Here is a 55815-nt window from a genome sequence, read left to right as displayed (position 1 = left end):
CCAGGGCATTTCCACCCGCTCAGTGGACGATCTGGTCAAAGCGCTTGGCATGGACGGCATCTCCAAGAGCCAAGTGAGCCGCCTATGTGAGGAGCTCGACGAGCGCGTGCATACCTTCCTGGACCGCCCGATCGAAGGGGATTGGCCGTACCTTTGGATCGACGCAACCTACGTGAAGGTTCGGCAGAATGGGCGGATCGTCTCGGTGGCGGTGATCGTCGCGGTAGGCGTGAACAGCGACGGTCGCCGCGAAGTGCTGGGCATGGACATCGGCGCCTCGGAAGCCGAGCCTTTCTGGACCGCCTTCCTGCGCAAGTTGACGCGCCGAGGACTGCGCGGCGTCAAGCTGGTCATCTCCGACGCGCACGAAGGCATCAAGGCAGCCGTCTCCAAACTGCTCTGTGCCACGTGGCAGCGCTGCCGGGTTCACTTCATGCGCAATGCGCTGGCTCATGCCGGTAAAAGCGGCCGCAGGGTTGTCTCCGCCTTCATCGCCACCGCCTTCGCTCAGGAAACACCCGAGGCCGCCAGCCAGCAATGGCGTGCCGTGGCCGATCAGGTGCGACCCAAACTGCCCAAACTGGCAAACCTGATGGATGAAGCCGAACCCGATGTGCTGGCCTACATGACCTTCCCGCGCGAGCATCGCGCCAAATTACACAGCACAAACCCCATCGAGCGCCTCAACGGCGAAATCAAACGCCGCACGGATGTCGTCGGCATCTTCCCCAATGAGGCTGCCATCACCCGACTCATCGGCGCTATCCTCATGGAACAGTCAGACGAATGGGCCGTCCAGCGTGCCCGCTATATGACCCTTGAAACCATGGCGCCGGTCAGCGACAATCCAATCACCATGCTCTCAGCAGTCCCAGGAGCATGAACGGCCCAGACGGATGCCGAAATGCGCGGCGCCTCGGCTTCAGCTACACCACGCCCCGGGACACAGTCGAAGAAGAAAAGAAGAAGTTCGCGCGGAGGCGCTAACGGGTTGCGTGGCGCAGCACGCCATTTCCTTTCAGCATGGAGGAACCGCAGCCTCGAAAGGGAGGGCGGCTTTGCCGCCGGAACGACTTCTTTGCGCCTCCGCGCCTCCGCGCGAACCCATTCTTAAACCGAGGGCTTCAGGCCTCGCCGCCAGTCAGCAGCAGGTGGCAGGCTTGTCTCGGCGGCTGGTGGCGCGCAGGGAAGCGATGACGGCGGCTTGGTCGCGGAGCATGGCGGCGGCCTGCAGCATGGCCGCCTCGGCGGTAGTGTCTGCGGACCGGGGGCCCGCCAGCGTTGCCCACATTTCCAGGGTTCGGGCCAGTTCCTCGGCCTCGCGCTGATCCACCATGGTCTCCCTGTCGTTGCGGATTGCTCCGGCATCTTGGGGAGGCGTATCTTCTTCAAATGGCTGAAAGATCGACGCTTAATCTGCGAACGTGCCACTGCGTCGGACGAATGACATGCGGACGCAGGCGAGTGGTGGCAGGGCGTCAGCTGCCCGCGCCGCTCCAGCGGGCCAGGATCGATTCGAGGATGATCGGGCTCAGCAGCTGTTCGAAGGCGCAGCCGACAAGGCCGTCCTGCCACCAGATCACGCGCGAAGGCAGGGCCTCCATGCCGGGCAGCGTCAGCCAGCAATAGGTGCCGGGATGGACGCGGCTGATCGCGGTGGTGGAAAAGCCAGAGAGCGAAAGGTCGCGCACCGCCGTCTGGAAACCCTTCGCGCCCGATGCGCGAAAGCTGGCCGGAATCGAAATGCGCACGCGCGGTGCGCTGCGGTCTTCCTGCGCGGCCAGTTCGTAGCGGTGCGGCGGTTCAGTTTTGATCATCGGCCCGATACCTGTCCCGTTTTTGACGGCGCGGGGATCACGGCGCCGTCCGGACGAAGGATCGCCGAATGCAGTTACCAGCGCGTTACGAAGGCTGGTTAACGGTTTCGCGGTGCCGGGTCTCGAACTGTTCACCAAGCAGCGCCACGATCCGCTCTGCCACCACTTCGGGCGGCTTCACCGATGCGGGCGCTTCGCCCGGATAGGCGCGGGCGCGCATGGCGGTGCGGGTGGCACCGGGATTGACCACGGCCACGCGGACCTTGGACGTGTTGCGCGTTTCTTCGGCGTAGCAATCCAGCAGCACGTCGGCCGCGGCCTTGCTGGCGGCATAGGCGCCCCAGAATGCGCGGGGCTTTTCGGCGACGGTGCTGGTCATGCCGATCACGCGGGCATCGTCGCTCTTGCGCAGCAGCGGATCGAAGTTCGCGATCAGCGCCTGCGTGGCAAGGACGTTGGTGGTCAGTGCCTTGTTGAAGGCGCGCTGGTCGATATCGGCCACGCTGGTCAGTTCGGGCAGGATCGCCGCGTTGACGACCATGATGTCCAGCTTGCCCCAGCGCTGCGAGACGGCGGTGGCAAGGCGGGCGATGCCGTCCGGCTCCACCAGATCGACCGGCGCGATCGTGGCCGCGCCGCCCGACTGGTAGATCTGTTCCTCGATCGCTTCCAGCGCCTTGGTGTCGCGCCCGGTCAGCAGCACATGCGCGCCGGCCTGCGCCAGCGCCACGGCCGTTGCCGCACCGATGCCACGGCTGGAACCGGTGACAAGCGCCACCTGCCCGTCGAACGGCTTTGCCCCCGCCAATTCGCTCACGCTGCGGTCAGCTCGGTCGAAAAGCGATCGGTGAAGTCGGTCAGCTTGGTCGGATATTCGCCCGAGAAGCAGGCGTCGCAGAACTGCGGGCACTTCTTGATGCGCTTTTCCTCGCCGACCGCGCGGTAGAGACCGTCGATCGAAACGAAGGCCAGGCTGTCGGCCTTGATGAAGTCCGCCATGGCCTGGATGTCCATGTTGGCGGCCAGCAGCTTCGAACGCTCCGGCGTGTCGACGCCGTAGAAGCACGAATGCTCGGTCGGCGGGCTGGCGATGCGCATGTGCACTTCGGCAGCGCCGGCATCGCGCATCATCTCGACGATCTTGAGCGAGGTGGTGCCGCGCACGATCGAATCGTCGATCAGGATGATCCGCTTGCCTTCCACGACGGCGCGGTTGGCGTTGTGCTTGCGCTTTACGTCGGCATTGCGGGCGGCATCGCCCGGCTGGATGAACGTGCGGCCGACATAGTGCGAGCGGATGATGCCCAGTTCGAACGGAATGCCCGACTCCTGCGCATAGCCGATGGCGGCAGGCACGCCGCTGTCAGGCACGGGGATCACGACGTCGGCAGCGGCGGGCGCTTCCTTGGCCAGTTCCATGCCGATCTGCTTGCGCACGCCGTAGACCGAGCGGCCGTCCATCACCGAATCGGGACGGCTGAAGTAGACGTGCTCGAAGATGCAGGGGCGCGGTGCCGGGTTGCCGAAGGGGCGATGGCTGGAGATCGTGCCCTTGTGGTCCACCTGAACCATTTCACCCGGCTCGATCGAGCGGATGAATTCGGCGCCGATCACGTCGAACGCCACGGTTTCCGAAGCGAACACGGTGGCGTCGCCGATGCGGCCCATCACCAGCGGACGGATGCCCAGCGGATCGCGGCAGGCGATCATGCCCTCTGCGGTCATGCAGATCAGCGAGTAGGCGCCTTCCACCATGCGCAGCGCGTCGACGAAACGGTCGAGCAGGGTGGGGTAACGGCTGGTGGCGACGAGGTGGATGATCACCTCGGTATCGGAGGTCGACTGGAAGATCGAACCCTTCGACACGAGATCGCGCTTCAGCGTCATCGCGTTGGAAATGTTGCCGTTGTGGGCGATCGAGAAACCGCCGTCGGCAAGGTCCGCGAACAGCGGCTGCACGTTGCGCAGGCCCGAACCGCCGGTGGTGGCATAGCGCACGTGGCCGGAAGCCATGGTGCCGGGCAGGGTGTCCAGCTCACGCTGGGAGAACACTTGCGCCACATGGCCAAGGCCGCGGTAGGAGTGGAACTCCGACCCGCTGAAGCTGGTGATGCCCACCGCTTCCTGCCCGCGATGCTGGAGCGAGTGAAGCCCGGCGGCGGCGATATTCGCGGCCTCACGAGCGCCGATTACGCCGAAGATGCCGCACTCTTCGCGCAGCTTGTCCCCGTCGGCGTCAAGGAAGGGGTTAGTCAGGTTCATGGGTGTTTTTTCCGGCCCGTTGGCGCGTCAATATCTGGCGCGCATTTGGATCGGATCGGCCCGAATTGCAAGGGGAGAAGCCCTCGGCATGGCGCGGGTCGCGGCAAGGCGCCGGTATGACGGGGTTCTGCGCCGCCTCTGCGCCTGTCAGATGACCGTCTGATGACAGGTCTGATGACGGGGCGAAAGCATGATCTGCGCCCGAATCGCGGCGGCGGGGGTGGTGCCGGGAACAGTTCGGTGCTTCACGTATTGTTCAGCCACGCAAATTCACCCGTAGATGCCGCTCGCGGTGGTGCTTGCCAGTCTTCGCGCATAGCCTTAATGCCGCCCCATCCAACGATCTCAGACGGACCCGTCGCTTGATCCTGTCCCCTTTCGAATGGACCATTGCAAAGCGCTATATGCTGCCCGGAAAGGGTGAGCGCTTTATCGCATTGGTCGCCGGCATCAGCCTTGTTGCCGTCATGCTCGGCGTCGCCGCGCTGGTTATCGTCATGAGCGTCATGAACGGTTTCCGCGCCGAACTCTTCGACAAGATCGTGGGCCTGAATGGCCATGCGATCGTCCAAGGCTATGGCAGCCGGATCGATAACTGGCAGGATGTCCTGAAGGACATTCAAAGCACGCCGGGCGTCACCCGGGCATCGCCGCTGATCGAACAGCCGCTGCTCGCCAGCTTCAACGGCCGGGTGGAGGCGATCCTCGTGCGCGGCAACACCGCCACCGACATCGGCCGCCTGAAGGACAAGATGAAGTCCGGTAATCTGGCCGAATTGCGGCCGGACAGCAACAATGTCGCCATCGGCAGCCAACTGGCGCAGAACCTTGGCGCGCAAGTGGGGGACATGATCACGGTGATCAACCCGCAGGGCCGCGCCACGCCGTTCGGCACGGTGCCGCGCCAGATCTCCTACCGCGTTGCCGCGATCTTCGAGATCGGCGTCTACGATTACGACAATGCCTTCGTGGTCATGCCGATGCGCGATGCGCAGACCCTGCTGCTCACCGGCGATACCGTGGGCATGATAGAGGTTACGACCACCGATCCCGACCATGTGGAGCGCATCCTGGCGCCGATCCAGCGCAAGCTGGCCGGCCGCGCCGTCGTCACCGACTGGAAGACCATCAACGCCTCCCTGTTCGAGGCGCTGGCGGTGGAGCGCGTGGCGATGTTCGTGGTGCTCTCCATCATCGTGCTGGTGGCGGTGTTCAACATCCTCTCCTCGCTGATCATGCTGGTGCGCGCCAAGACGCGCGACATTGCGATCCTGCGCACGATGGGCGCCACGCGGCGCTCGCTGCTGAAGGTCTTCGTGACCACGGGCTTCTGCATCGGCGCATTGGGGACGGTGGCCGGCGTGGTGATCGGCTTCATCTTCCTCTATTTCCGTCAGCCCATCGTTCATGCGGTGGAGATCGTGACCGGCCAGAACCTCTGGGATCCGTCGATCCGCTTCCTGACCGAGCTGCCCTCCCGCTCCGACCCCGTCGAGATCGCGGTCATCTGCGTGATGTCGCTGATCTTCAGTTTCCTTGCCACGCTCTACCCGGCCTACAAGGCGGCGAGCACCGATCCCGTGCAGGTGCTGCGCTATGAGTGATCCCGTCGTTCGCCTGAAGGCGCTGACCCGCAGCTTCGAACAGGGCGGCGTCACCATCGATGTGCTGCGCGGCGTCGATCTGGACGTGCAGCCCGGAGAGATCGTGGCGCTGCTGGGCCCATCGGGCTCGGGCAAGTCCACCATGCTGCAGGCCATCGGGCTGCTGGAAGGCGGTTTCGGCGGCATGATCGAGATTGCCGGGATCGATGCCTCGAAACTGGGCAAGGACCGCCGCGCGGCGGTGCGGCGCGATCACATCGGCTTCGTCTACCAGTTCCATCACCTGCTGCCCGATTTCAACGCGATCGAGAACGTGGTGCTGCCGCAGCTCATCACCGGCAAGCCGCGCGGCGAGTGCGAGGATCGCGCGAAGGAACTGCTGGGCGCGCTGGGCCTTGGCCAGCGCCTCGAACACCGGCCCAGCAAGCTTTCGGGCGGCGAACAGCAGCGCGTGGCCGTGGCCCGCGCGCTGGCGAACCGGCCGCGTCTGGTGCTGGCGGACGAGCCCACCGGCAATCTGGACGAGGCGACGGCGGACAAGGTCTTTGCCCAGTTCCTCGAACTCGTGCGCGGGCAGGGCAGTGCGGCGCTGGTCGCCACGCATAACGAGCGGCTGGCCGCGGCGATGGACCGGGTGGTGCGCCTTCACGAAGGCGTGCTGACCTGAGTCAAATGGGCCTGAGCCAAACGGGCCCGAGCCAAACGAGATCGCCCGGAGGGTATTGCCGCGTCAGGGACATTACCCTTGTGGGTATCCTGCAAGCGAAAGCGGAACTCGCGTTGAATTCGGCTATTTCGCATACCAGATACGATTAGAATACAAGCGCACAGAAGGATCGCAGAATATGAGCGACATTCCGTCCACCATCCGGGCTGAAAGCGCCGGACCGGACCGGTTTCACTGGGAAGACTCGGCAGAGCTTCACAAGTGCGCGGACGGCGGCGGCCTGTTTCACAACCTCAAGGTCATCCGCCGTGGCAGCGTGGGCGATCTGATCAGCTTTGTCATGTCGTTGCCGGAAAACGAGCAGGACGATTACGCGATCCAGAAGGACGGCGATCGCACCTTCCGCATCGGCGAAATCCGCGCCTTGTCCCGTCGCGACGACTTTCCCAGCAAGAGCGCGTGAGCAGCGATCCCCGCACCATCGCCGACTTCACGGCGAGCCTGCCCAATGGCGAGAAGATCAGTCTCGCCGACCGGGCGGGCAAGGTGCTGCTTGTCGTCAATACCGCCAGCAAGTGCGGGTTCACGCCGCAGTACAAGGGGCTGGAGGATCTCTGGCGCCAGCATGGCGCGCAGGGTTTCGAGGTGATCGCCTTCCCCTGCAACCAGTTCGGCGGTCAGGAACCTGGCGAAGCCGACGAGATCGCCAGCTTCTGTGAGGTGAACTTCGGCCTTTCCTTCCCGCTGATGGGCAAGGTGGAGGTGAACGGCGACAATGCGCCGCCGCTCTGGCAGTGGCTGAAGGCGGAAGCGCCGGGTGTGCTGGGCAGCAAGTCGATCAAATGGAACTTCACCAAGTTCCTGATCGGCCGCGATGGCAAGGTGGTGCGCCGCTATGCGCCTACCGACAAGCCCGAAGCCATCGAGAAGGATATCGCCGCGCTGCTCTGAGCGCGCTGCGGAGCCGGACAGGAAAAGGGGCGCTGCCGCGATGGCAGCGCCCCTTTTCGTTTGCTCAATAGAAAGCGCCGTAGATCACATCGACGACCGCGCGGTTGTAGCGATTGACCAGCAGAAGGTCGGGGCCCTAGCGCACCCAGTAGTAACCGGCCGGCGGCGGCCCGACGCCGATCATGGCGTAATCCTGGAACAGGTAGGCCGAGGACAGGAAAATGGCAGGTAGGATCATGCTCGTCCGCCAACGGCGATAGGAATAGCCGTGCGGATAGCGGAACGGCGGAGCGTGCATCGGCCGGAACGTCGGCGGGCGGCCCATGCCCGGACGGTGCGGCTGGTTGACCACGGGTGGGCGGTTGTTGTTCGGCGGCCGATAGTTGTTGCCGCCGCCGCTTGGCGGGCGTGTTGCGTTGCCGCCTCCACTTGGGGGCCGCGTTGCATTGCCACCACCACTGGGCGGCCGGGTGGCGTTGCCGCCGCCGCTTGGCGGACGTGTCGCGTTACCGCCTCCGCTTGGCGGCCGCGTGGCATTGCCGCCACCGCTGGGCGGCCGGGTGACGTTACCGCCGCCGCTTGGGGGCCGCGTCGCATTGCCGCCGCCGCTGCCCGGCGGCCGCGCGCCTTGCGATTGGCCCGGCGGCTTCTGCTGCGCCATGGCGGCGAACTCGTCGGGCAACAGGCCATCGGGCGCAAGCAAGAGGGGGATCAGCGCAAGATAGGCGTACTTCATTCAAAGCTCTCCAGTACGGCCACGAAAATGGACGAAAGGCGAAAGCGCGAAATGCGCGCCGCCGGGAACATGAATGGGACTTGCGGGAACCGTGGCCGATCTTCCGGAAAAGGGGGGGCGGCAATTCGGGCAAGCCGGACTCGATGAAGCTTGAAAGCGGACGATGCTCTTGTTTTAGGTGGCTTTCAAGGCCTTCTAGGGGGCGTCTATGTCGCTTTACCGCCCACTGGCCGCTCTCGGTCGGAGTGGCCGGTTTATCGCTATCCCCCGGCTTATCCCCAGCCTCCGGCCTGATCGCGCGGGGGTCTTGATCGTGCAGGGGGGCAACGCTTAAATTCCCCCGATGGCCCATGCTCCCTTTGTCCCGCTGCGCATCTTTTCGAGTTTCACGATGCTGGACGGGGCAATCGATCCCAAGGCCGCGGCCAAGCTGGCGAAGGAGCGCAAGTTTCCTGCCGCCGCGATCTGCGACCGCAATGGCCTCTATGGCGCCCCCACTTACGCGCAGGCCTGCAAGGGCGCCGGCGTGCAGCCGATCGTCGGCACGTTCCTGGCCATCGGCCGCCCCGGCGCCGTTGCGCAGGGGCAGGACCGCGCCATCGACTGGCTGGCCCTGTTCGCGCAGAACGAGGCGGGCTGGCTCAACTTGTGCGATCTTGTCAGCCGCGCGCACCTTGACCGGCCGCTGGAACTGGACGCCCATGTCGAACTGGACAGCCTGCGCGGCCATACCGATGGTCTGATCTGCCTGACCGGCGGCGGGGAGGGCGCGCTCGCCCGTCTCTACGCGGCGGGCAAGGCAGAGGCGGCGGAAAGCTATTGCGACACGCTGCAATCGCTGTTCGGCGACCGGCTCTATATCGAGATCACCCGCACGGGTGAGGATGTGGAGGAGGAGAGCGAGGAAGACCTGATCGCGCTCGCCTATGCACGCGACATCCCGCTGGTCGGCACGAATCCGGCGCAATACGCCGAGGCGAAGTTCCATCCCGCGCATGACGCGATGCTGTGCATCGCCAATTCCACGCAAGTCGACGCGCCGGAGCGTCCGCGATCCTCGTCCGAGCGTTGGGTAAAGCCGGTCGAGACGATGCAGGAGCTGTTTGCGGACCTGCCCGAGGCGCTGGCCAACACGCTCGTCGTCGCACAGCGCTGCGCCTACATGCCGCCGCGCCGCAAGCCGCTGCTGCCCAGCCTTGCCGGTGACCTTGAGGGCGAGGCGCGGATGCTGGCGGACAATTCGCGTGCCGGTCTGGCCCGCCGCCTTGCGCCTTATTGGCCGGACGTGACCGAGGACGAACTCGACGCCGCCATGGCCCTTCAGGGGGAGGAGCGCGAGACTGCCTACAAAGAACTGGCCGAACGCGGCGTTACCGAGGATTTCCTCGACTATGCCAAGCGCCTCGATTTCGAGGTGCAGATCATCGTCGGCATGGGCTTCCCCGGCTACTTCCTGATCGTTGCCGACTTCATCAAGTGGGCCAAGGACAACGATATTCCGGTGGGGCCGGGCCGTGGTTCGGGCGCAGGATCGCTGGTGGCCTGGGCGCTGACCGTTACCGACCTCGACCCGCTGAAGCTGGGTCTGCTGTTCGAACGCTTCCTGAATCCCGAACGCGTCTCGATGCCGGACTTCGATATCGACTTCTGCGAAACCCGTCGCGGTGAGGTGATCCGCTACGTCCAGCGCAAGTATGGGCACGATCACGTCGCCCAGATCATCACCTTCGGTAAGATGAAGGCCCGCGCGGTGCTGCGCGACTGCGGGCGTATTCTCCAGATGGGCTACGGCCGCGTCGACGGGCTCTGCAAGATGGTGCCCAACCATCCGACCGACCCCTGGACGCTGACCGAAGCGCTGCACGGCCGCAAGAAGCACGGCGTCACCTCCGATCCGCCGGTGGCCGAATTCCGCCGCGAATACGATGTCGACCATGAGGTGAAGCGCCTTGTGGACCTGGCCGTGCAGTTGGAAGGCCTGCCGCGCAACTCGTCCACCCACGCGGCCGGCGTGGTGATCGGCGACCGTCCGCTGGCGCAGCTGGTGCCGCTCTACCGCGATCCGCGTTCGGACATGCCGGTGACGCAGTTCGATATGAAGTCGGTGGAAGACACCGGCCTCGTGAAGTTCGACTTCCTTGGCCTGAAGACGCTGTCGGTGCTGAAGAAGGCCTGCGATCTGCTGGAACGGCGCGGCATCACGATCAACCTTTCGACCCTGGCATGGGACGATGCGGCGGTATACGAACTGCTGAAGCGCGGCGATACCGTGGGCGTGTTCCAGCTGGAATCGGAAGGCATGCGCCGCACGCTGGCGGCGGTGAAGCCGACCAATTTCGGCGACATCATCGCGCTCGTCTCGCTCTACCGACCGGGCCCGATGGACAACATTCCGCTGTTCGGCAGGCGCAAGAACGGCCTGGAGTCGATCGAATATCCGCACGACAAGCTCTCGGGCATCCTGAGCGAGACGTACGGCATCTTCGTCTATCAGGAACAGGTCATGCAGGCCGCGCAGATCCTGGCGGGCTACTCGCTGGGTGATGCTGACCTTCTGCGCCGCGCGATGGGCAAGAAAGTCCAGGCGGAAATGGACAAGCAGCGCCAGCGCTTCGTCGATGGCTGCAAGGAAGTGTCGAACATCGATGCCGCCAAGGCCAACGAACTGTTCGACTTGATCGACAAGTTCGCCGGCTACGGCTTCAACAAGTCGCACGCTGCCGCTTACGCGCTGCTCGCCTACCATACCGCGTGGTTCAAGGCGCATTACCCGCACGAATTCTATGCCGCATCAATGTGCTTCGACATGCACCAGTCGGAAAAGCTGGCGATCTTCGTGGACGACGCGCGCCGCAACGGCATTGAACTGGCCCCGCCGGACATCAACATGTCCGAAGCCGAGTTCTGCGTGGAAGAAACGCCGGACAGCCACGCCGTGCGCTATGCCCTCGCAGGCATCCGCAACGTCGGCGAAAAGGCGATGGAAGCGCTGGTTGCCGAGCGTGAGGCGAACGGCAAGTTCGAAAGCCTGGATGACGTGTTCCGCCGCGCCCCGGCCGGATCGATGAACCGCCGCCAGCTGGAAAGCCTTGCCGCGGCGGGCGGATTCGATGGGCTGGAGCCCAACCGAGCCAAAGTCCTCGCTAACGCGGACACGTTGCTGGCCGAGGCGGACCGTTCCTCGCGTGAGCGCAATTCGGACCAGAACAGCCTGTTCGGCGGCGACGATCATGTGGAGCAGGGCCTGCGCCTGTTCGATGCCGAGCCTTGGAGCCGCGCTGACCAGATGGCCAAGGAGCGCGAGAATTTCGGCTTCTACTTCGCGGCCCATCCGGTGGAACAATATCGCGCGGTCGCATCGGCCAACGGGGCGCGAACGTTCTCCAGCCTTATGGCCGGTGGCAGCGGCGGCGGGCGCGCCGGCGCGGTCATGGCGGCGATGGTGGAGAACGTGCAGAAGCGAAAGACCAAGCGCGGCAAGGACTTCGTGATGGTCGACTACTCCGACTCGTCGGGCAACTTCTCGGCCTGCTGTTTCGAGGAAAGCATGGTCGAAAGCTTCGTGAAGTGGGGCAAGGAGGGCGCTTGCGTCCTGCTCAATGTCGAACTCGACAGCCCCAACGCCGATGAGCCGCCCCGCGTCACCGTGCGCGGCGCGCGCCCTCTGGCCGAAGTGAAGGCGGACGCGCGCATGTTCCTGACGCTCGACATCCACCGGGTGGAGGCGGTGCAGGAACTGGCGCTGCTGATGCGTCCCGGCCCGGCCGGTTCGGGCGAGGTGATGGCGACGCTGCATCTTGGCGGCGGGCAGACGCAGAAAGTGCGACTGGGCCGCGACTTTGCGCTGGACGGTGAATTTGCCGAGCAGTTGCAGAGTGTGGAGGGCCTGTCCAACGTTTCGCTGATCGCGCGGCGGGGGCCGGAAGGACTGCGCCGGGCGGCTTGAGTTTGAAAAATGCCCATGCGGGCATTTTTCGAGCGGCACCGGCCCGCTCCCGCACCCGACCTCCCACGAGAGTGTCCTGATGGGAGGCCGGGTGCGGGAGCGGGCCGGTGCCGCGAAATCCGCGTGTCGCGAATTTCCAAACAGGTCCGAAAAAATCCCAAATTGAAACAACAGTGTCGGGACTTTGCGACGGACCGTGGAATGAGTGTCTTGCCTCACCGGCATGAGACCTCATAACTTTGGCGGCATAGCGGGAGATGGCTATGCCGGGGGACATGCAGGACTGGGACCTGCGCGTATCGGGTCTGATCGATCATGCCGCGCGGGAGCACGGCAATCGCGAAATCGTCACGCGGTGGGCGGATGGCTCCGTCACGCGCACGAATTGGGCCGGGATCCGCCGTGATGCGTTGAAGCTGGTGCAGGCGCTGCGCCGGATCGACATCTATCCCGGTGAACGGGTCGCCACTCTGGCCATGAACCACGGCCGCCATCTTGCGGCTTGGTTCGGGATCACCGGCGCGGGCTGCGTGCTCCACACCGTCAATCCGCGCCTGTTCGACGATCAGCTGGCCTGGATCGTCAATCACGCGGATGACCGCGTGCTGTTCTACGATGCCGCGTTCCGGCCGATGGTCGAGAAGCTGCTGCCGCTCTGCCCGAAGCTGGAACATGCGATCTGCTTCGATTCGACCGAATGGGGCATGGATTTCGAAGGCTGGATCGCCTGCGAGGATGGCGAGGCGCACTGGACGAGCGGCTGCGAACGGTCGCCCTGCATGTTGTGCTACACCAGCGGCACCACCGGGCAGCCGAAGGGCGTGGTCTATACGCACCGTTCGCAAGTGCTGCACACGCTGGCGATGATCGCACCCTCCGCGCTCGATCTGTCGCCGCGATCCGTGGTGCTGCCGATCGTGCCGATGTTCCATGCCAACAATTGGGGCCTGCCCTGGGCCTCTGCCGCGACCGGGGCGAAAATGGTCTGGAGCCAGACCAACGATCCCGAGGCGTTGTGCGCGTTGATGCGAGAGGAGGGTGTCACGCACGTTGCCGGGGTGCCCACCGTGTGGTTCTCCATGTTCGAACATCTTGAGCGGACCGGCGGCGCGTTTCCGCCGATCCGGCAGGCTCTCTCGGGCGGGGCGGCAGTGCCGGCCAGCGTGGTCGAAAGGCTTATGCGCGCGGGCGTGCGTGTAGTGCAGGCCTGGGGCATGACGGAAACCTCACCCATCGCCACGGTCACCTATGAGCCGGCCGATTGGGACGCCATGACCTTCGAGCAGCAGGTGGCGGTGAAGTCCAGCCAGGGCCGGCCGCTCTACGGTGCCGAGGTCCGCGTGACGGCGCTGGACGATCCTACGCAGGAGCTTTCGCATGATGGCACGTCATCGGGTGCCTTGCAGGTGCGCGGACCCTGGACTGTGCAGCGCTATTTCCGCACCGAGGACGATGCGGTGGACAATGACCAGTGGTTCGGCACCGGCGATATCGCGACGATCGGGCCGGACGGCACGCTGCGCCTGACCGACCGGACCAAGGACCTGATCAAGTCCGGCGGGGAATGGATCAGCTCGGTGGAACTGGAAAACGCCGCCGTTGGCCATCCCGATGTGCTGGAAGCGGCGGCCATCGGCATTGCGCACCCCAAGTGGGACGAACGACCGCTGCTGGCTGTGGTGCGCAAGCCCGGCGCGATGCTCGCGGCGTCCGAACTGCAGGATTACCTTGCCGGCAAAGTGGCGCGATGGTGGCTGCCCGATGCCATCGAATTCGTGGAAGACCTGCCGCATACCGGCAGCGGTAAGTTGGACAAGAAGGCGCTCCGGCGCCTCTATGCAGATTACACGCTGCCGGCTTAGGGTTTTGTCCTTAATCCTTGTGGTTAAGGTTGTTCGCGGCATCCTGCGCCGCGTCGCCCACTTTGTTCGCGGCGTCGCCGACATCCTGCGCGGCATTGGCCACGGCGTTGTCGCGGGCGTTCTGGCTCTCCGTCTGGCGGCTGAAGAGATAGATGCCGCCCACCACCGCAACCAGCAGCACCAGCGCCATGACGATCCCCGTGCCGCCCGATGAGCGTTCGCGGATGATGGTGGTGTTATGGACCGGCGCTTCGGGTGCGCGCTTGGTCTCTACGATCCGTTCCTCCATTTCGGGCTCCTGTCCTGTCCCTTTCGATGGAGGAGAGAACACCTGAACCTGCGTCCGGTTTCAGCGATCCCGGTATTCGGGCGCGCGGCGGGCGCGGAAGGCGGAGACGCCCTCGGCGAAATCCTCGCTCATCAGCATCATTACTTGCTGCCGGTCTTCCAGCGCCATCGCGTCGGAAAGCGATCGCGCGTCGAGGTTGCGGTTGATCGCATCCTTGGTGAGGCGAAGGCCCATCGGCGCATTGGCCAGCATCTCGTCCGCGACGGCCATCGCCCGGTCCAGCAAGTCTTCGCGCGGGGCGATCAGGCCGAGCAGCCCGTGCCGCAACGCGATTTCCGCCTCCATGAAGCGGCCGGTCAGCATGTATTCGGCCGCCACGGAGGCGCCGACCATACGCGGCAGGAAATAGCTGCACCCCAGATCGCAGCCGCCAAGACCCACCTTGATATAGGCCGCATTCATTCGCAGGTCCGGCGTGCCATAGCGAATGTCGCAGGCCAGCAGCAGCGAGAATCCTGCCCCGCATGCCGCGCCGTGGCCAAGGCCGATAATCGGCTGCGGGCAGGCGCGCATCAGTTCCAGCAACCCGGCGATCGAGCGCTGGAGATGCCAGCAATGCTGCAAGGCACCGCGCGAACGATCGTTGTCCCAACTGGCCAGATCCAGCCCGGCGCTGAAATGGCGGCCATCGGCGCGCAATACCACCACGCGCACGTCTTGCCGGCCGGGCAGGGCAGCGAAGTATTCACGTAGCGCGAACGTCATGCCTTCGTCGAACGTGTTGAGCACGTCGGCACGGTTCAGCGTGACAATTTCCACGCTCCCACGCGTTTCGATGGCGATGGGCTCCGTGGTGATGGCGGTATCGGACATCGGCGCTTCTCCCTTGCTTCAGGGCAAGACCTAGGCGGGCGGGCCGGGCGCCGACACGACCGCAGGGGAAAGTGCTTTTGTCTAGAACAGAGCGAGTTGCCCGTCGCGGCTGGGCGGCCGGAATTGCGAGCAGTCGAGCGAGAGTTGCGGCTTGTCGAAGCCGAGGCGGCGCATCGCAATGGCAAAGCGCTGCCGGAACACTTGCGCCCACACGCCGTCCGGCCGCATGCGGGAGAAGAACTGCGGATCGTTGTCGCGCCCCTCGCGCATCGATTGGATCGTGGCCATGACTTTGCCCGCGCGATCCGGAAAATGCGTGTTCAGCCACTCGCGGAACAGCGGGGCGACTTCGTGGGGCAGGCGCACGATGATCCACGAGGCGCTGCGAATCCCACGCTCGGCCGCCGCTTCCAGGATGCCTTCGATATAAGTGTCGGTGATTGCCGGGATTACCGGCGCCACCGATACATGCGTGGGCACACCGGCCTCTGCCAGCTTGCCCAGCGCGGCAAGGCGCTTCGCCGGCGCGGCGGCGCGCGGTTCCAACAGGCGGGAGAGGGCTGGGTCCATGCTCGTTACCGATACGGCGACATGGGTCAGGTTGTGCCGCGCCAGTTCTGACAGGATATCCAGGTCGCGCACCACCCGGTCCGACTTGGTGGTGATCGTTACCGGATGGCGCACCTCCAGGCAGAGTTCCAGCACTTGCCGGGTGATTCGATAGCGCGCCTCGATCGGCTGGTAGGGGTCGGTATTGGTGCCCATGGCGATGGGGGCAGGGCGGTAGGTGGGCTTTGCCAGCGTTTCGCGCAGCAATTGGGCGGCCTGCGGCTTCACGAACAGCTTCGTTTCGAAATCGAGGCCCGGCGAAAGGTCGTGATAGGCGTGCGTCGGCCGGGCGAAGCAATAGATGCAGCCATGTTCGCAGCCGTTGTAGGCATTGATCGAACGATCGAACGGCACGTCGGGGGACTTGTTGAAGGATAGGATCGTGCGCGGCGTCAGTTCCGTAACCGTGGTTCGTAGTGGCGGCGGCTCCCCATCGATGTCGACCGACGCATCCAGCCAGTCGCCATCCGCCTCCCGCTGGGGAAGGTTGAAGCGCGTGCTGGCCTGTCCGGAGACGGCACCTCTGCCCTTGTGGACTCGCATTCCAACATTGTGAACATAACAGGAACAAAAAGCAAGTAAGTCGGGCTTGGTTGATCTTGCGTGTCAGCCGCCCTAGGCCATGGCGATCTTCAGAGGAGTTCAGATGGCAGGGGTGCAGCAGAAGTCGGAGGTGCCGCAGAAATCGGCGGCGCGCAGGATCGGGGCGGAAACCTCGGCCACGCGGGCGCGGATCGTGGAAGCGGCGGTCGACCTGATCCGGGACGAAGGCTACGCCGCTGCCAGCACCCGCCGCGTGGCCGCACGCGCTGGGCTGAAGCCGTCGCTGGTGCACTATTACTTCCCCACCACCGATGACCTGCTGCTCGAAGTCTGCCGCCAGGGTGCTGCGGACAGCGACGGCATGATCGAGGATGCATTGGCCAGCCCGGACCCGGTGCGTGCGCTCTGGGGCTTTTTCGTCGATACCAGTCGCACCGCGATGTCGCTGGAATTCATGGCGCTGGCCAACCACCGCCCCGCCGTGCGCGAGAAGATGGCGGAGCACAGCGTAGCCATGCGGGCGCGCCAGGTGGAAATCATCGAACATCTGTTCGGCGACCGGTTGAAAGCGGTGGAGGGCTTCGATCCGGCAGGCCTTGCGGTGATGCTGGCAGGGATCGGCCGCTGTATCGTGATGGAGGAAGGGCTGGGCGTCACTGCCGGCCACGCGCAGGCGCGGGCGACCGTGGAATCGTGGTTGAGCCGGCTTGAGGCCAAGCCCTGACACTGGGCCCTGACACCAAATCCTGAGCTTCTGGAAACGAAATAGCACAAACGCGCGTCGGCGATTGATTGCAGCGGCAATCCACGTCTGTTTGAACAGGCGTTCAGGGCATGATATTACTCCCCTGAACCGCCGCCCCGCGCGGCGCGTGAAGCAATTGGAGAGTTTGCACGATGTCGGTCGCCACCAAGACCCAGCTGAAGGCAGAGGCGCTCAAGCCGAAGATCGGCAGCCGCGTCCTCAATACCAGGGAAGAACTGCTTTCGGGCGAGATCGCGGCGGAAATCCGCGACCTGCTGGAAGCGCGCGGCGTGCTGGTGTTCCCGCAAGTGAACTTCAGCGACGAAGAGCAGATCGCCTTCACCAAGACGCTGGGCACGTTCGCGCCGGAGCGCAAGGGCGGTGAGGAAGTGATCTCGAAGATCACGCTCGACGCCAAGGAAAACCCGATGAGCGCCGAGTACCTGAAGGGCTCGCTCTATTGGCACATCGACGGCACCCGCAACGACGTGCCGATTCTCGCCTCGCTGCTTTCGTGCCGCGTGCCCAGCCCGCGTGGCACCGGCAACACCGGTTTCGCCAATACTTACGCTGCGTTCGAGGATCTGCCCGCCGACAAGCAGGCCGAATACGAACAGTACCGCGTGGTGCATGGCCCCTGGGCCAGCCTGTTCTATTACGAGCCGGAGCCCAGCCTGGCCAAGCTGCAGGGCTATGCCCAGATCGGCGAGCAGGAACTGCCGCTGGTGTGGAAGCACAAGTCCGGCCGCAAGAGTCTGGTGATCGGCTGCACGTCCGCGCAGGTGGTCGGCAAGTCGGCGCTGGAAAGCGCGATGATCATCCATGGCCTTCGCGAATGGGCCACGGGCGAAGAGTTCACCTACAGCCATGAATGGGAAGTCGGCGATCTGGTCATGTGGGACAACACCGGCACCATGCACCGTGCCGAGGCCTATGACCCGACTTGCGGCCGCATGATGCACCGTACCAAGCTCGAAGGCGAAGAGCCTTTCGAATAAGGCTGGGATCAAGGCGCTGGGGGGCGCCTCCAGTCATCCTTTGCGGCCCGCCGGACTCAGGTCCGGCGGGCTTCTTTTTGCGTTCGGGAGGGGATGCCGTCGTCCTTGACGCTACTTGCGCGCGTGCTGTACTAATGTTCAGCAATGAGCGCCACAGAGCGTCTGGGAGAGTATTCGATGGCAACGACTTCGATTCCATCCACCCACTGGAGCGTTTCCGATGCCGCGCCCGCGATCGGCGCGGTGATCCGGGCGGACAAGGAGACGCTTCTGTCCGGCGCCCGCGCGGCGGAAATCCGCGATCTGCTGGAAGCGCGCGGCGTGCTGGTCTTTCAGGATGCGCACTTCACCGATGAAGAGCAGATCGCCTTCACCAAGACGCTGGGTACTTTCGCGCATGAAGTGCATGAGCAGGCGGGCAAAGACGGTGACAACGTCTATCCGATCACGCTGGACACGCGGATCAATCCCAATGCCGATTACCTGAAGGGCGCGTTCTTCTGGCATATCGACGGCACCATGTCGCAAGTGCCGATCCGCGCCTCGATCCTGTCAAGCCGCAAGCTTTCCGAAGAGGGCGGGGACACCGAGTTCTGCAATACTTACGCCGCTTACGATGCGCTTTCCGATGAGGACAAGGCCGCGATCGAGGGGCTGCAAGTGGTCCACTCGCTCTGGCGCTCGCAACTCTATCACCAGCCAGAGCCCAGCTACGAGCTGCTGATGGGCTGGAAGTCGCGCGGGGAGAACACGCTGCCGCTGGTCTGGACCCACGAATCGGGCCGCAAGTCGCTGGTGCTGGGCAATACCGCGCAGCAGGTGGTCGGCATGGACTGGGCCAAGAGCGAGGAACTGCTGGTGCGCCTGCGCGACTGGGCGACGCAGCCGCGCTTCGTCTATCGCCACAAGTGGTCGCTGGGTGAGACGGTGATCTGGGACAACACCGGCACCATGCACCGCGCCACCTGGTATCCGGCCAACAGCGGGCGCCTGATGCATCGCACCAAGCTGGAGGGCGAGGAAGCCTTCGCCTGATGGTGGGGGATGGGGGCGCAGAGCGGGCGCCAAGGCTATTCAATCAAGTGCTAGCTCCAGTCCCAACAACTCCGTCATCCCCGCGAAGGCGGGGATCCCGCTTTTTCTTTTTGATCGCGCAGAGGCGCAGGGATGTCGTTTTGCCACGGCCCCACTGCGTCTCCGCGGGAACTCAAAAGCGGGGCCCCCGCCTTCGCGGGGGCGACGAGTTTGAGGTTCCTAATGCAGTTTTCTCGAAGGGGACTGAGACCGCGTGAGCCCCGATGCAGCCGAACTGACCTGAGGCCAAAGAAAAACCCCCCGCCTTGCGGCGGAGGGTCTTACTTGAACTAAAGTCCAGTCAGGCGATAAGGCTCAGCCCCAGCTTGCCATCTTGGCTTCGAGGTTCTGCACGATCGCCTCGAAGAACTGCTCGGTGGTCATCCAGTTCTGGTCCGGACCGATCAGCAGTGCGAGGTCCTTGGTCATCTTGCCGCTTTCGACGGTTTCGATGCAGACCTGCTCCAGCGTCTCGGCGAACTTCACCACTTCCGGCGTCTCGTCGAACTTGCCGCGATAGGCGATGCCGCGCGTCCAGGCGAAGATCGAGGCGATCGGGTTGGTCGAGGTCGCCTTGCCCTGCTGGTGCTGGCGGTAGTGGCGGGTCACGGTGCCGTGGGCGGCTTCCGCTTCGACGGTCTTGCCGTCGGGCGAGAGCAGGACCGAGGTCATCAGGCCCAGCGAGCCGAAGCCCTGTGCAACGGTGTCCGATTGCACGTCGCCGTCGTAGTTCTTGCAGGCCCAGACGAACTTGCCCGACCACTTGAGCGCCGAGGCGACCATGTCGTCGATCAGGCGGTGTTCGTAGTGGATGCCGGCAGCCTTGAACTTCTCGGCAAAGCCTTCGTTGTCGAACACTTCCTGGAACAGATCCTTGAAGCGGCCGTCATAGGCCTTGAGGATCGTGTTCTTGGTCGACAGGTAGACCGGCCAGCCGAGGTTGAGGCCGTAGTTGAACGAGGCGCGTGCGAAGTCGCGGATCGATTCGTCCAGGTTGTACATCGCCATGGCGACGCCCGGAGCCGGGAAGTCGAACACGTCGAGGTCGATCTTGTCGCCGTTCTCACCGTCCCAGACGAGGCGCAGCTTGCCGGCGCCCGGGATCAGGGTGTCGGTGGCCTTGTACTGGTCGCCGAAAGCGTGACGGCCGACGACGATCGGGTCGGTCCAGCCCGGAACCAGGCGGGGAACGTTCGAGATCACGATCGGCTCGCGGAACACGACGCCGCCCAGGATGTTGCGGATCGTGCCGTTGGGCGACTTCCACATCTTCTTGAGGTTGAATTCGGTGACGCGGGCTTCGTCCGGCGTGATCGTCGCGCACTTCACGGCAACGCCATATTCCTTGGTGGCGTTGGCGGCGTCGACGGTGATCTGGTCGCTCGTCTCGTCACGCTTCTCGACCGAGAGGTCGTAGTACTTGAGGTCGACGTCGAGGTAGGGGAGGATCAGTCGTTCACGGATCCATTCCCAGATGATCCGCGTCATTTCATCGCCGTCCATCTCGACGATGGGGTTCTTGACCTTGATTTTCGCCATTCCAGAAAACTCCCCTGGGGATGAGATTTGGGGGTCTCTTAGGCAGCGGCGCGGCGCTTAGCAAGGCAGGTATCGGCCCGGCGACGCGCAATGCGCGGCAGTGCGCTTGCGTGGTGCGGGATCGACTGTCCCAAGCGATCGTTTGGAAATTCGCGGAATGCGAATTTCGCGGCACCGGCCCTCTCCCCCACCCGACCACCCACGAGTGTACCCTGCTGGGTGGTCGGGTGGGGGAGAGGGCCGGTGCCGCATCAAAAATGCCCCGCGGGCATTTTTCAAACAGCCTCTAAAACACTCTAGTGATCGCTGTGGGCCTTGCGCAGTCGGTGTGTGGTCCAGGCGACGAAGGCGACCACGAAGGGCACGCTGATCCCGGTGGCCAGTTCGTAATCCGGCCAATGCCATGCCGCGTGCGATGCCTTTGCCAGATAGCCGACGAGGCTGACCGAGTAGTAGGAGATCGCCGCGACGGAGAGGCCCTCCACCGTCTGCTGAAGACGTAACTGCATGGCATTTCGCCGGTCGAGCGAGGCGAGCAGGTCGCGATTCTGGGCGGCGATCTCGGTATCGATGCGCGTGCGCAGCAGTTCGGCCGTCCAGGTGACGCGCCCGGCCAGATCGTCGAGCCGCTGCACGAAGCTGGCGCAAGTCTGGACGGCCGGGTGCAGCCGGCGCTGGGTGAAGCCCACCAGCGTCTGCCCGCCGCCCACAGCGCTGACCGCCAGCGATTGCACGCGATCGTCGCAGATCGCGGCATAGGCGGCCGTGGCGCTCATGCGATAGCGGGTGGCGGCGGTGATCTGGGCAAGCCGCGAGCCAAGCCCGCCGATCGCATGGAGCAGTTCCTCGCGCGGGCGCGCCTCCCGGTCGATATCGCCGCTTAGCTGGGCAAGCTCTTCCTCGATCCGGCGCAGTTCCGGGCCATGCTCCTGCGCGGCGGGCAGGCCGAGCAGGGCGAGCTTGCGATAGTTGCCAAGCTCCAGCAGCGATTGGGCCAGCGCCGGAATGCGGCGGGGATCGTCGTCCCGCACGGCCACGAACATACGTCCGAAGCCGCCGTGGAGGCGGAAGTCGGACCAGATGCGCGCATGGCCGTCATGCACGTCGCAGACGACCAGATCGTCGGCGTGGAACCATTGTTCCCACTGCTGGGGCAGGCGGCCGGGATCGCCGGTGCGGCAGATCGCCAGAAAGCTGGCGCGGATGATCGCGCCCGGCATCCGTCCCAGCCATGGCGCGACGAAGCGGGCGAAGGCTTCCTCATCGAACGGAGCATCGAAAGCGCCGGGGATGATGAAGTTGTATGTGGCGAACTCGCTGTGGCGTTCCCAGACGAGCGTTGCGCCGCCCAGATCGATCACGGCATGGCGGGCGCCGCTGGCATTGAGGCGGCCCGCGTCGAAATGAACTGCGGCGGCGTCCAGTTCGGCTTCGCTGGCGAGCAGCACGATCTGCATCAGGCGGGCAGGGGCGGAGAAGGGTGGCAGCTTACGGCTGTGCATCTCTGCGGTCAGGCTGGCGCGTTCGGGCCGGCTGCGCCGAGCCATCTCGCTCCGAATCTCGTCGAACATGGCTGCCGCTGCCCCGTGCGATTGGCGTTCCCGTCGATGTTCCGTCTGGGGAGCCGACGGGCAAGCGCGAAATGCGGCGGTGCAGTTGCGGCTTACGCCGGGTGGCTGTGCGATGGGCAAAGAACAACCCCGCGAAATCCGAGGATTTCCGGGGTTTCTCGAATGGTGGGCGTAGCAAGGATTGAACTTGCGACCCCTACGATGTCAACATAGTGCTCTACCACTGAGCTATACGCCCACACCATTCGGTTGGTCCGTTGCGGCGCCGTAGTGCCGCTCGGTGGAGTGGCCCTCTAACGGTGACCTCAGGGGTTGGCAACCCGATTCTTCAAAAAAGTTCGGCGGCCGATTTTCCGGCCTGTGGAAGACCTGTGGATGAAAAGGATCAAAGCTGCGCGTGTTCGGAAAGGCCGAAGACGCGCTGCACTTCCATCACGATATCGCGCAAGTGAAAGGGCTTCGACAGCACCTTGGCGTGCGGCGCCTCGCGGCTGGCGCGCAGGGTGACAGCGGCAAAACCGGTGATGAACATGACCTTCGTCGTCGGCGAAACGTCGGCGCAGCGCTGCGCCAGTTCGATGCCGTCCATTTCGGGCATGACGATGTCGGAGAGGAGCAGGTCGAAATGTTCGCTCTCCAACAGGGGTAAGGCGGCGGTGCCGCGATCGACGGCGGTAATGTCGTATCCGGCGTTCTGCAGTGCCCTGGCAAGGTAGGTGCGCATGGCCTGGTCGTCTTCGGCAAGCAGGATGCGGATCATCGGCTTTCTGTCCTGAATCGTTCGCGCGCAGCGCGTCGCGCTGGTTAAGGCCATAGGCATAGCGCTTAACCGGTTAAAATTCTCGTCCGGAAAAAGCGGGTGACCGGTTACGGGACGCTTTGACTTGCGCGGGCCAAAGCGCCAGCCTTTAGGCATGGCATCGGCTTCGGGCGAGAGTGATTCGCAGAAACTGGCGGGCGGCTGGATTCCCGGCGCTCCAGGCATTCCAGCCTTCACGTTCGAGGGGGCAGAACCGTCCGTTCTGCCCGTTCTGATCGCGGTACCCCATGCGGGCCGCGCCTATCCACGCTCACTTCTGGACGATCTGCGGCATCCCGATTCGGTCGCGCTGCGGTTGGAGGATCGTTACGTAGACAGGATCGCCCAGGCGGTCGCGCGGGAGACTGGGGCAGGGCTGCTGCTGGCCCATGCGCCGCGCGCGATGATCGATCTCAACCGCGCACCCGATGACATCGATTGGGAAATGTTCGGCCGCTCCGCCCGCCCCGAATCGCCCGGCATGCCAAGCCGGCGCGCGCGTAGCGGACTGGGGCTGATTCCCCGGCGTCTGCCCGGCGTAGGCGAATTGTGGCGTCGGCGGCATGAGCGCGCCGACCTTGCTGCGCGCATCGACGGTATCCACCAGCCCTATCATGAGGCGCTGGGGAAGCGCCTGATCGATCTGCGTCAGCGGTGGGGGGCAGCGCTGCTGCTCGACCTGCATTCGATGCCTCCGTTACCGGCCCGGCTGGGCGGCGAAGCGCCGCGATTCGTGGTGGGGGACCGTTTCGGCGCCACCTGCCACGGCAGCCTGATTGCTAGCGCCTTTTCCTGGTTTGCCTCCAATGGGCAGGTTGCTGCGCACAATCGACCTTATGCGGGCGGCTATGTGCTGGAACGTCACGCCGGGCCTGCTGGGGGCATTCACGCCATGCAGCTTGAGGTGGACCGCAGCTGTTATTTGGATGCGCGCCTGTCCGAACCGGGCGCGGGTCTGCCGGCAACGATTCAGCTGCTTGTCGGGCTTGTGCGCCGGCTGGCGGCCGGCGTCAGCGAGCTGGGCGGGAAGGAATGGGCGCAGGCGGCCGAATAGGCTGCAGCGCTACCATAAGGATGTGATCGGAAGATCGCCCCAAAGGGTGATTCGTCGGCCGCCGCGATAGCTGGCCGCTTGCGAAGCGCTGCGGGTTCGCCGCGCCTCTATCCGCTAATTTGCTGAAGACATTAAAAAACCACCTCGCGCGATGCGCGAGGTGGCCAAGGTTCAGGGAGGAGGTGCACGATGTGCACCAACCCGACCGGGCCATGAGGGTAGCGCCGATCAGGCATTGCCAACATAGCAAGCCTTCGGCGACATTCAACCCTTAGAATGAAGCAAGCCGCATACCGTTTGCAAGCTTGCGTCGAAAACCTGATGCAGAATGGGGTGGGACTGTGACAAAAATGTCAAAAATCCCACCCCATCATTGAGTTCGGTGGCCGCGCGCGGCCGAAAGATCAGGCGTTGACCGGGATCTGCGGGCCCTTGCCCTGCGAAACCTGGCGGCCGAAGATTTCGCGAACCAGATCGAGCGAGAAGAGGTGCGCGTAGATCAGCGGCAGCATGCCATTCTGGTTCCACTGGCGCAGCACGTCACCGCGCATTTCGCGCAGCTTGGTTTCGTCCACCATCTGGAAGCCGCGATAGGTGAAGGGCTGGCCGGTGCCGATGTCGATGTTCAGCTCGCCTTCCATCAGCAGGTTGTGCTTGGCCAGTTCCGCCATGAAGTTGGCGGTCTTGGTGCCGGCGATCTCGAAGTTCTCGCAGAACTTGAGCATGTTCTTCGTGGCGTCGGTCGGCTCGCCTTCGTTGAACAGGGCTTCGCCTTCTTCCATCTCGCCGACGAGGTCGCTCGACGGGTCGATGCACAGCGACAGCTCTTCGCTGTCCGGGCGCAGGCGAGCCAGCATGAAGGGGTAGCGGCGCGCATAGGCAGGCACATAGACCTGCTCGGTGACCAGGCCTTCGTCGTTCACGAAAACGTTCACGCCTTCGTTCATGCCCATCAGGATCAGCGGCACCGGGTTCTCGCCCGAGGTGAAGATGATCGGGAAGTGGCGCTGGGCCTGCGGAAATTCCTCAACGGTCAGCGGCACCGAATTGACGCCGACCAGCCAGGTGGCCTTGTCGGTCGAACGGGTCTTCCAGCTGGCGTGCTGCTGGGAATTCAGCGGCACGAGGTCCTTGTAGAACAGGGGCAGGGCAGGATTCTGCGGCGCGGTGGCCATTGCGATACTCTCCGCAAGTCTGGGAAATTTCCAAGAGCGTGGCTTTAGAAGGCCAAGGGGGCGCACGCAAGCACGCTCCCGGGCCGAAACGGGGATATCCGGCGAGTCGGTGTGCCTGCCGTCTAGATCAGCTTGCCGGGGTTCAGCAGGCCCTGCGGGTCGAGCGCCTGCTTGACGGCGTGCAGGATGGAGAGCGCCACGGGATCGCCAAGACGCGCCAGTTCGTCGCGCTTCAACTGGCCGATGCCGTGCTCGGCCGAGATCGAGCCGCCCCATTCGGTGACGAGATCGTGCACGTAGCGGCTGATTTCCTTGCCTTCCTTGATCTGCCAGGCAGCGCCGTCGGTCACGCTGGGGGCGATCACGTGATAGTGCACGTTGCCGTCGCCCAAGTGTCCGAAGGCCACCGCTTCGGTGCCGGGCCACTTCGCCTCGATCATCGGGGCGGTGGTTTCCACGAAGTCCGGCATTTTCTCCACGGGCACGGAAATGTCGTGCTGCACGGCCGGTCCGCGCGCGCGCTCAGCCGGGGCGACCGATTCGCGCAGCAGCCACATCGCTTCCGCCTGTGCCTCGCTGGCGGACATCGCGGCGTCTTCCAGCAGTTCGGCCTCGAAAGCGTCGGCCATCATCGTCTCGCAGCGGTCACGCAGGGTGTCTGCACTGGTGCGGTCGGCCACGACTTCGATCAGCACGTGCCAGCCATGGCGCCCTTCCAGCGGGGCGCGGGCATCGGGCAGGTGTTCCAGCACGGCGTCGAGGCAGGCCTGCGGCATCACCTCGAATCCTTCCAGCGCGTCTCCCGCCGCATCCTCGCAGTGGAGCAGCAGCTTGCGCGCGGCGCCCAGCGTGGGCACGCCCGCCCAGATCACCACGCGCTCAGCCACGGCGGGTGAAAGCTTCAGGGTGGCGGCGGTGACCATGCCCATCGTGCCTTCGGAGCCGATGAAAAGCTGCTTGAGGTCGAAGCCGCGATTGTCCTTCTTCAGCGGCGTCAGCATCGAATAGACCTGCCCGTCGGCCAACACAGCTTCCAGCCCCAGCACGAGCGCGCGCATCGATCCATGGCGCAGCACCTGGGTCCCCCCCGCGTTGGTGGAGATCAGGCCGCCGACCGTGGCCGAGCCCTTGCCGCCCAGCGAGAGTGGGAAACGCAGGCCCTGGGCTTCGGCCAGTTCATGCAGGTTCTGGAGGACGACGCCCGCCTCGCAGGTGATCTGGCGGGCTTCGACGTCGAAGTGGCGGACCGCGCTCATGCGGCGCAGCGAAAGCAGAAGGGCGTGGCCGCTTTCGTCGGGCGTCGCGCCGCCGGACATGCCGCTGTTGCCGCCTTGCGGGACGATGGCGATGCCGTGGCGGGTGCAAAGGCGGGCCAGCGCCGAAAGCTCTTCGGTGGTGGCGGGGGAGGCCATGGCGAGCGCCTTGCCGGTGAATCGGCCGCGCCAGTCGGTCAGCCAGGGGGCCAGCAGGTCGGCATCGGTGGTGAGGCCGCGCGGACCCAGCAGCGCTTCGGCCTCGGTCAGGAAAGCGTCGGCGGAGCGGACATCGGCTGAACGGACATCGGCGGCGGGGCTGTCGGTCGTAGTCATCCGTGCGATATGGCACAGCCGCTTATCGGTTTCACGTGGTTTGCTGCCGGGACGACTTGCCGTTTGGGTTAAGCGGTGGTTCAAGCTCCTGGGCTAAGGGGGTGTGGCACGGTCTTGTCGCGCTCCGGGCCGTTCGGGGATCAGCTCTTTTCATGAATCTTGCGTCAGTCCTGCTCTACCCGCTCATGCTGCTGTTCCCGGCGGCAGGCGGAAGCGATCGGGGCAAAAGCGATTCGGCGCACCCTGCGGAAACGGTGCGGCCCGATTCGCCGCGCTATGTCATGCCCGAAGGAGAGGGGCCGGGCGGTTGGCCGGCGGACTGGTCCGATTCGGCGGGCGCTCACCCGATCGCGGTCTTCGCCTTTCCGCGTCCCGATTCGGATGAGGCATGGCAGATCCGAATCGAACAGCGCATGACCATTCGCATTTCTCCCCGCGCGCCGTTGCCGGATCCCGACGGCCCGGAATCGCTGGCCGACAGCCCCGGTTCGCCGCGCTATACGGAACGCAAGATCGGCAAGTGCCTGCCGATAGCGGGAATCGCCGGGGTTCAGCCGGAAGGGCAGCGCAACCTGCTGCTTTTCATGCGCGACCGCCGCATCATCAGCGCCGAACTGGAAAAGGCCTGCCGCGCCGGTGCGTTCTATTCGGGATTCCTGCTCTCCCGTTCTGCAGACGGGCAGCTTTGCGTGGATCGGGACACGCTGCTTTCGCGCAGCGGATCGAACTGCAAGCTGACGCGGCTGCGCCAATTGGTGGCCACAGGGCACTGACGCGGCAGGAGAGAATCGCCCTCATCGCGGATTTCCTTGACTTTCGGGGCGGTTCGCGCAAAGGGGCCGCGCAGGTGTACGTTCGGTACGCACGAAAGGCCCCGGCCTGAACGCGTTGCGATGCCTTTGATGGCTACATCGGCGAATACCCTTGCTTCCCTGAACTTCGGATAAACCAGTCTGCCTATGAGCTTTGCCGATCTCGGCCTGTCTGACGAATTGCTGCACGCGGTGGAAACCGCGGGTTACAGCGAACCGACTCCGATTCAGGCACAAGCCATTCCTCCGGTCCTCATGATGAAGGACCTTATCGGCATTGCGCAGACGGGTACCGGGAAGACGGCCAGCTTCGTGCTGCCGATGATCGATATTCTGGCCCACGGCCGCCGCCGCGCGCTGATGCCGCGCTCGCTGATTCTGGAACCGACGCGCGAACTGGCTGCGCAGGTAGCCGAGAATTTCGAGAAGTACGGCAAGAACCACGACCTGAAGATGGCGCTGCTGATCGGCGGCGTGCAGATGGGCGATCAGGTCAAGGCGCTGCAGGAAGGCGTGGACGTGCTGATCGCCACGCCGGGCCGCCTGATGGACCTGTTCGAACGCGGGAAGATCCTGCTGACCGGCTGCGAACTGCTGGTGATCGACGAAGCCGACCGCATGCTCGACATGGGCTTCATTCCCGACATCGAAAGCATCTGTTCGAAGCTGCCGACCAACCGGCAGACCCTGCTGTTTTCGGCAACGATGCCGCCGCCGATCAAGAAGCTGGCGGACCGCTTCCTGTCGAACCCCAAGTACATCGAAGTCGCGCGTCCGGCCTCGACCAACACCAACATCGTCCAGCACAAGGTGGCGGTGCAGTCCAGGAAGAAGCGGGAGGTGCTGCGCCACCTGTTGCGGACGGACAATGTGACCACGGCGATCATCTTCGCCAACCGCAAGACCACGGTGCGCGAACTGGCCAAGAGCCTGAAGAGCCACGGTTTTGCTGCCGGCGAAATTCATGGCGACATGGATCAGCCCGCGCGTCTGGCCGAGCTGCAGAACTTCAAGGACGGGGTGATCAACATCCTGGTCGCCTCCGACGTTGCCGCCCGCGGGCTTGACGTGAAGGGCGTGAGCCACGTCTTCAACTTCGACACGCCCTGGCATCCGGACGACTACGTCCACCGCATCGGCCGCACCGGCCGTGGCGGCGCGACGGGTCGTGCCTTCACGCTGGTTGCCCCGGAAGATGCCGAGGCGATCGAGGGCGTGGAGAAGCTGACCGGCGGCAAGATCCCGGTGTTCGAGGTGGCGCTTGAGGATGCCGCGCCCGCGCGCTCCGCGGCGCGTTCGGCCGAGCGTGAGGAAAAGCCGCGCCGCGAAAAGCGTGAGCGTACCGAACGCCGCGAAAAACGGCCCGAGCCCCGCGCTCGCGAAGATCGTGAAGACCGATCGGCACGTCGGCCCGCTCGTGAACGCGCGCCGGCCATTCGCAAAAGTGTTCCGGCCCTGCGCGAAAGCGCTCTGGAACGCGAGGCGAAGGCGCCTGCAAAGGCACCGCGCAACGACAACCGCCGCAATCGCCATCGTGACCAAGAACCGGCCGATATGGGCTGGAACGGCCCGATCCCGGAATTCCTCGGCGTTTCGGCCCTGGCCTGAAGCGCGCATCGCGAGCCAGTCTGATCAAGTCTTTCGGGGAGCCCAATGGCTCCCCGTTTGCTTTTCTGGTGTGCTTTTTCCGGCATCTTGCTTGCTGGGCGCCGTCGGCCTGTGTCAGAGCTAGGTCTTTCAAGACAAGGGGTTGGCTTATGCGATGGGCGGCAGGCAGAGTGGCAAGACTGGCTCTGGCGCTATCGCTCTGCCTCGGCGCGGCCTGTGCGGCGCACGCCGACCCGGAGACCCTCGTGCAGGTTGAGAATGGCAGCCTGGAAGGCAGCGAGACGGATGGCGTCCTGAGCTGGAAGGGCATTCCCTTCGCCGCCCCACCGGTTGGAGACTTGCGCTGGCGTGCGCCGCAATCGGCGGCGGATTGGGACGGCATCCGCAAGGCGACCGAATATGGCCACGACTGCATGCAGAAGCCATTCGACGGCGATGCCGCGCCGCTTGGCACGCCGCCGTCCGAGGATTGCCTTTATGCCAATGTCTGGCGGCCCGAGAAGGCGGACGGCAAGTTGCCGGTGGTCGTGTGGATCTACGGCGGCGGCTTCGTGAACGGCGGCGCCTCGCCGCCCACGTATTCCGGGGCCGAACTGGCGAAGCAGGGCGTGCTGTTCTTCAGCTTCAACTATCGCATCGGCCGTTTCGGCACTTTCGCGCATCCCGCGCTGACCGCCGCAGATGCCGACGCCGGCCTGCTGGGCAATTACGGCTATCTGGACCAGATCGCGGCGCTGACCTGGGTTCAGCGCAATATCGCGGCGTTCGGTGGTGATCCCGATAATGTGACGATCATCGGCGAAAGCGCCGGCGGCATGTCGGTGCACAACCTTGTCACTTCGCCGATGGCCAACGGACTGTTCGACAAGGCGGTGGTCATGTCCGGCGGCGACGGCCAGATGCTGCTCGGTCAGGATCTTGCCTCGGCAGAGGCCACCGGCCTGCGGTTTGCCGAGGGCAAGGGCATCGCGCAGGACGATCCCGAGGCACTGGCCAAGCTGCGTGCGCTCTCCGCCGACGATGTGGTGGATGGGCTGAACCTTACTGCGCTTTTCGCGCCTTCGGATACGCCGCACACGTTTGCCAGTCCGTTCCCGGACGGGCGCATCGCAGTGGACCAGCGCAAGGCCTATACTTCGGCAGAGTTCCGTCAGGTGCCGATGATCATCGGCGCCACCAGCGACGATATCGGCGGCGTGACGGGCAGCATGATTGCCGGCGCGCGGCAGATCGCGGGGCTGGTTGCCGATCAGGGTGTTCCGGTCTGGGAATATCGCTTCGGCTATGTCGCCAGTTCGGTCGCTGACGATGGAAAGGGGGCGGGCCATGCGACGGACATCCCCTTCTTCCTCGCCACGCAGGCGATCAAGTACGGCGAGGGGACGAGTGAGCGGGACAACCAGATGGGCAGGATCGCCAGCGGTTATATCGTGAACTTCGCCAAGACCGACGATCCCAATGGGTCGGGACTGCCGGCGTGGAAGGCCCGGTCACGCCAGGGTGAGGCGATCATGGAATTCGCGCCTGATGGGGCTGCGGCCTTTGTGCCGGATCCCTTGCTGTCGCAGATCGAGGCGGCTTCGCAGGGAAAGTAGGTGCGAGTGAGGGGCCGCTAGGCGGACGGAGAGCTTTCCAGCGCCTGCCTGCTTGAGGGCGAGCTGTCGGGCTGTTTGCGGAACGGAGCGATCAGATGATCGGCAAAGTCTTCGGACGGCGCCGAATCCACGCCGAAGCGGGCAGGGCGCTCCGCTTCGGGGCGATAGGCGGTGCCGAACAGCTTGTCCCAGATCACCAGTTGCGAACCGAAGTTTGTGTCGTAGGCTTCCACCTCGTCGGCATGGTGCCAGTGATGGATGCGAGGCGGGGTGAAAATCGCTTCCAGCGGGCCGAACGACAGGCGCGTGTCGGCGTGCAGCAGGTTGGCGTGGATCGTGTAGAAGGCGAGATAGATCGCCACCGCCAGCGGAGAGAACGCCACCAGACACATCGGCAGCGCCGTGGCCGTTGCAAAGATCACTTGCTCCACCGGATGGACGCGGGCCGTGGCCAGCCAGTCGAGATGTGGGCTGGAATGGTGGATGCGGTGAAAGCGCCAGAGGAACGGTACGGCGTGGAAGGTGCGATGTACGCACCAGATGATCAGGTCGCTCACCAGCAGCAGCACGATGGCCTGCAGCCATACCGGCACGGTGCCGATCAGGCTGACTGGTGGCGCGGCCGGGGAAATCCATGTCAACAGGACGACAGCGCCGAAGCGGATGACCAGCGCGCCGATCGTGGCGTGGAGCAGGTCGGCAACCAGCCCCGCGCGGGTGCGGCGGGTGCTGCCCCGCGCGGGCAGCAGGCGCTCCAGTGGGATCAGGAAGAGCGCAACCAGCAGCAGCGGGCGCAGAATCACGGTGATTTCATGCATCTGGGCAGGCCTACGACAAAAAATCCTATCGACGCTGCCTTAGGCCCATGATGGTTTCCCGAACCTAAACACTCGTTCCTTCGGATGATCGCCAAAGTCGCTTAAACGGCTGTTTACCAGTTCCTGATTAAAAGGATTGCATGCCCCGGCCGCTTTGGCGGGGCGGGGGACATCGATGACGCTGGCTCGCCTGATCCATTTTGCCGAATGCGCGTTTCTGCTGCTGCTTGCCTATCTGGTGATCAACCGGCTGCTGCCTGCGGTGCCGCAGCATCCGCAACTGGTGGTTTTCCTGATCGCCGAACTGCTGGGCGTCGTGCTGATCATTCTTCAGCGGCCGGGAGACGTGGCCACGGGCATCAAGCCGGTGCTCGTGGGCTTCGGCGGCACCGGCGCGGCGCTGCTGATCGTGCCGAACGGCGTGCAACTGGCGCCGGACTTCGTTTCGACCACTTTCATCCTCGGCGGCGTGGCCTTGTCGATCATCGCCAAGCTTTCGCTGCGCCGCAGTTTCGGGCTGGTTGCGGCCAATCGCGGGGTGAAGAGCGGCGGGCTTTACCGGATCGTCCGCCATCCGATGTACATGGCCTATATCGTCAACCACATCGGATACCTGCTGCTTTATCTCTCGGTCTGGAACGTCGCGATCTATGCGCTGACCTGGATCCTGCTGTGGATGCGTACGGACGAGGAAGAGAAGATTCTCAACGTCGATCCCGAATATCGCGAATATGCAGCAAAAGTGCGTTCGCGACTGGTTCCTGGCTTGATCTGAGAGGGGTGCGGAAACCCGCTCAGACGTCGCCGGCGGGTTTCACGAAGCTGTCCAGCACGCGCTTGGCGCCGGCCTGTTCGAAATCGATCTCAAGCTTGTTGCCTTCCTGACCGGTGACTTTGCCGTAGCCGAACTTCTCATGGAACACGCGCGCGCCGATTGCGATGTCGGTGCGCGGCTTCGAGGCGAAGCTGGCGGCACTGCGGGTCGATTCGGCAATGCGGCGCGGCTTGGGATCGTATTCCTGTGCCGCTGCGCGCTGCCATCCCGGGCCGCGCGTCAAGGTTCGCGCCGGCTGCGCCCGCGCCACTTCGGCGAAGGGATCGGCCATTTCGGTCCACTGCGCCCGCCAGAGAGAGGCACCGCCGGACAGCGTGGTTTCCGCATCCACATGATCGTCCGGCAGTTCCGCAATGAAGCGTGACGGGATGGAGCTGGTCCACTGGCCATAGATGCGGCGGTTGGCGGCATGAAGGATCGTGCACTTGCGCCGCGCGCGGGTGATGGCGACGTAGGCGAGGCGGCGTTCCTCCTCCAGGCTGGCGAGCCCGCCTTCGTCCATCGCGCGCTGGGATGGGAACACGCCTTCCTCCCAGCCGGGCAGGAACACATTGTCGAACTCCAGCCCCTTGGCCGCGTGCATGGTCATGATCGTGACCTTTTCCTCGTCCGCGGCGGCATCGTTGTCCATCACGAGGCTGACGTGTTCGAGGAAATCACCCAGGCTTTCGTATTCCTCCATGGCGCGCGCGAGTTCGACCAGGTTTTCGAGCCGCCCGGCAGCTTCCGGCGTCTTTTCGGCCTGAAGCGCGTCGGTATAGCCGCTCTCGTCCAGCACGGTGCGCATGAGATCGGCCGGGTTTTCGGTGCCCGACAGGTCGCGCCAGCGTGCGAAATCGCGCATCAGCGAGAGGAATGTATTGCGCGCGCGGGCGGGCAGTTCGTCGGTATCGGCAATCTCGATCGCAGCCATGGCGAGCGGAATGCCCCGGCGGCGGGCGAGGGTGTGCAGTGCCTCCAGCGCCTTGGCGCCAAGGCCGCGCTTGGGGGCGTTGTAGATACGCTCGAACGCAAGGTCGTCCGATGGCTGCGCGATGACGCGCAGATAGGCGAGGGCGTCGCGGATTTCGGCGCGCTCATAGAATCGGAAGCCGCCGACGATGCGGTACTTCATGCCGATCGAGATGAAGCGGTCTTCGAACTCGCGCGTCTGGTACTGCGCGCGCACGAGGATGGCGATCTGGTCGAGCGGGGCGCCTTCGCGTTCCAGCCGCTCGATCTCGTCCCCCACGCGGCGTGCTTCCTCCGGCGCGTCCCACACGCCGATCACGCGCACCTTTTCGCCGGGATGGCGCTCGGTCCACAGCGTCTTGCCCAGGCGCTGCGTATTCTCGCCGATCAGGCCGGATGCGGCGGCGAGGATCTGCGGGGTGGAGCGATAGTTCTGTTCCAGCCGGATCACTTTCGCGCCGGGAAAGTCCTTCTCGAACTTCAGGATATTGGCCACTTCCGCGCCGCGCCAGGAGTAGATCGACTGGTCATCATCCCCCACCACGCAGATGTTCTTGCGTTCCTGCGCGATCAGCCGCAGCCACAGGTACTGGACCTGATTGGTGTCCTGATATTCGTCCACCATCACGTATTTGAAGCGCTGCTGGTACTGCTGCAGCACATCGCGATTGGTGCGCAGGATGTTGAGCATGTGGAGCAGCAGATCGCCGAAATCGCAGGCGTTCAGCGTCTTCAGACGATCCTGATAGAGCTGGTAGAACTTCTGTCCGCGCCCATTGGCATAGGCTTCGCTTTCGCCGGCATCGAGATCGGCGGGGTTGAGCCCGCGGTTCTTCCAGCGATCGATGCAGCCGGCCAGTTGCCGGGCGGGCCAGCGCTTCTCATCCAGTCCTTCGGCCTGGATCAGCTGCTTCAGCACGCGCAGTTGATCGTCGGTATCGATGATCGTGTAATTGGGCTGCAGACCCACGAGTTCGGCGTGACGGCGCAGCATCTTGGCGGCGATCGCGTGGAAAGTGCCGAGCCAGGGCATCCCTTCGACGGCGGGGCCGATCAGGTGGCCCACACGCTCGCGCATTTCGCGTGCGGCCTTGTTGGTGAACGTGACGCAGAGGATCTCGCTGGGCCAGGCAAGGCGGCTGCGGACGAGGTGCGCCAGCCTGCGGGTGAGCGCTGCTGTCTTCCCCGTGCCGGCCCCTGCCAGCATCAGCACCGGCCCCTCGGTGGTCAGCACCGCCTCGCGCTGGGGTGGATTCAGCCCCTCGATCAACGGGTCGGAAGAGGCGTCAGGCAGGGAGGATTGCAGATCGTTCACCCGTGAACATCTAGGGAACGGGGCATCGTGGCGCAAGGCCGCTTCGTCGCATCTTCGGAACAATCCCCGGCACCGGGCGTCGCTTCTGCATAGCGATAGACATGGAGAGAGATGCCATGCGTATGAAACTTTTGGCCGGCGCTGCCGCACTTTCGCTGGCGGCCCTGTCCGGCCCCATCCTTGCCCAAAGCACCGTGGGCGACCCTGCGCCAACTCCCGAAGCTCCGCCGGCTCCGGCCGCGCCTTCGGATTCCGGCGCGATGACGACCGAGCAGAAGGCGACGTATGATTCGTGGCCCGCCGATATGAAGGCCGACTACGATACGTGGACGCCGGAATACAAAGCCTACTTCTGGAACCTCACTGGTGAGCAGCAGCGCGGCTATTGGGCGCTGACGCCCGACCAGCGCGGCCAGATCTACAAGATGAGTCCGGAACAGCAGCAGATCGCCTGGAACGCGGTTGCCCAGCAGCTCAACGGTCAGAAGCCGTCGACCCCGGCCGGGCAGGCCAATCCGCCGGGGGAGGGGATGCCGACCACCGGCGTGCCCGATCCCAAGATGGCGGCACAATCGGTGCCCCCCGCGATGCCGGCGGACCAGAGCTACCAGGGCGGCCCCTATAAGGGCGCGCTGACGCCGCCGCCGGCAACGGCGATGGACAAGACCTATCCGAAGTGCAGCAAGACGGTGACGGACAATTGCCGCAATCGCAGCGGAGTCTGATTGTCGTTGTAAAAGTATAGTTGGAACCGAACCCCGCGCAGTGTATTTCACCGTGCGGGGTTCGTTTCATCATATGGAGAAATCCGGATGTCCCGCTACTTGCTTATACTTGCTGCTGCCGCCGTCGCGGCCCCGCTTGGAGCCGCTGCCATCGCACAGGACGCCGCGCCGCAGAAGGCCGATGTAACCGCGCGTGACAGCCGTGGCCGGCCGACCGAGGTTTCCATCGATGGTCAGACCTACAAGGTCTGTTCGGCAACGATCAAGGACAGCTGCATCAATCCCAGCCAGATCGGTGTGCAGCGCAGTGCGCCGAAGAAGTCCAGCCACAAGAAGAAGTAATCGGCTCCGATCAGTAGCGGGCGATCAGTCCGGGACGCGGCGCAGGATGTGCAGCCGCGCCTTGCCGACGTCGCGCGTGGACTCGACCTCGAAACCGCGGATCGACACGCTTTCGTCGCGCCCGGTTTCGAGGCTGACCCACGTCTGCTCGCCGATCCAGCCCAGCCGGTTCAGTTTGTCGACCGCCACGGCGCCAGCGCCGGTATCGTAGGGCGGATCCAGCAGGACGAGGTCCAGGGTCTCCTTCGCCTGCCCCAGCGACATAACCGAACTTGCCCGCACGTCGGCCTGCCCCTGGGCGCGCAAATTGGCGATATTGGTGCGGATCGCACGGATTGCACCGGGGTCCTGATCGACGAACAGGCAGTGCGCGGCGCCGCGTGACAGCGCCTCAAGCCCAAGCGCCCCCGATCCCGCAAAGAGATCGGCGACTTTCAGGCCCTCAAGCGTGCCAAGGCGGCTCGCCAGCATCGAAAACAGCGTCTCGCGCGTGCGGTCCGCCGTCGGGCGCGTGGTGTCGCCCTCCGGCGCCGCCAGCTTGCGTCCGCGCCACTCGCCCGCAACGATGCGCAGGCCGGTCCGCGCATTGGCGGGCTTCATGCCTCGCCCCCGTCCTTGGCGGTGTCCTTGCCGGTGTCCTTGGGGGCGTTTTTGGCGCTGTTCTGGGCCAGCGTGCGGCGGAAGTTCTCCAGTTCGCGCTCGCTGACTTCGACAACCAGGCCCTTGGGCAGGTCCAGCAGACGGAAGGGCCCGTAGGAAATGCGGATCAAGCGGCTGACTTGCAGGCCCAGATGTTCGAGCACGCGGCGCACTTCGCGGTTCTTGCCTTCGGTCAGGGTCATTTCGATCCACTGGTTGCGCCCGGTGCGACGCTCCATGTTGGCGTCGATCTTGCCGTAGATAACGCCCTCGATCTCGATGCCTTCGATCAGGTCTTCAAGCTGGCTTTGCGTGATGTCTCCGAAAGTGCGGGCGCGGTAAGTGCGCGGCACGCCGGTGGCGGGCAGTTCAAGCTCGCGCTTGAACTCGCCGTCGTTGGTCAGCAGCAGCAGGCCTTCGGTATTGAGGTCGAGACGGCCGATCGGCATCACGCGGCCGGCGCCTTCGGGCAGGGCATTGTCCAGCGCGGTGTAGATGGTCGGGCGGCCCATCGGGTCCCGCTCCGCCGTGATCAGGCCTGAAGGCTTGTGGAAGATGAAGAGGCGGGTTTCCTCTGCCTCTCGCACCGGATTGCCGTCGACAGTCACGCCGCGCAGATTGGGGAGCACGGTGGAGGGCGTTTCGATTACATCTTCGCCCAGGCGTACGCGGCCTTCGATGATCAGGCGTTCCGCCTCGCGGCGACTGGCGACACCGGCGCGGGCCAGCAGCTTGGCGATTCGTTCGCCTTCGCGCACCGGCATTCCGGGCGTCTTGGCCGTGGGGGCGGCGGCGCGCGGCGCGGTGCGGACCGGGCGGGGGCGCCGCTCTTCATGGCGACGGTCTTCATAGCGGCTGGCGCCAGAGGGGCGCTCGTCGCGAAAACGCTCGCCACGGGGGCGTTCGCCGCCGTCACGCTCAGACCGACCGGTGTAGGGGCGGCTGCCGAAGGATCTGCCATCCTCGGCGCGGCGCGGACCACGGCTGTAGGTGGGGCCGTCGCCACGCCGGTCGTCGCGCTGGCCGCCGCCGCGCTCATCCCGATTGCGGTCTGGGCGATTGCGGTCGCCACGGGGGCGGTCGTCACTACGGTATTCGCCGGATTTGCGCTCGCCATAAGGACGGTCGCCGAAGGGCTTGCCGGCATCGGGCTTGCGCGGGCCCCGGCCGTATGCGGGCCGGTCATTGCGCTGCCCATCGCGCCGATCGTCGCGTGAACCGCCGCTGCGCTCATCGCGATTGCGGTCTGAGCGATTGGAGTCTGGTCGATTGCGGTCGCCGCGGGGGCGGTCGTCGCTGCGGTATTCGCCGGATTTGCGCTCACCATAAGGACGGCCGCCGAAGGACTTGCCTTCATCGGCCTTGCGCGGGCCGCGAGAGTAAGTGGGCCTGTCGTCGCGGCGCGAATTACCGGAATCGTCGCCGCGCCGGGCATCGCCGCGGCCGCGCGGAGCGTCGCCGCGCTGATTGTTGTCGCGGGGCGCGCCGCCGCGCGGGCCGTCCCGGAAGGAGCCATCGCGCGAACCGCCGCCGCCACGCTTCGGGCCGCCGGATTTAAAAGGAGGTTTGGACATTTGCCCGCCCATACCTGTTGATCGTCGCTTCATCCAGCCTTCCCTTGCGCCAAGGCCGCGTTAGGGTGCGGCAAATCAGCATATTCGCGTGTCGAAACCGGAGATCACTGCGTGGACGCCCAAAGTATCGAACAACGTCGCGGCGTCTGGGATGCGGTAAAACCCTATTTCGAGAAAGAATCGCTGGCCGCCTTCGCATTGGGGCTGTCCTCCGGCTTTCCCTATGCGATGATCGGCGCGACGCTCACCACGCGTCTGGCGCAGGACGGGATCGACAAGAAGACTGTCACCGCGTTCACGCTGGCCTTCCTGGTCTACAACCTCAAAGTTTTCTGGGCCTGGATCATCGATGGCGTGCGCCTGCCGATGATCGGCAGCATGGGCCAACGTGTGTCGTGGATGATGGTCTGCGGGCTTTTCGTGATCGCGGCGGTGCTGAACCTCGCCTTCGTCCAACCGCATCAAGACGCAATGACCGCCACCGTGATCGCCGCCGTATTGGTGGGCGTTGCCGGCGCCAGTTTCGACATCGTGATCGACGCCTATCGCATCGAAACGCTGAAGCCCTACCAGTTGGGCACGGGTTCGGGCATGAGCCAATATGGCTGGCGCATCGGTTCCGCCGGCGCCGGTGCCTTGGCACTGGTGCTTTCGGCCCGCTACGGCTGGGCGGCGGGCTATGCGGCATGCGCTTTCTTCGCACTGCCAGCGATGGTGACGGCGGCCCTGCTGGGGGAGCCGGAACGCCGCAAGGTCGTGGTGGAAAAGCGCGGCGTGGTGGAAGTGTGGAACTCCATCGCCGGGCCCTTCGCGGAATTCTTCCGCCGCAATGGCGCCTGGCTGGTGCTGACTTTCATCCTGGTCCACAAGATCGGCGATACGCTGGCTAACCTGACGTTCCGCCTGTTGTTCGACGATTTGAAATTCTCCAATGACGAAATCGCACTTTACGACGTCGGCCTCGGCTTCTGGGCTTACCTGATCGGCGTGTTCATCGGCGGCGTGGCTTTCGCCAAGATGGGGCTCAAGCGCTCGGTCATGGTTTCGCTGATCCTGATGGGCGCTTCCAACCTTAGCTTCGCCGCGCTGGCGGCGGCCGGGCACAACAACTGGGGCATGGCCGGCGCGATCGGGTTCGAGAACGTCGCTTCGGGCTTCGGCGGCGTGGTGGTGATCGCCTACTTCTCCGCGCTTTGTGACCTGCGCTACACCGCCGCACAATATGCGCTGATTTCTGCCGGTGCCAGCGTAGTCGGGCGGTTCCTCACCGGGACTACGGCCGGCGCACTGATCGAGACGCTGGGCTATGTGAACTTCTACCTCCTCACCACCGTCGCATCGCTGCCAGGTATCGTGCTGTTCTGGTGGATGTGCCGCACCGGGCTGGTGGATCAGGCGATGGGCACCGCGGGCGAAGATGTGGCTGAGCTTGAGGCGGAGGCGGTGAACTGATCGCAGCCTTTCCCGGCAGGAACCTGCCGGGAATTCGGCCGTTGGCTGTGGGCGCAGGACTTTGCTTTGGGGAGATACCGGAACGATGCTGCTGAAGACCGCCTTCCTTGCAATGGCGAATATCCGCGGGCCCATCACCATTGCGGCCTGCGGGCTGGCGCTGACGGCGCCGCTCCCTGCCATGGCGCAGAGTTCACGGGATCTGCTGACGACGGCGGCGTTCAAGACGGACGACAAGGCCAGGGCGCTGCAACTGATCGCGCAAGCCATCGCCAATGCCGACCGTGCGCTCGCCGCGCGGCCCGGTGACCGGGAGGCAGCCCTCCAGCGCGGCGTGGCCATCGGCTATCGCGGGAAGCTGCAGCACAGCCGCAGCGACGTGAAAGCGTCGCTCGATGTCTTCCAGCGCCTGCTGGCGCAAAACCCGCGCGATCCCGAAGTGCAGATGGCGATTGCGGCGTGGCACCTTGGCGCCGTGGACGAACTGGGCGGCTTCCTCGCCCGCACCGCGCTGGGTGCGCGCAAGGACCAGGGATTGGCGGCGATGACCCGTGCGGTCGATCTTGGTGGCAATCAGGCGTTCTACCCGGGGCTTGCAGCGTTACTGCAAATCCGCAGCGACCACGGCTCGGTGGCGCAGGCCCGCAAGTTTGCCGAGGCCGCTGCGACGGCGCAGGCGTCGACACCTCTGGACGCCACGCTGAAGCGTGCGGCTCTGGCCATTCTACCCGCGCTGCGTGCCAACGACGGGAAGGCGGCGGCGGCGCTGGCGCTGAAGCTGCTGCCCTTTGGTAAGCTCACCTAACGCCAAAAAATTTAGAGTGGTCGAACCGATGCTATCGGATGGGAAACCGCTTTAGTCGGGAATTTCCGCGTTGGCCTTGAGGACGACGCCGGCGAGATAGAGCGAACCGGCGATCAACACAGGCAAGCCATCGTCGGGCAGGGCAGCCAAGGCATCCGCAACACTGTCAGCGGCCAGCGCGCCGGGGCCGAAGCTCTCCGGGCCGTGGCAGTCATGGCCGGGCACCGGCACCGCGCGAATGCTGGTGATGCTCTGCGCCAGCGGCGCGGTCAGCGCGCGGGGATCTTTGTTCGCCAGCATGCCGATAACAAGATGCAGGCGCTGCTCTGCGAAGTGGCGCGCGATGGCAAGGCCGGCGTCGGGATTGTGGCCGCCGTCCAGCCAGACCTCACGCGTGCCGGCGTGCCGGGTCAGCGGGCCTTCGGAAAGGTGCTGGAGGCGTGCGGGCCAGCGTGCGGCGGCAATGCCTTCGGCCATGGCTTCCGGCGAAGCCGCAACCCGGTCCTGATGGCGCAGGATTGCCACGGCCAGCGCGGCATTTTCGGCCTGATGGGTGCCGGGCAGGGTGGGCAGCGGCAGTGCAAGTTCGCCGTGACGGTCCGAATATTCGATCACGTCGCCCACGGCGGCGTCCCAGTCGCGCCCGCGCATGTGGAGCGGGGCACCGGCGTTGAGGGCTGCGCGCTCGATTTCGAGGGCGGCGCTTTCCGGATAGGCCAGCGTGACGACCGGCGCGGGGCCGCGGACGATACCGGCCTTTTCGAAGGCGATGCGAGCCAGCGGTTCTTCCGGCGCGCCTTCCTCGGGGCGCAGCAGGAAGGCTTCGTGGTCGATACCGAGCGTGACGATGCCGCAGGCGGCCGGATGATCGATGACATTGGTGGCGTCGAGGCGTCCGCCAAGGCCCACTTCGATCACGCAGGCGTCGGCCGGTTCGCGCGCGAAGGCGAGGAAGATCGCCGCCGTCGTCACTTCGAAGAAGCTGGGGCCAAGGTCCTCGCCCGCGTCGAGCACTTCGGCGAGCAGGTCGGCCAGCATTTCGTCCGAGATCAGCTTGCCGCCCAGCCGGATGCGCTCGTTGTAGCGCACCAGATGCGGTTTGGTGGCGGAATGGACCTTCAGGCCCTGCGCCTCCAGCATGAAGCGCAGATAAGTGCAGGTCGATCCCTTGCCGTTGGTGCCGGCGACATGGAACGTCGGCGGTAGGCGCTTGTGCGGATCGCCTAGCCGTTCGAGCAGCAGGTGGATCGTTTCCAGCCCAAGGCGGCCCTGCGGGATCGAGAGCGCGGCAAGGCGGTCAAGCTGGGCCTGAACGCGCGGGTCTTCGGAAACGGCGAAGTCTTTCATGGCACCCGTCCGGAAAGGCACATCGCGGCAAGCCTTGGCGGCCGCCGCGATGCATGGGATTGCGTCGTCATCGCGCGTTTCGCAATGACGAAATTAAGGGAGGTCAGCGCGCGGCGTGAACTGCCTCGGCCAGCGCGGAGGTCAGTTCGCGCAGGTGCGCGGGGGCATCGGTGCCGTGCTGCTTGACCAGATCGACCAGTGCCGAGCCGACGACCACGCCGTCCGCCACTTTGGCGATCGCGCTGGCCTGCTCCGGCGTGCGCACGCCGAAGCCGACCGCAACGGGGATCGAACTGGCCGCTTTGAGCTTGGCCACGGCATCCTCGATCGAGCCTTGCGCCGCCTGCTGCATGCCGGTCACACCGGCGACAGAGACGTAGTAGAGGAACCCCGAGGAGCCACTGAGAACGGCCGGAAGGCGCGTGGCATCGGTGGTGGGCGTGGCAAGGCGGATCAGCGAGACGTTCTTGTCGCGCAGCGCCGGACCGAGTTCGGCATCTTCCTCAGGCGGGATGTCCACGCAGATCACGCCGTCGACTCCGGCCTTGGCACATTCGTCCGCGAACCAGTCGGCGCCACGGGCGATCATCGGGTTGGCATAGCCCATCAGCACGAGCGGCACCTGGCTGTGGCGGGCGCGGAATTCGCTTGCCATGCGGAAGATGTCGGCGGTCTTGGTGCCGGCGTCGAGGCTGCGGATGTTCGCTTCCTGGATCGCCGGGCCGTCGGCCATCGGATCGGTGAAGGGCATGCCGAGTTCGATCACATCGGCGCCGCCTTCGACCAATGCGTCGAGATTGGCGGCCGTGTCGCCGTCACCCCCGGTGATGAAGCAGACGAGCGCGGGACCCTTGGCAAATGCGGTTTCGAAGCGGGTCATTGATTAAAGCTCCACGCCCAGCGCTTCGGCGACGGTGAAGATGTCCTTGTCGCCGCGGCCCGAGACGTTGACGACGAGCAGCTTGTCCTCGTCCATCTCCGCCGTCAGCTGCGGCAGCGCGGCCAGCGCGTGCGAGCTTTCTAGCGCCGGGATGATGCCTTCCAGTTCGCAGCAGAGCTGGAACGCGTCGAGGGCCTGCGTATCGGTGATCGGGACGTAGTTCACGCGGCCGCTCTCGTGCAGCCAGGAGTGTTCCGGCCCAAGGCCTGGATAGTCGAGACCGGCCGAGATCGAGTGGGCCTCGGTAATCTGGCCATCCTCGTCCTGCAGCAGATAGGTCTTGTTGCCGTGGAGGATGCCGGGCTTGCCGCCGGTCAGCGAGGCGGCGTGCTTGTCGGTGTCGATGCCATGGCCCGCAGCCTCGATACCGGTCATCTGGACTTCGGGATCGTCAAGGAACGGGTGGAACAGGCCGATCGCGTTCGATCCGCCGCCCACGGCCGCCACCAGCATATCGGGCAGGCGGCCTTCCTTCTCCAGCATCTGTTCGCGCGTTTCCTTGCCGATGATCGACTGGAAATCGCGCACCAGTTCCGGATAGGGGTGCGGGCCGGCGGCGGTGCCGATGATGTAGAACGTGTCGTGGACGTTCGCGACCCAGTAGCGCAGCGCGTCGTTCATCGAGTCCTTGAGGGACTGCGATCCGCTCTCGCAAGAGATCACTTCGGCGCCCAGCAGCTTCATGCGGAACACGTTGGGCTTCTGGCGCTCGATATCCTTGGCGCCCATGAAGATCTTGCAGGGCAGACCGAAGCGTGCGGCGACGGTGGCCGTGGCGACTCCGTGCTGGCCGGCGCCGGTTTCGGCGATGATCTTGGTCTTGCCCATGCGGATGGCCAGCAGGATCTGGCCGATGCAGTTGTTGATCTTGTGCGCGCCGGTGTGGTTCAGCTCTTCGCGCTTGAAGTAGATTTTCGGGCCTTTTCCGGCCGGGGCCTGCGCGCGGAAATAGTCCGTCATGCGCGGGGCGTAATAGAGCGGGCTGGGGCGGCCGACGAAGTCCTTCATCAGCGCATCGAATTCCGCCCAGAACGCGGGGTCCTGCTGTGCCTTGCGGTATTCCTTCTCAAGATCGAGGATCAGCGGCATCAGCGTTTCGGCGACGTAGCGACCGCCGAACTGGCCGAAGTGGCCGGTCTCGTCGGGCAGGGCGCGGAAGCTGTTCACAGGCGCGTGCGTGGTCATGATGGGGGCGATTGGCAGAGCGGGGCGGCCAAGTCCAGCGCCTTCGCCGATAAACGTTTGCATGGGGACGACCCGGCCGAATTCAATTGCAAAGTATGCAAATGCGCAAACGTTAATGGCAATATAGTGTCTGTAAATGGCAGTTTCATGACGTTTTCAAGCAATAATGAATTATTTCGTTCATCTGAGCGAAAGGAAAGGAGGCGCAGCGGGCGGCTCCCCGGTGAGGGCCGGGGAAAATACTGGAGAAAATACAATGCGTATCGCACTCGTTTCGCTCGCCGCCGTTGCTGCAGCCGTTGCCACCCCCGCTCTGGCCAATGAAGCACGCATCGAAGCCCGCACCGGCATCATCTGGGACGGCAGCGACAGCGAAGCAGTTGCAGGCGTCGCAGTCGGCTACGACTACGACCTGGGCAGCAAGTTCTTCGCAGGCGTCGAAGGTTCGGCAGACAAGATCCTGACCGACGACACCCGCGTTTCGTGGGGCGCCGGTGGCCGCGTTGGCTACAAGGTCACCCCGACCACCAAGCTCTATGCCAACTCGACCTGGCAGTCGAAGTTCAGCAAGTACGGCAACAGCGCCGTTGCTGTTGGCGGCGGCGTCGAGCAGGGCCTCAACGACCGTTTCTACGCCAAGGCTGAGTACAAGCACCTGCTCGTCGGCGACAACACCCCCGACGCAGACGTCGGCCTGGTTGGCGTTGGCGTGAAGTTCTGATTTGGCTGCTTCCGGTCCGCGATCGCCACCGAGGCTGCGGACCGGGAGCATCTGAGCGGAATCGCTCGCTTGCGAGCGTAAGCCAGGAAAGGGCGGCCCATGAGGGGACCGCCCTTTCTTGTTTGTGCCGCCTTGAGGCCGATGGGACTGGCGGGATGACCATAAACGCCTTCGTCATTGCGAGCGCAGCGAAGCAATCCAGAGTCGCTTAAACCGCCCTGGATTGCTTCGCTGCGCTCGCAATGACGAATTGTGGTTCAGGTTGATGATTACACCAGCCTGGGCCGGGTTCTCAAACTCAGGAGCTGCGCACGGCACGCGCGAAGGCGTCGATCCGGTCGAGGTCCTTGATGCCCGGAGCGCTTTCCACGCCCGAAGAAGTGTCCACCAGCGGCGTGCCGGTCAGCCGCACGGCTTCGGCCACGTTGTCAGGCGTCAATCCACCGGCAAGGCCCCAGGCCACCGGGCCTTTCCAGCCCGCGACCAGCGTCCAGTCGAAGCTGAGGCCCATGCCGCCCGGCAGCGTGCCCTTGGGCGTCTTGGCATCGAACAGCACCAGATCGACCGCGCCGGCATAGAGAGCGGCCTTCGCAGTATCCTCTGCTGTGGCGACGGACAGCGCCTTCCACACGGCCACGCCGTAGCGCGCGCGCAACTGGGCGGCACGTTCTGGGCTCTCGCTGCCGTGAAGCTGGAACGCGTCGAGACGGGCGCTGGCCACGGCTTCGGCGATCGTCGCGTCATCGGCATCGACGAACAGGCCCACGCGGCCGATGCGGCCCTGCGCGCGTTCGGCCAGTTGAGCGGCCTCAGCCGGGGTGACGTTGCGCGGGCTCTTGGGGAAGAACACGAAGCCGGCATGGTCGGCGCGCGCGCGGATCGCGGCTTCCAGCGCGTCGGCCGTGCTTATCCCGCAGATCTTGATCGCCGCTGTTGGCATTGGGTTTTTCTGGCCTAGATTGCGGCCCCGAAGCTTAGGGGACCGATGATGAAGCGATTTGGGCGCTATCTAATGCCATTTGCCGCCGCTGCAATGCTGGCGGGCTGCGGCATGAAGGAGTCGTTCGAGGATGCGGGGGTGGAAGTGGCCAAGTTCCATCGCGCGCTCGACGCGGGGCGGACGCAGGAAATCTGGAACAGCGCCGATCCCCAGTTCCGCGGCGCGACCCAGCAGGCGCAGTTCACAAAGCTGATCGATGCGGTTCATGGCAAGCTGGGCAAAGTGCGCGCGAGCAAACAGACCGGGTGGAACGCCAATGCCACCACAGGCGGCACATTCGTGACGCTGACGATGGAGACGACCTTCGAACGCGGATCGGGCGTCGAGCAGTTCGTCTATCGCAAGGGCGACGGCGGGCACATGGCGCTGGTGGGGTACAACATCCAGTCTCAGGACATGATGCTGAACTGATCTGTTGCGCCACTTTTGCAGGGGCTTCGGGATTTTTGATTCGCGCAAAGGCGCAAAGGCGCAAAGGCGCAGAGGCGCAAAGGGCTTGCTCTGTCGGCGAAGCCTTTTGCCGTTCCACGACAACGAATGCCGCAAAGCCTGCGAAGGAGAAGGGCACCTGCGGTGCCGAACGACTCCTTCGCGCCTTCGTTCCTTTGCGCGAACCCGTTATTCTATCTTACTGCGCCAGTTCGAACTGGACCGTCACGTTCACCGACATCTGCAGTTCACCGGCAGCGACCGGCGGCGCGGCGGCCGCCATGTCCATCGAGGCCTTGCGGGCATACATCACCGGCATCGGCGAAAAGCCGCCGCTCTCGCTGATCGAGACGATGCGTACGACCCGCAGGCCGGCGGCGCGGGCATAGAGATCGGCGCGGGCGCGGGCGGTCTTGATCGCGTCCATGCGGGCTTCGTCCTGCGCGGCTTCGGGCTGCGACAGGGTGAAGTCCGGGCCGTTCACCTGATTGGCGCCCGCCGTCACCAGTGCGTCGATCACCTTGCCGGTATCGGCCAGCTTGCGCTGGCGCACATTGACGGTGTTGGTCGCCTGATAGCCGACGATCTCACGCGGTTCGCCGGAGAAGCTGCCGTCCGGCTGGCGCTTGGGTTCGGCATAGACCGGGTTGAGGCTGAGGTTTGTGGTCTGGATATCCTTGTCCGCCACGCCGGCCTTCTTCAGCGCGGCGATCACGCGGGCCATCGCCTGCGAGTTGGCGCCCATCGCTTCGCTGGCGGTCTTGCCCTGCGTGGTGACGCCGGCCGAATAGCTTGCCATGTCCGGCGTGCGGGTGGTGGAGCCTTCGGCGCTGACGGTCAGCAGGGTATGCCCGGCCTCGATCGCCGGAACGGTCTGCTGCGCCATCGCGGCAGGGGCGGAAGCCAGCGCCAAAGCGGCGAAAGCGGGGGCTGCAAGCAATCGGGGGGATTTCATTAGTCGCACTCTCCATCCATCATCAGGACCGCAAAACGGTTTGCCGCCCCGGAGGTTGCCCGGCGCTGAACCGTGCATTTCCGGGGGATGAACGGAGAGACGGAGCCGTGGCCGCTCAGCCTTGGCTCCGGCGCCACATTTGCGTCAGAGCGTGGCCTCGATGGCGCGGGCGGCGGCGAGGGGATCTTCGGCGCGGCTGATCGGGCGGCCGATCACCAGCACGCTGGCGCCGTCGTCGCGGGCCTGACGCGGGGTGACGATGCGCTTCTGGTCGCCATTGGCGCCATTGCGGCCATCGTCCGGGCGCAGGCCGGGGACGACGAAGTAGCCGTCCTTCCACTGCCGGTGGATCGCACCTACTTCGTGGCCCGAGCAGACGATGCCGTCCAGCCCGGCGGAGTGCGCCAGCTCGGCAAGGCGCATGGCCTGTGCATGGGGTTCGTCGTTCACGCCGATGGCGGCAAGGTCGTCCCCGTCAAGGCTGGTGAGCACGGTGACGGCCACGACCTTGGTATTCTCACCCGCGGCGGCCTTGGCATCTTCCATCATCGCGCGGCCGCCGGCGGCATGGATGGTGACGATCGAGGGCTGCAGCACGTGGATGGCCTGCATGGCGCCGGCCACGGTGTTCGGAATGTCGTGCAGCTTCAGGTCGAGGAAGATCGGCAGCCCCAGCTTGTGCAATTCGTGCACGCCGTGGTGGCCGTGGGCGCAGAAGAACTCCAGCCCCAGCTTGATCCCGCCGATATGCCCGGCGACCTTGCGGGCCAGCGCCTCGGCAGCGTCGAGGCGGGGCAGGTCGAGGGCGAGATAGACGGGATTGTTGTTCATGGGATCAGACTTCCGGGGAGGGTTCTAGGGTGGGGGCGGCGGCTTCGTGCGCGGGCGCGGTCATCGACGGCATCGAACTGGCGCGCAGCGAGTTCTCCAGCGTGGCGATGCGGCGATTGAGCCGCCAACGCACCGCGCGCAGGTAGAGCCACACCGGCAACATGCCGAGGCCGAAGAACAGCAGGGCGACGACACCGACCGGCCATTCGAAGTGGATGTAGTTGCCATCGTCCAGCGGCCAGAAGTTCACCGGCACCTTGGACCAGTTCATGGCGATGAAAGCGACGAGGATCGCGGTGATCGCAATCCACAGCACGGTGCGGATGATATTCATGCTTCCTCCGGCAATTCCTGCAGTTGGCTCTGCAAGTAGGTCCGCCAATCGCGCGCGATGCTAAGCGCGATTGGCGGCCATGGGAAGTGTCGGCGGGGTGCTTAGTTCCCGAAAACGCGCGCGAAGATCGTATCGACCTGCTTGAAGTGGTAGTCGAGGTTGAACTTGTCCTCGATCACTTCGACGGGCAGCGCGGCGGTGACTTCGGGATCGGCCTTGAGAAGTTCGAGCAGCGAGAGCTGACCGTCCGATTCCCACACCTTCATCGCATTGCGCTGGACCAGACGGTACGACTGGTCGCGCGTCAGGCCGGCCTGCGTCAGCGCCAGCAGCACGCGCTGCGAGTGGACGAGGCCGCCCATGCGATCGAGGTTCTTCTGCATGCGCTCAGGGTAGACGAGCAGCTTGTCGACCACGCCGGTAAGGCGGGCTAGCGCGAAGTCGAGGGTGATCGTCGCGTCTGGGCCGATGAAGCGTTCGACCGAGGAGTGCGAGATATCGCGCTCATGCCACAGCGCCACGTTCTCCATCGCCGGGGTAACCGATGAGCGGACGACGCGGGCAAGGCCGGTCAGGTTTTCGGTCAGCACCGGGTTGCGCTTGTGCGGCATCGCCGATGAGCCCTTCTGGCCGGGCGAGAAGTATTCCTCAGCCTCAAGCACTTCGGTGCGCTGCAGGTGGCGCACTTCGATGGCCAGGCGTTCGATCGAGCTGGCGATCACGCCCAGCACCGCGAAGAACATCGCGTGACGGTCGCGCGGGATCACCTGCGTGGAGACCGGCTCCACTTCCAGGCCCATCTTGTCGGCCACGTACTGTTCCACCGCCGGATCGACGTTGGCGAACGTACCGACCGCGCCCGAGATCGCGCACGTGGCGACTTCTTCGCGGGCGGCGATCAGGCGCTTCTTGCAGCGCGAGAATTCGGCATAGGCTTCGGCCATCTTCAGGCCGAACGTCACCGGCTCGGCATGGATGCCGTGGCTGCGGCCGATGGTGGGGGTGTACTTGTGCTCTTCGGCGCGGCGCTTGATCGCGGCGAGCAGAGCATCAAGGTCTTCCAGCAGGATGTCGGCAGCCTTCACCAGCTGGACGTTCAGCGTGGTGTCCAGCACGTCGGAGCTGGTCATGCCCTGGTGCATGAAGCGCGCTTCGGGGCCGACCTGCTGGGCAACCCAGTCGAGGAAGGCGATGACGTCGTGCTTGGTCACGGCTTCGATCGCGTCGATCGCGGCAACGTCGATCGTCGGGTTGGTCGCCCACCAGTCCCAGAGGGCCTGGCCGGCGCTGGCGGGCACGGTGCCCATCTCGCCCATCTTCACGGCGGCGTGGGCCTCGATCTCGAACCAAATGCGGTAACGGGCTTCGGGCTCCCAGATCGCGGTCATCGCGGGGCGGGCGTAGCGGGGGACCATGTTCGACTCCTATGGCTGACGCGGGTGCCGCTAGGCGGGCAGGGCCCCAATGGCAAGGGGGAAGGCGCGGCGCGAGAGGCGTAGACCTTGCCGAACTGCTGACCGATGGCGTTTTCCGGGTCGGGCAAGCGACGCGAAAACCGGGCTCATTTCGAACTGATGACGGGGGTGTGCGTGGCCGGAAAGCGCGGGCGGCGGTCGCGCCCCGCCATCCTGCCGCAGGCCGGCGTACGCGTAAGGCCGGCCTTCCAGCGCAATTCGTACGTCACCATGAAGCCATCGTGATCGGACAACATCGGGCTTCCCGGGCTGCCGTCGAACATCGCCTCCACCCGCACCGGGCGGACGCGCACGTCCTCGCCGGTCCACAGGAACTGCAGGTCCTGCGTGTCCATCCACGGCTCGTCCCCGTCCCACGACATCTTCACGTCGCAGCCCGACGTCGGCGTCATGCAGATCCGGTGCACCAGATCGAGCGCCTGATACCGGGTGAAATTCTCCCAGCGCGGCTCTGACCGGCGCATATTGAAATCCCCGCCGAAGATCAGCGGGTTCTCGTCATCATGCGTATCGTCGATGAAGCGCGAAGCTTCGCCCGCCTGGCGTGCGTGCGCGGAAAGATTTCGCGACGCCGGGGCGCCCGAAGCGCCGCGTGAATTCATGTGCGTGTCATAGACGTCGACCAGCGAGGGGACGCCCGGAATTTCGATGCGGGCCAGCGCGATGCCCTTGTTCGAAAGGCAATCGAAGCCCGCGCAGGACCGCCGGCCATAAGCGGTGCGGGCATAGTCGATGATCGAATAGCGCGATGCGATGGCAAGCCCGCTGCCGAAGAGATGGATGCCGATCTCGCCGCGCGTCAGGCTGGAATGGCCGGGCAGGTGGTCGCGCGTGGCGCCCTTGGCGCGGGTAGTGCGGCGCGGGCCGGAATAGATCGCCGGATAGCCCGTGCTTTTCACCGCCTGCTTGGCAGCATCGCTGAACATTTCCTGGAACAGCACGATGTCCGGCCCTGTTCCGGCGGCGCGCATCGTGGAAAGCCGCTCGCCGATCTGCTCCAGATACTTTGCACGCCCGCTTCGTGCCGGCCAGCCGAGCCCTTCGATATTGTATGTCAGCACTTTCAGCCGCGTGGAGGCAATGGTGCCGTCGGCCGAATACTCGATGGCTGGCGGAGCCGTTTCCGCACAACTCACATAGGCGCGCGGCGGAGGAAGCGTGGAGCAACCGGTGGCAAGCAGCACGGCAAGGCCGGCGAAAAGGCGGGACGGGGGGAGACCGATCATGCCGGCGTGGCGTATTCCTGCTGGTGGGGGCGATGTGTCAATTATGCGTGAGGCGCTCCCTCGTGCCAAGCCGCTAGAAATTCCGCGCGGTAATGGCTGAGGCGGTAAAGCGGTCGGGCTTTAGCGGACGCGCGTCCCGGCGGCGTCCGGTTCGTTGTAGCGGGCATTGGTAAGGTAGATCTTCCCCCGACCGAGCGCGCAGGCGACGGCGAATTCATGATCGACCTCAGCCTGGGTTTTCAGAGCTTTGCGGCCGGTTGCGAACACCGTGTCCTTGCCGTTTATGTTCACGGTAAGCAGCATGACATCGAAGCCGGCAGAACGGCTTGCCGTCAGGAAAGCCGCCATGTCGCTGTCGGACGCATCTTGTGTAACAAATTGATAGGCACCCGGTACACCTGCCTTGCCGTAATCGGCCACAGCAGGCGCGCGTTTTAGCGGACAGGCGGGCTTCAGCCTGACCTGCCCGACGCCCGCCTCCTGTTGAAATCGCGCGCATCCGGAAATTCCGGCAATCAGCACCATCGAAGCAAGTAATCTTGCAAGGCCAGGGACGTTTTTCATCGTTCCTGGTTATTCGCCAAACACTAACGATCGCTTTCCGACGAAACCCGCAGCTTTTGCGGCAGTCTAGGCGTGAAAGAATTCGCTGAGGTCGCAGGGCTGTACGATGGGGTCGCGAAGGCGCGGGTCGCGGCAGGCTTGAAGGAAATCGTCGTATTCAGGATGGGCGGCCGCGAAAACGGCCTTGGCCTCATATTCCTCTGCGCTGAATGTGCCCCAGTTCGTCATGCGCGCGAAGAAGACGTGATCCGCCCCGATCTCGCGCGCAAGGTCCACCGCGTCGCCCATCTCGCGATAGTTTTCGGTCTGTACGGTGAAGGGGATGGTGAAATGGGAGACCAGGCCGGCCGCTCTCAATTCGCCCGCGAACTTCAGGTTTTCCTGCATGACCGACCATTTCGCGCCGCGGCGCAGGAGTTCGTGCGTCGGCCCGGTGGCGGCGTCCAGACTGATCCGCAACGATGCCACGCGCCCGTGCAGGCTGGGGAAGGCCGCCCACTGCTGGGGTGTGAACAGCATCCCGTTGGTCATCACGATGAATTTCAGGTCCGGATAGTCGTCCGCATTCAGTTGTTCGATGAGCCGGCGAAAGTTCTTGCTGGCAAAGGGATCGCCCGACCCCGTGATATGCACATAGCGGGCGTTTTCCAGCAGCGGCAGGATCCGATTGTCCTGCATGTCCTGATAGCGCGCGCGGGTTGCATCGTCCGCTGCGTAGCGGGAGGTGCGGCAGGACGGACAGGAAAGATTGCAGGTGCGGTCGTAGGCGAGGTTTACCGTTTCCGGCCCGCGCGGCATTGCCGTTTGGCGCGACGTGACGATGTCGTGCCATTTCGGTTGTGCCGTCAGCTCCTCCGCTTTCTTCAGGTGATTGCTCTGAATGACGGGGCAGGAGCGCTTGTTGCAGTGACGGTAAGACCCGTCGAGCACGCTTTCGCGGATGGCCTGGGCCTTCTGCCCGTTCCACACTGCATCGCTGGGTGCATAAGTGAGATTTCCCGCCGAAGTGGGCAACCAGCTTGCGCAGCACAAGTGGGTGGTCGTCTCCAAAACGTCGAGCTGGGTGAACGGCACCAGGCAGACCTTGCCGTTCAGGGCGAACTTCGGATTCTCCGGATCGATCAGCGCTTCGACATGGAACGCGGCGCCCTGCACCTGCACGTTCTGGCTGTGGCGGATCGTCAAGGGCAGCAGCGCGGCCAGCACGGTTCCGGCATCCTCGATGCCAAGCCGGCAGACCGCGAGCAACAGCTGGAGCCGGATGCGGATCGTCTGATTGGTTTCGCGGGCTTCCCGGTCGCGCAGTTCCGCGGCGATCAGCGGGTTTTCGGAAACCAGCGACGGGACCAGCGGCCAAAGCTCGGGATGGTCCAGCGCGTCGTTCAGCATATCCAGCATCAGGTCGCAGGCTTGACGGGCCGCGACGGTGTCGTCGACGAGAGAGGCGTCGTCGGCGGTGATGGTTTCATCCTGAACGGTCAAAGGTCATCCCCATTGGAAGGCATTTGCCTTCATTATAGGGGGGCGGAAGCAGGTTCCGGCGGTTGTGGCAGGCTGGGGCGGTGGCTGCCTACTTCACCCATCTGAAGCTGCGGTGGATAAGGGCGCTCAGCAATGGGACGAAGAACCAGTTGGAGAGCATGGCGAATCCCGTTGCCCGGGCGATTGCGTCGTGGCGGATCGTCCAGCCGCCAGCCAGCCACTGGTCCGCGCTTCAGGGCAAGGTGGCCCAGGGCCATGCGAAATCGATCGAGACTTCTCCGCTCACGCTGCCGTCCGATGCGAAGCTGCGCTCGACTATCCGGCCCCGGCCGGAGCGATGCAGGGCAAGCACGGTGCTGCACCGGGTGCCGTAGATGAAGTCGCGGATGAACACCGGGGCGAAGCGCGGTTCGGGGCCGTCTTCCGGGCGCGCGGTTCGCCGGTCGGGCTTCTCCACGCGCAGGGCGTCCAGGAGTGGGGAGAGGTTTTCGCTGCCAGCCTCCAGCCAGTGCGCCACCGCCTGTTCGACCGCGTGAGTCTTGGGCCAGGGCAGGTCGAAGCCGCCATTGGACAGGCCGTGGATGCCGGGGGTGAGCGTGCGCGCCTCGGTCTGCGGGTAATTGGTGAGGAAACGTGCGGCGCCGTCAGCCACTTCCACCAGGTTGAACGGGTTCATCGTCTCCACCGGCTCCGGCGCGCGGGCTTGCAGCAGGTCGGTGACGAGTATGCCGCGGGATGGGCGGCCCGGCTGCGCGCCTTCGGGCACGCGGTAATTGGTGACGAGGACGAAACGGCCGCCCTCGGTCAGGCCCATCCACGTGCCGTGGCCGACAAGATCGCGCCCGGCGATGATATCCGAACCGTCGTCCCAACGCGCCAGCGGAGCGGAGGCGCGGGCGTGGAATTCGTCGCGATTGCCGGCGACGACCAGCGGCCAGTCGGGATGCGCCTGCCAGGCGACAGCGGCGACGCACATCAGAGCAGGCCTTTCGCGCGCATGCTGATATGGCCCTCGCGCCCGATCACCACGTGGTCGTGAACCTCCACGCCAAGGATGCGGCCGGCTGCGGCGATGCGGTGCGTCATTTCGATATCCGCGCGGCTGGGTTCGGGCGAGCCGGAGGGGTGATTGTGGACCAGGATCAGCCCGGTGGCGCCAAGGTCCAGCGCGCGGCGGATCACTTCGCGCGGGTGGATCGCGGCTTCGTCTATCGATCCTTCGCCCACCATCTCGTCCAGCAGCAGCATGTTTCTGGCATTAAGATAGAGTACGCGCACGCGTTCGCGCGTCAGGTGCGCCATGTCGATGGTCAGATAGTCGATCAGCACCTGCCACGATCCGATCACCGGCTTTTCCCGCACGCGCTGGCGGGCGAGGCGGGTGGCGGCGACGGTGACGATCCTGAGCGCGGCCGCCGTCGCGTCGCCCATGCCGGGATGAGCGGCCAGAGTGCGCGGATCGGTTTGCAGCACCGCCGCGAGGGAGCCGAATCGCTGGATCAGGCTGCGGGCCAGCGGTTTCATGTCGCGCCGGGGAACGGCCTGCATCAGCAGGAGTTCGATCACTTCATGATCCGCCAGCGCTTCCGTTCCGCCGTCGATCAGCCGCTTGCGCAGCCGCGCGCGGTGCCCACTGGGGTCGTTGCCCGTTTCGGACCGCCTGGCGCCATCGTCCGGCGCGGAAATTCCGGCGCTGGGCGCGGGCGGTTCATCGAAGAGACTGTCCTGATCGGGCATAAGCTGCACGGACAATTGCCTTTCCCGGCGCGGGCGCGCAAGTGAACGATCTGAATGTCTGAGGTGCAAGACCAGTCCGAAGCCCCGGCGGAGCCAGACCGCCCCTCCAGCGCCCGTCGCCGCGTGGCGGCCGGGAGCGCGTTGGGCGTGTTGGGCCTCTTCGCGCTTTCTCTGGGCGCGGCCTGGACGATGCGCGAGCATATTGCAGACAACCTGATCGCCGATCAGCTGAACAAGCTGGGCCTGCCCGCACGCTACAAGATCGTGAAGATCTCGCCCTCGGAAGAAGTGATCCGCAACGTGGTGGTGGGCGATCCCCGGCGGCCGGACCTGACGATCGAGGAAGTGCGCGTGGCGACGCGGCTGGCCTGGGGCATCCCCGGCATCGGCCGGATCACGCTGGTGCGGCCGCGCCTCTATGGCAGTCTGCATAGCGGCAAGCTGAGCCTTGGCGCGCTGGACAAGGTGCTCGAATCGGGTGGGGGCGACAAGGATCACCCGCTGCCCGACTACGACGTGGCGCTGGTCGACGGGCGCGCGCTGATCGAGAGCGACTACGGCCGCATCGCCGCGAAGATCGACGGGGCCGGGGGCTTGCGCGGCGGGTTCGACGGCGTGCTGGCGGCAGTGTCGCCGGCAGTGGCCTATCAGGGCTGTAAGGCGGCGCACACCACGCTTTACGGCAGACTGCGCGTGGAGGGCGAAAAACCCAGGTTCACCGGGCCGCTGCGGATGGATGCGCTCGATTGCCCGTCGCAGGCCCAAGGGCAGGGTTTGCGCGTCGGCAAGTCGGCCGCGCAGCTGGATCTGACGGTCGACCGCAGGCTGGACGGGGTGGAAGGCCGGCTGGGCTTTGCAGGCGGCGCGGCGCGGCTGGCCGAGAACCGCGTGGAAGGGCTCACCGCTTCCAGCCGCTTCACCTTCCGCAAGCAGGCGCTGACCGCCACCTACAAGCTGGCCGCGCACGGCGTCGCTACGCCGCAGGCGGCGGCAGCGGCGCTGGGCTTCGACGGGCAGGTGCGCACCGATCCCGGCTTCGCGAACATCGATATAGAGGGTGACGCCACTGGCAGCGGCCTGATCCCCGGCGCCATGGCCGACAGCGCGCTGGCCGATCTGGCCAGGAGCGGGGAGGGGACGCTGGCCGCTCCGCTGGCGAACGGCATCCGCACCGCGCTGGCCCGCGAGGCGCGTGGATCGAAGCTGGACGCCAACGTGATCCTGCGCCGCGATGCCGGCCGCTGGAGCCTTGTCCTGCCGCGCGGAAACTGGCGGGGGACGAGCGGGGCCTCGCTGCTGACGCTCTCACGCGTGCAGGCGGTGTTTGGAAAAGGGAGGCCGGTCATCACCGGCAACTTCGCCAGCGGCGGGGAAGGGCTGCCACGCGTTTCCGGGCGGATGGAAACGGGTGCGAA

General features: G+C 65.0%; 52 protein-coding genes and 1 tRNA gene (2 of these 53 only partly in view). 22 read left to right on the top strand and 31 right to left on the bottom strand.

Annotation, left to right across the window (positions count from 1 at the left end):
* Positions 1 to 883, top strand: the 3' portion of a protein-coding gene (locus tag ACZ1JC_RS23805) for an IS256 family transposase (protein ID WP_465135341.1). It extends 320 nt beyond the left edge of the window; the window shows 883 of its 1203 coding nt (coding positions 321-1203); its start codon lies off the left edge, out of view; the stop codon is at positions 881 to 883.
* A gap of 258 nt (positions 884 to 1141) precedes the next feature.
* Here the strand turns inward: ACZ1JC_RS23805 and ACZ1JC_RS23800 are convergent, their stop codons facing one another.
* The 4 genes from ACZ1JC_RS23800 to purF all read right to left on the bottom strand — a co-directional run bounded on the left by ACZ1JC_RS23800 (position 1142) and on the right by purF (position 4079).
* Positions 1142 to 1336, bottom strand: coding sequence for a hypothetical protein (locus ACZ1JC_RS23800; RefSeq protein WP_465137816.1), 195 nt, complete (start codon positions 1334 to 1336; stop codon positions 1142 to 1144).
* A gap of 142 nt (positions 1337 to 1478) precedes the next feature.
* A complete protein-coding gene (locus tag ACZ1JC_RS23795) occupies positions 1479 to 1817 on the bottom strand; it encodes a PilZ domain-containing protein (protein WP_465137817.1) in 339 nt (112 codons plus the stop codon).
* A gap of 85 nt (positions 1818 to 1902) precedes the next feature.
* Entirely contained in the window at positions 1903 to 2625 is a 723-nt protein-coding gene (locus ACZ1JC_RS23790) for an SDR family NAD(P)-dependent oxidoreductase (RefSeq protein ID WP_465138507.1), read from the bottom strand.
* Between the two features lie 5 nt (positions 2626 to 2630).
* On the bottom strand, positions 2631 to 4079 hold the full coding sequence (gene purF, locus ACZ1JC_RS23785; protein ID WP_465137818.1) for an amidophosphoribosyltransferase: 1449 nt from the start codon (positions 4077 to 4079) through the stop codon (positions 2631 to 2633).
* 362 nt (positions 4080 to 4441) lie between these two features.
* On the opposite strand from purF, the gene ACZ1JC_RS23780 reads away from it, so the two are divergent.
* The 4 genes from ACZ1JC_RS23780 to ACZ1JC_RS23765 all read left to right on the top strand — a co-directional run bounded on the left by ACZ1JC_RS23780 (position 4442) and on the right by ACZ1JC_RS23765 (position 7301).
* Positions 4442 to 5683: a lipoprotein-releasing ABC transporter permease subunit gene (locus ACZ1JC_RS23780; RefSeq protein WP_465137819.1), complete on the top strand. Its 1242-nt coding sequence runs from the start codon at positions 4442 to 4444 to the stop codon at positions 5681 to 5683.
* Complete coding sequence (locus tag ACZ1JC_RS23775; protein WP_465137820.1) at positions 5676 to 6350, top strand: ABC transporter ATP-binding protein; 675 nt, start codon at positions 5676 to 5678, stop codon at positions 6348 to 6350. The genes ACZ1JC_RS23780 and ACZ1JC_RS23775 overlap by 8 nt, the downstream gene beginning before the upstream one ends.
* 178 nt (positions 6351 to 6528) lie before the next feature.
* Positions 6529 to 6813 (top strand): hypothetical protein, encoded by a 285-nt coding sequence (locus ACZ1JC_RS23770; protein ID WP_465137821.1) that lies wholly within the window; start codon positions 6529 to 6531, stop codon positions 6811 to 6813.
* Complete coding sequence (locus ACZ1JC_RS23765) at positions 6810 to 7301, top strand: glutathione peroxidase (RefSeq protein WP_465137822.1); 492 nt, start codon at positions 6810 to 6812, stop codon at positions 7299 to 7301. The genes ACZ1JC_RS23770 and ACZ1JC_RS23765 overlap by 4 nt, the downstream gene beginning before the upstream one ends.
* Positions 7302 to 7437: 136 nt before the next feature.
* Here ACZ1JC_RS23765 and ACZ1JC_RS23760 read toward each other — a convergent pair whose 3' ends face one another.
* A complete protein-coding gene (locus ACZ1JC_RS23760; protein WP_465137823.1) occupies positions 7438 to 8037 on the bottom strand; it encodes an RcnB family protein in 600 nt (199 codons plus the stop codon).
* Positions 8038 to 8380: 343 nt separating this feature from the next.
* On the opposite strand from ACZ1JC_RS23760, the gene dnaE reads away from it, so the two are divergent.
* Positions 8381 to 11983, top strand: coding sequence for a DNA polymerase III subunit alpha (dnaE, locus tag ACZ1JC_RS23755; protein WP_465137824.1), 3603 nt, complete (start codon positions 8381 to 8383; stop codon positions 11981 to 11983).
* 263 nt (positions 11984 to 12246) lie between these two features.
* Positions 12247 to 13845, top strand: coding sequence for a long-chain fatty acid--CoA ligase (locus ACZ1JC_RS23750; RefSeq protein ID WP_465137825.1), 1599 nt, complete (start codon positions 12247 to 12249; stop codon positions 13843 to 13845).
* 10 nt (positions 13846 to 13855) lie between these two features.
* On the opposite strand, the gene ACZ1JC_RS23745 is transcribed toward ACZ1JC_RS23750, so the two are convergent.
* From ACZ1JC_RS23745 to ACZ1JC_RS23735, 3 genes are all read right to left on the bottom strand, one after another.
* On the bottom strand, positions 13856 to 14134 hold the full coding sequence (locus ACZ1JC_RS23745) for a hypothetical protein (RefSeq protein WP_465137826.1): 279 nt from the start codon (positions 14132 to 14134) through the stop codon (positions 13856 to 13858).
* 60 nt (positions 14135 to 14194) lie between these two features.
* Positions 14195 to 15007: an enoyl-CoA hydratase/isomerase family protein gene (locus tag ACZ1JC_RS23740; RefSeq protein WP_465137827.1), complete on the bottom strand. Its 813-nt coding sequence runs from the start codon at positions 15005 to 15007 to the stop codon at positions 14195 to 14197.
* An 81-nt stretch (positions 15008 to 15088) separates the two neighbouring features.
* On the bottom strand, positions 15089 to 16159 hold the full coding sequence (locus ACZ1JC_RS23735; protein ID WP_465137828.1) for a PA0069 family radical SAM protein: 1071 nt from the start codon (positions 16157 to 16159) through the stop codon (positions 15089 to 15091).
* A gap of 103 nt (positions 16160 to 16262) precedes the next feature.
* Between ACZ1JC_RS23735 and ACZ1JC_RS23730 the strand changes: the two genes are divergently transcribed.
* From ACZ1JC_RS23730 to ACZ1JC_RS23720, 3 genes are all read left to right on the top strand, one after another.
* The gene (locus tag ACZ1JC_RS23730; protein ID WP_465137829.1) at positions 16263 to 16883 is read left to right on the top strand and encodes a TetR/AcrR family transcriptional regulator; all 621 of its coding nucleotides are present in this window, start codon (positions 16263 to 16265) and stop codon (positions 16881 to 16883) included.
* Between the two features lie 173 nt (positions 16884 to 17056).
* Positions 17057 to 17902, top strand: a complete 846-nt coding sequence (locus tag ACZ1JC_RS23725) for a TauD/TfdA dioxygenase family protein (RefSeq protein ID WP_395327191.1) — start codon at positions 17057 to 17059, stop codon at positions 17900 to 17902.
* Positions 17903 to 18079: 177 nt separating this feature from the next.
* A complete protein-coding gene (locus ACZ1JC_RS23720; RefSeq protein WP_465137830.1) occupies positions 18080 to 18937 on the top strand; it encodes a TauD/TfdA dioxygenase family protein in 858 nt (285 codons plus the stop codon).
* A 354-nt stretch (positions 18938 to 19291) separates the two neighbouring features.
* Here the strand turns inward: ACZ1JC_RS23720 and ACZ1JC_RS23715 are convergent, their stop codons facing one another.
* The 4 genes from ACZ1JC_RS23715 to cpdR form a co-directional block, all read right to left on the bottom strand.
* Positions 19292 to 20515 carry an NADP-dependent isocitrate dehydrogenase gene (locus ACZ1JC_RS23715; protein WP_465137831.1) on the bottom strand — a complete coding sequence of 408 codons (1224 nt, stop codon included), beginning with the start codon at positions 20513 to 20515 and terminating at the stop codon, positions 19292 to 19294.
* 296 nt (positions 20516 to 20811) lie between these two features.
* Positions 20812 to 22086 (bottom strand): DUF3422 family protein, encoded by a 1275-nt coding sequence (locus tag ACZ1JC_RS23710; protein ID WP_465137832.1) that lies wholly within the window; start codon positions 22084 to 22086, stop codon positions 20812 to 20814.
* Between the two features lie 163 nt (positions 22087 to 22249).
* Positions 22250 to 22324, bottom strand: a tRNA-Val gene (locus ACZ1JC_RS23705).
* A 147-nt stretch (positions 22325 to 22471) separates the two neighbouring features.
* Entirely contained in the window at positions 22472 to 22846 is a 375-nt protein-coding gene (cpdR, locus tag ACZ1JC_RS23700; RefSeq protein WP_465137833.1) for a cell cycle two-component system response regulator CpdR, read from the bottom strand.
* A 154-nt stretch (positions 22847 to 23000) separates the two neighbouring features.
* Here cpdR and ACZ1JC_RS23695 point away from each other — a divergent pair, with 154 nt between their 5' ends.
* Positions 23001 to 23939: an N-formylglutamate amidohydrolase gene (locus tag ACZ1JC_RS23695; protein WP_465137834.1), complete on the top strand. Its 939-nt coding sequence runs from the start codon at positions 23001 to 23003 to the stop codon at positions 23937 to 23939.
* Between the two features lie 404 nt (positions 23940 to 24343).
* On the opposite strand, the gene ACZ1JC_RS23690 is transcribed toward ACZ1JC_RS23695, so the two are convergent.
* A complete protein-coding gene (locus ACZ1JC_RS23690; protein WP_465137835.1) occupies positions 24344 to 25114 on the bottom strand; it encodes a SapC family protein in 771 nt (256 codons plus the stop codon).
* 122 nt (positions 25115 to 25236) lie between these two features.
* On the bottom strand, positions 25237 to 26703 hold the full coding sequence (locus tag ACZ1JC_RS23685) for an FAD-binding oxidoreductase (protein ID WP_465137836.1): 1467 nt from the start codon (positions 26701 to 26703) through the stop codon (positions 25237 to 25239).
* Between the two features lie 152 nt (positions 26704 to 26855).
* Between ACZ1JC_RS23685 and ACZ1JC_RS23680 the strand changes: the two genes are divergently transcribed.
* The 3 genes from ACZ1JC_RS23680 to ACZ1JC_RS23670 all read left to right on the top strand — a co-directional run bounded on the left by ACZ1JC_RS23680 (position 26856) and on the right by ACZ1JC_RS23670 (position 30718).
* Complete coding sequence (locus ACZ1JC_RS23680) at positions 26856 to 27476, top strand: hypothetical protein (protein ID WP_465137837.1); 621 nt, start codon at positions 26856 to 26858, stop codon at positions 27474 to 27476.
* A 186-nt stretch (positions 27477 to 27662) separates the two neighbouring features.
* Positions 27663 to 29123, top strand: coding sequence for a DEAD/DEAH box helicase (locus ACZ1JC_RS23675; RefSeq protein ID WP_465137838.1), 1461 nt, complete (start codon positions 27663 to 27665; stop codon positions 29121 to 29123).
* A gap of 170 nt (positions 29124 to 29293) precedes the next feature.
* Entirely contained in the window at positions 29294 to 30718 is a 1425-nt protein-coding gene (locus tag ACZ1JC_RS23670; RefSeq protein WP_465137839.1) for a carboxylesterase/lipase family protein, read from the top strand.
* Positions 30719 to 30735: 17 nt separating this feature from the next.
* Here ACZ1JC_RS23670 and ACZ1JC_RS23665 read toward each other — a convergent pair whose 3' ends face one another.
* On the bottom strand, positions 30736 to 31536 hold the full coding sequence (locus ACZ1JC_RS23665) for a sterol desaturase family protein (RefSeq protein ID WP_465137840.1): 801 nt from the start codon (positions 31534 to 31536) through the stop codon (positions 30736 to 30738).
* Between the two features lie 175 nt (positions 31537 to 31711).
* On the opposite strand from ACZ1JC_RS23665, the gene ACZ1JC_RS23660 reads away from it, so the two are divergent.
* Positions 31712 to 32311 (top strand): methyltransferase family protein, encoded by a 600-nt coding sequence (locus ACZ1JC_RS23660; protein ID WP_465137841.1) that lies wholly within the window; start codon positions 31712 to 31714, stop codon positions 32309 to 32311.
* A 19-nt stretch (positions 32312 to 32330) separates the two neighbouring features.
* Here ACZ1JC_RS23660 and ACZ1JC_RS23655 read toward each other — a convergent pair whose 3' ends face one another.
* Positions 32331 to 34637 (bottom strand): ATP-dependent helicase, encoded by a 2307-nt coding sequence (locus ACZ1JC_RS23655; protein WP_465137842.1) that lies wholly within the window; start codon positions 34635 to 34637, stop codon positions 32331 to 32333.
* Positions 34638 to 34753: 116 nt separating this feature from the next.
* Here ACZ1JC_RS23655 and ACZ1JC_RS23650 point away from each other — a divergent pair, with 116 nt between their 5' ends.
* Both ACZ1JC_RS23650 and ACZ1JC_RS23645 read left to right on the top strand, forming a co-directional pair.
* Positions 34754 to 35362 (top strand): hypothetical protein, encoded by a 609-nt coding sequence (locus tag ACZ1JC_RS23650; RefSeq protein ID WP_465137843.1) that lies wholly within the window; start codon positions 34754 to 34756, stop codon positions 35360 to 35362.
* Between the two features lie 87 nt (positions 35363 to 35449).
* Positions 35450 to 35704, top strand: a complete 255-nt coding sequence (locus ACZ1JC_RS23645; protein ID WP_465137844.1) for a hypothetical protein — start codon at positions 35450 to 35452, stop codon at positions 35702 to 35704.
* 24 nt (positions 35705 to 35728) lie between these two features.
* Here the strand turns inward: ACZ1JC_RS23645 and rsmD are convergent, their stop codons facing one another.
* Complete coding sequence (gene rsmD / locus ACZ1JC_RS23640) at positions 35729 to 36304, bottom strand: 16S rRNA (guanine(966)-N(2))-methyltransferase RsmD (protein WP_465137845.1); 576 nt, start codon at positions 36302 to 36304, stop codon at positions 35729 to 35731.
* On the bottom strand, positions 36301 to 37917 hold the full coding sequence (locus ACZ1JC_RS23635; protein WP_465137846.1) for a pseudouridine synthase: 1617 nt from the start codon (positions 37915 to 37917) through the stop codon (positions 36301 to 36303). The genes rsmD and ACZ1JC_RS23635 overlap by 4 nt, the downstream gene beginning before the upstream one ends.
* Positions 37918 to 38028: 111 nt before the next feature.
* On the opposite strand from ACZ1JC_RS23635, the gene ACZ1JC_RS23630 reads away from it, so the two are divergent.
* Complete coding sequence (locus ACZ1JC_RS23630) at positions 38029 to 39369, top strand: MFS transporter (RefSeq protein WP_465137847.1); 1341 nt, start codon at positions 38029 to 38031, stop codon at positions 39367 to 39369.
* 85 nt (positions 39370 to 39454) lie between these two features.
* Positions 39455 to 40174: a hypothetical protein gene (locus ACZ1JC_RS23625; protein WP_465137848.1), complete on the top strand. Its 720-nt coding sequence runs from the start codon at positions 39455 to 39457 to the stop codon at positions 40172 to 40174.
* 51 nt (positions 40175 to 40225) lie between these two features.
* On the opposite strand, the gene ACZ1JC_RS23620 is transcribed toward ACZ1JC_RS23625, so the two are convergent.
* The 3 genes from ACZ1JC_RS23620 to trpB all read right to left on the bottom strand — a co-directional run bounded on the left by ACZ1JC_RS23620 (position 40226) and on the right by trpB (position 43646).
* On the bottom strand, positions 40226 to 41521 hold the full coding sequence (locus tag ACZ1JC_RS23620) for a bifunctional folylpolyglutamate synthase/dihydrofolate synthase (RefSeq protein WP_465137849.1): 1296 nt from the start codon (positions 41519 to 41521) through the stop codon (positions 40226 to 40228).
* A gap of 103 nt (positions 41522 to 41624) precedes the next feature.
* Positions 41625 to 42401 (bottom strand): tryptophan synthase subunit alpha, encoded by a 777-nt coding sequence (gene trpA, locus ACZ1JC_RS23615; RefSeq protein ID WP_465137850.1) that lies wholly within the window; start codon positions 42399 to 42401, stop codon positions 41625 to 41627.
* A 3-nt stretch (positions 42402 to 42404) separates the two neighbouring features.
* Positions 42405 to 43646, bottom strand: coding sequence for a tryptophan synthase subunit beta (gene trpB, locus ACZ1JC_RS23610; RefSeq protein WP_465138508.1), 1242 nt, complete (start codon positions 43644 to 43646; stop codon positions 42405 to 42407).
* Positions 43647 to 43902: 256 nt separating this feature from the next.
* On the opposite strand from trpB, the gene ACZ1JC_RS23605 reads away from it, so the two are divergent.
* Positions 43903 to 44367 carry an outer membrane protein gene (locus ACZ1JC_RS23605; RefSeq protein WP_465137851.1) on the top strand — a complete coding sequence of 155 codons (465 nt, stop codon included), beginning with the start codon at positions 43903 to 43905 and terminating at the stop codon, positions 44365 to 44367.
* A 298-nt stretch (positions 44368 to 44665) separates the two neighbouring features.
* Here the strand turns inward: ACZ1JC_RS23605 and ACZ1JC_RS23600 are convergent, their stop codons facing one another.
* Entirely contained in the window at positions 44666 to 45307 is a 642-nt protein-coding gene (locus ACZ1JC_RS23600) for a phosphoribosylanthranilate isomerase (protein ID WP_465137852.1), read from the bottom strand.
* A gap of 72 nt (positions 45308 to 45379) precedes the next feature.
* On the opposite strand from ACZ1JC_RS23600, the gene ACZ1JC_RS23595 reads away from it, so the two are divergent.
* Entirely contained in the window at positions 45380 to 45778 is a 399-nt protein-coding gene (locus ACZ1JC_RS23595) for a DUF4019 domain-containing protein (protein WP_465137853.1), read from the top strand.
* Positions 45779 to 45995: 217 nt separating this feature from the next.
* Here the strand turns inward: ACZ1JC_RS23595 and ACZ1JC_RS23590 are convergent, their stop codons facing one another.
* The 9 genes from ACZ1JC_RS23590 to radC all read right to left on the bottom strand — a co-directional run bounded on the left by ACZ1JC_RS23590 (position 45996) and on the right by radC (position 54400).
* Complete coding sequence (locus ACZ1JC_RS23590) at positions 45996 to 46751, bottom strand: SIMPL domain-containing protein (RefSeq protein WP_465137854.1); 756 nt, start codon at positions 46749 to 46751, stop codon at positions 45996 to 45998.
* Between the two features lie 144 nt (positions 46752 to 46895).
* Positions 46896 to 47582, bottom strand: coding sequence for an orotidine-5'-phosphate decarboxylase (gene pyrF, locus ACZ1JC_RS23585; protein WP_465137855.1), 687 nt, complete (start codon positions 47580 to 47582; stop codon positions 46896 to 46898).
* Between the two features lie 4 nt (positions 47583 to 47586).
* A complete protein-coding gene (locus ACZ1JC_RS23580; RefSeq protein ID WP_465137856.1) occupies positions 47587 to 47916 on the bottom strand; it encodes a LapA family protein in 330 nt (109 codons plus the stop codon).
* Between the two features lie 101 nt (positions 47917 to 48017).
* Entirely contained in the window at positions 48018 to 49331 is a 1314-nt protein-coding gene (purB, locus tag ACZ1JC_RS23575; protein ID WP_465137857.1) for an adenylosuccinate lyase, read from the bottom strand.
* A gap of 146 nt (positions 49332 to 49477) precedes the next feature.
* On the bottom strand, positions 49478 to 50617 hold the full coding sequence (locus ACZ1JC_RS23570) for an endonuclease/exonuclease/phosphatase family protein (protein ID WP_465137858.1): 1140 nt from the start codon (positions 50615 to 50617) through the stop codon (positions 49478 to 49480).
* Positions 50618 to 50737: 120 nt separating this feature from the next.
* Positions 50738 to 51181 carry a hypothetical protein gene (locus tag ACZ1JC_RS23565; RefSeq protein ID WP_465137859.1) on the bottom strand — a complete coding sequence of 148 codons (444 nt, stop codon included), beginning with the start codon at positions 51179 to 51181 and terminating at the stop codon, positions 50738 to 50740.
* Positions 51182 to 51247: 66 nt separating this feature from the next.
* Positions 51248 to 52663: a radical SAM/SPASM domain-containing protein gene (locus tag ACZ1JC_RS23560; protein WP_465137860.1), complete on the bottom strand. Its 1416-nt coding sequence runs from the start codon at positions 52661 to 52663 to the stop codon at positions 51248 to 51250.
* Between the two features lie 232 nt (positions 52664 to 52895).
* Positions 52896 to 53639, bottom strand: coding sequence for an NRDE family protein (locus ACZ1JC_RS23555; protein WP_465137861.1), 744 nt, complete (start codon positions 53637 to 53639; stop codon positions 52896 to 52898).
* Positions 53639 to 54400, bottom strand: a complete 762-nt coding sequence (gene radC, locus ACZ1JC_RS23550; protein ID WP_465138509.1) for a RadC family protein — start codon at positions 54398 to 54400, stop codon at positions 53639 to 53641. The genes ACZ1JC_RS23555 and radC overlap by 1 nt, the downstream gene beginning before the upstream one ends.
* A gap of 54 nt (positions 54401 to 54454) precedes the next feature.
* Here radC and ACZ1JC_RS23545 point away from each other — a divergent pair, with 54 nt between their 5' ends.
* On the top strand, positions 54455 to 55815 hold the beginning of the coding sequence (locus ACZ1JC_RS23545; protein WP_465137862.1) for an intermembrane phospholipid transport YdbH family protein. 1876 nt of this gene lie beyond the right edge of the window; only the first 1361 of its 3237 coding nucleotides appear in the window; its start codon is at positions 54455 to 54457; its stop codon lies off the right edge, out of view.

Source organism: Sphingomonas sp. BL-S-28, assembly GCF_055521515.1.
This window is presented reverse-complemented; position numbering and strand designations above follow the sequence as displayed.

Bases quoted from the DNA above. Each gene is read 5' to 3' on its own strand.
- ACZ1JC_RS23800 (WP_465137816.1), bottom strand. From the start codon at position 1,336: ATGGTGGATCAGCGCGAGGCCGAGGAACTGGCCCGAACCCTGGAAATG.
- ACZ1JC_RS23795 (WP_465137817.1), bottom strand. From the start codon at position 1,817: ATGATCAAAACTGAACCGCCGCACCGCTACGAACTGGCCGCGCAGGAA.
- purF (WP_465137818.1), bottom strand. From the start codon at position 4,079: ATGAACCTGACTAACCCCTTCCTTGACGCCGACGGGGACAAGCTGCGC.
- ACZ1JC_RS23775 (WP_465137820.1), top strand. From the start codon at position 5,676: ATGAGTGATCCCGTCGTTCGCCTGAAGGCGCTGACCCGCAGCTTCGAA.
- ACZ1JC_RS23770 (WP_465137821.1), top strand. From the start codon at position 6,529: ATGAGCGACATTCCGTCCACCATCCGGGCTGAAAGCGCCGGACCGGAC.
- ACZ1JC_RS23760 (WP_465137823.1), bottom strand. From the start codon at position 8,037: ATGAAGTACGCCTATCTTGCGCTGATCCCCCTCTTGCTTGCGCCCGAT.
- dnaE (WP_465137824.1), top strand. From the start codon at position 8,381: ATGGCCCATGCTCCCTTTGTCCCGCTGCGCATCTTTTCGAGTTTCACG.
- ACZ1JC_RS23750 (WP_465137825.1), top strand. From the start codon at position 12,247: ATGCCGGGGGACATGCAGGACTGGGACCTGCGCGTATCGGGTCTGATC.
- ACZ1JC_RS23745 (WP_465137826.1), bottom strand. From the start codon at position 14,134: ATGGAGGAACGGATCGTAGAGACCAAGCGCGCACCCGAAGCGCCGGTC.
- ACZ1JC_RS23740 (WP_465137827.1), bottom strand. From the start codon at position 15,007: ATGTCCGATACCGCCATCACCACGGAGCCCATCGCCATCGAAACGCGT.
- ACZ1JC_RS23735 (WP_465137828.1), bottom strand. From the start codon at position 16,159: ATGCGAGTCCACAAGGGCAGAGGTGCCGTCTCCGGACAGGCCAGCACG.
- ACZ1JC_RS23730 (WP_465137829.1), top strand. From the start codon at position 16,263: ATGGCAGGGGTGCAGCAGAAGTCGGAGGTGCCGCAGAAATCGGCGGCG.
- ACZ1JC_RS23725 (WP_395327191.1), top strand. From the start codon at position 17,057: ATGTCGGTCGCCACCAAGACCCAGCTGAAGGCAGAGGCGCTCAAGCCG.
- ACZ1JC_RS23720 (WP_465137830.1), top strand. From the start codon at position 18,080: ATGGCAACGACTTCGATTCCATCCACCCACTGGAGCGTTTCCGATGCC.
- ACZ1JC_RS23715 (WP_465137831.1), bottom strand. From the start codon at position 20,515: ATGGCGAAAATCAAGGTCAAGAACCCCATCGTCGAGATGGACGGCGAT.
- ACZ1JC_RS23710 (WP_465137832.1), bottom strand. From the start codon at position 22,086: ATGTTCGACGAGATTCGGAGCGAGATGGCTCGGCGCAGCCGGCCCGAA.
- cpdR (WP_465137833.1), bottom strand. From the start codon at position 22,846: ATGATCCGCATCCTGCTTGCCGAAGACGACCAGGCCATGCGCACCTAC.
- ACZ1JC_RS23695 (WP_465137834.1), top strand. From the start codon at position 23,001: ATGGCATCGGCTTCGGGCGAGAGTGATTCGCAGAAACTGGCGGGCGGC.
- ACZ1JC_RS23690 (WP_465137835.1), bottom strand. From the start codon at position 25,114: ATGGCCACCGCGCCGCAGAATCCTGCCCTGCCCCTGTTCTACAAGGAC.
- ACZ1JC_RS23685 (WP_465137836.1), bottom strand. From the start codon at position 26,703: ATGACTACGACCGACAGCCCCGCCGCCGATGTCCGTTCAGCCGATGTC.
- ACZ1JC_RS23680 (WP_465137837.1), top strand. From the start codon at position 26,856: ATGAATCTTGCGTCAGTCCTGCTCTACCCGCTCATGCTGCTGTTCCCG.
- ACZ1JC_RS23675 (WP_465137838.1), top strand. From the start codon at position 27,663: ATGAGCTTTGCCGATCTCGGCCTGTCTGACGAATTGCTGCACGCGGTG.
- ACZ1JC_RS23665 (WP_465137840.1), bottom strand. From the start codon at position 31,536: ATGCATGAAATCACCGTGATTCTGCGCCCGCTGCTGCTGGTTGCGCTC.
- ACZ1JC_RS23660 (WP_465137841.1), top strand. From the start codon at position 31,712: ATGACGCTGGCTCGCCTGATCCATTTTGCCGAATGCGCGTTTCTGCTG.
- ACZ1JC_RS23650 (WP_465137843.1), top strand. From the start codon at position 34,754: ATGCGTATGAAACTTTTGGCCGGCGCTGCCGCACTTTCGCTGGCGGCC.
- ACZ1JC_RS23645 (WP_465137844.1), top strand. From the start codon at position 35,450: ATGTCCCGCTACTTGCTTATACTTGCTGCTGCCGCCGTCGCGGCCCCG.
- rsmD (WP_465137845.1), bottom strand. From the start codon at position 36,304: ATGAAGCCCGCCAATGCGCGGACCGGCCTGCGCATCGTTGCGGGCGAG.
- ACZ1JC_RS23635 (WP_465137846.1), bottom strand. From the start codon at position 37,917: ATGTCCAAACCTCCTTTTAAATCCGGCGGCCCGAAGCGTGGCGGCGGC.
- ACZ1JC_RS23625 (WP_465137848.1), top strand. From the start codon at position 39,455: ATGCTGCTGAAGACCGCCTTCCTTGCAATGGCGAATATCCGCGGGCCC.
- ACZ1JC_RS23620 (WP_465137849.1), bottom strand. From the start codon at position 41,521: ATGAAAGACTTCGCCGTTTCCGAAGACCCGCGCGTTCAGGCCCAGCTT.
- trpA (WP_465137850.1), bottom strand. From the start codon at position 42,401: ATGACCCGCTTCGAAACCGCATTTGCCAAGGGTCCCGCGCTCGTCTGC.
- trpB (WP_465138508.1), bottom strand. From the start codon at position 43,646: ATGACCACGCACGCGCCTGTGAACAGCTTCCGCGCCCTGCCCGACGAG.
- ACZ1JC_RS23605 (WP_465137851.1), top strand. From the start codon at position 43,903: ATGCGTATCGCACTCGTTTCGCTCGCCGCCGTTGCTGCAGCCGTTGCC.
- ACZ1JC_RS23600 (WP_465137852.1), bottom strand. From the start codon at position 45,307: ATGCCAACAGCGGCGATCAAGATCTGCGGGATAAGCACGGCCGACGCG.
- ACZ1JC_RS23595 (WP_465137853.1), top strand. From the start codon at position 45,380: ATGCCATTTGCCGCCGCTGCAATGCTGGCGGGCTGCGGCATGAAGGAG.
- ACZ1JC_RS23590 (WP_465137854.1), bottom strand. From the start codon at position 46,751: ATGAAATCCCCCCGATTGCTTGCAGCCCCCGCTTTCGCCGCTTTGGCG.
- pyrF (WP_465137855.1), bottom strand. From the start codon at position 47,582: ATGAACAACAATCCCGTCTATCTCGCCCTCGACCTGCCCCGCCTCGAC.
- ACZ1JC_RS23580 (WP_465137856.1), bottom strand. From the start codon at position 47,916: ATGAATATCATCCGCACCGTGCTGTGGATTGCGATCACCGCGATCCTC.
- purB (WP_465137857.1), bottom strand. From the start codon at position 49,331: ATGGTCCCCCGCTACGCCCGCCCCGCGATGACCGCGATCTGGGAGCCC.
- ACZ1JC_RS23570 (WP_465137858.1), bottom strand. From the start codon at position 50,617: ATGATCGGTCTCCCCCCGTCCCGCCTTTTCGCCGGCCTTGCCGTGCTG.
- ACZ1JC_RS23565 (WP_465137859.1), bottom strand. From the start codon at position 51,181: ATGAAAAACGTCCCTGGCCTTGCAAGATTACTTGCTTCGATGGTGCTG.
- ACZ1JC_RS23555 (WP_465137861.1), bottom strand. From the start codon at position 53,639: ATGTGCGTCGCCGCTGTCGCCTGGCAGGCGCATCCCGACTGGCCGCTG.
- radC (WP_465138509.1), bottom strand. From the start codon at position 54,400: ATGCCCGATCAGGACAGTCTCTTCGATGAACCGCCCGCGCCCAGCGCC.